Source organism: Nocardia heshunensis, assembly GCF_054782115.1.
Genome location: NZ_BAAGTC010000027.1, coordinates 55,156 through 112,826, shown reverse-complemented (window position 1 = coordinate 112,826; position 57,671 = coordinate 55,156). Strand labels below are relative to the sequence as shown.

General features: G+C 68.1%; 28 protein-coding genes and 2 pseudogenes (2 of these 30 only partly in view). 13 read left to right on the top strand and 17 right to left on the bottom strand.

What is annotated here, in order from left to right:
• Positions 1-1,262: the 3' portion of an MFS transporter gene (locus tag ACYVN4_RS41500; RefSeq protein ID WP_460729143.1), read on the top strand. Its footprint begins 181 nt before the window's first position; only the last 1,262 of its 1,443 coding nucleotides appear in the window; its start codon lies beyond the left edge, outside the window; it ends in the stop codon at positions 1,260-1,262.
• Here ACYVN4_RS41500 and ACYVN4_RS41495 read toward each other — a convergent pair.
• The 3 genes from ACYVN4_RS41495 to ACYVN4_RS41485 form a co-directional block, all read right to left on the bottom strand.
• The gene (locus tag ACYVN4_RS41495) at positions 1,239-1,490 is read right to left on the bottom strand and encodes a hypothetical protein (protein WP_460729141.1); all 252 of its coding nucleotides are present in this window, start codon (positions 1,488-1,490) and stop codon (positions 1,239-1,241) included. The two genes, ACYVN4_RS41500 and ACYVN4_RS41495, sit on opposite strands and share 24 nt — an antisense overlap.
• A 73-nt stretch (positions 1,491-1,563) precedes the next feature.
• Positions 1,564-2,682, bottom strand: a complete 1,119-nt coding sequence (locus tag ACYVN4_RS41490; protein WP_460729139.1) for a serine hydrolase domain-containing protein — start codon at positions 2,680-2,682, stop codon at positions 1,564-1,566.
• Between the two features lie 8 nt (positions 2,683-2,690).
• Entirely contained in the window at positions 2,691-3,560 is an 870-nt protein-coding gene (locus ACYVN4_RS41485) for a helix-turn-helix domain-containing protein (protein ID WP_460729137.1), read from the bottom strand.
• A 154-nt stretch (positions 3,561-3,714) separates the two neighbouring features.
• On the opposite strand from ACYVN4_RS41485, the gene ACYVN4_RS41480 reads away from it, so the two are divergent.
• Positions 3,715-5,469 (top strand): hypothetical protein, encoded by a 1,755-nt coding sequence (locus tag ACYVN4_RS41480; RefSeq protein ID WP_460729135.1) that lies wholly within the window; start codon positions 3,715-3,717, stop codon positions 5,467-5,469.
• Positions 5,470-5,800: 331 nt separating this feature from the next.
• Positions 5,801-6,376: a TerD family protein gene (locus ACYVN4_RS41475; RefSeq protein WP_460729431.1), complete on the top strand. Its 576-nt coding sequence runs from the start codon at positions 5,801-5,803 to the stop codon at positions 6,374-6,376.
• On the opposite strand, the gene ACYVN4_RS41470 is transcribed toward ACYVN4_RS41475, so the two are convergent.
• The 3 genes from ACYVN4_RS41470 to ACYVN4_RS41460 form a co-directional block, all read right to left on the bottom strand.
• Complete coding sequence (locus ACYVN4_RS41470; protein WP_460729429.1) at positions 6,358-7,161, bottom strand: PLP-dependent cysteine synthase family protein; 804 nt, start codon at positions 7,159-7,161, stop codon at positions 6,358-6,360. The two genes, ACYVN4_RS41475 and ACYVN4_RS41470, sit on opposite strands and share 19 nt — an antisense overlap.
• Positions 7,162-7,244: 83 nt before the next feature.
• Positions 7,245-8,048, bottom strand: coding sequence for an SGNH/GDSL hydrolase family protein (locus tag ACYVN4_RS41465; protein WP_460729133.1), 804 nt, complete (start codon positions 8,046-8,048; stop codon positions 7,245-7,247).
• Between the two features lie 98 nt (positions 8,049-8,146).
• Positions 8,147-8,563: a nuclear transport factor 2 family protein gene (locus ACYVN4_RS41460; protein WP_460729427.1), complete on the bottom strand. Its 417-nt coding sequence runs from the start codon at positions 8,561-8,563 to the stop codon at positions 8,147-8,149.
• A gap of 112 nt (positions 8,564-8,675) precedes the next feature.
• Between ACYVN4_RS41460 and ACYVN4_RS41455 the strand changes: the two genes are divergently transcribed.
• A complete protein-coding gene (locus ACYVN4_RS41455) occupies positions 8,676-10,043 on the top strand; it encodes a lipase family protein (RefSeq protein WP_460729131.1) in 1,368 nt (455 codons plus the stop codon).
• Here ACYVN4_RS41455 and ACYVN4_RS41450 read toward each other — a convergent pair whose 3' ends face one another.
• The 3 genes from ACYVN4_RS41450 to ACYVN4_RS41440 are packed head-to-tail and all read right to left on the bottom strand — an operon-like array spanning position 10,044 to position 13,367.
• Positions 10,044-11,804 (bottom strand): oleate hydratase, encoded by a 1,761-nt coding sequence (locus tag ACYVN4_RS41450; protein WP_460729130.1) that lies wholly within the window; start codon positions 11,802-11,804, stop codon positions 10,044-10,046.
• 52 nt (positions 11,805-11,856) lie between these two features.
• Positions 11,857-12,711 (bottom strand): 3-hydroxyacyl-CoA dehydrogenase, encoded by an 855-nt coding sequence (locus ACYVN4_RS41445; protein WP_460729129.1) that lies wholly within the window; start codon positions 12,709-12,711, stop codon positions 11,857-11,859.
• The gene (locus ACYVN4_RS41440; RefSeq protein WP_460729128.1) at positions 12,708-13,367 is read right to left on the bottom strand and encodes a TetR/AcrR family transcriptional regulator; all 660 of its coding nucleotides are present in this window, start codon (positions 13,365-13,367) and stop codon (positions 12,708-12,710) included. Before ACYVN4_RS41440 ends, ACYVN4_RS41445 begins: the two co-directional genes overlap by 4 nt.
• Before the next feature lie 111 nt (positions 13,368-13,478).
• Between ACYVN4_RS41440 and ACYVN4_RS41435 the strand changes: the two genes are divergently transcribed.
• A complete protein-coding gene (locus ACYVN4_RS41435; protein WP_460729126.1) occupies positions 13,479-15,767 on the top strand; it encodes a molybdopterin-dependent oxidoreductase in 2,289 nt (762 codons plus the stop codon).
• A 9-nt stretch (positions 15,768-15,776) separates the two neighbouring features.
• Here the strand turns inward: ACYVN4_RS41435 and ACYVN4_RS41430 are convergent, their stop codons facing one another.
• The 3 genes from ACYVN4_RS41430 to ACYVN4_RS41420 are packed head-to-tail and all read right to left on the bottom strand — an operon-like array spanning position 15,777 to position 17,458.
• Entirely contained in the window at positions 15,777-16,601 is an 825-nt protein-coding gene (locus tag ACYVN4_RS41430; RefSeq protein WP_460729124.1) for a helix-turn-helix domain-containing protein, read from the bottom strand.
• Positions 16,598-17,137 (bottom strand): DUF6879 family protein, encoded by a 540-nt coding sequence (locus ACYVN4_RS41425; RefSeq protein ID WP_460729122.1) that lies wholly within the window; start codon positions 17,135-17,137, stop codon positions 16,598-16,600. Before ACYVN4_RS41425 ends, ACYVN4_RS41430 begins: the two co-directional genes overlap by 4 nt.
• A 3-nt stretch (positions 17,138-17,140) precedes the next feature.
• Complete coding sequence (locus ACYVN4_RS41420; protein ID WP_460729120.1) at positions 17,141-17,458, bottom strand: hypothetical protein; 318 nt, start codon at positions 17,456-17,458, stop codon at positions 17,141-17,143.
• A gap of 175 nt (positions 17,459-17,633) precedes the next feature.
• Between ACYVN4_RS41420 and ACYVN4_RS41415 the strand changes: the two genes are divergently transcribed.
• Complete coding sequence (locus tag ACYVN4_RS41415) at positions 17,634-17,972, top strand: hypothetical protein (protein ID WP_460729118.1); 339 nt, start codon at positions 17,634-17,636, stop codon at positions 17,970-17,972.
• Here the strand turns inward: ACYVN4_RS41415 and ACYVN4_RS41410 are convergent.
• Complete coding sequence (locus ACYVN4_RS41410) at positions 17,969-18,832, bottom strand: LysR family transcriptional regulator (protein WP_460729116.1); 864 nt, start codon at positions 18,830-18,832, stop codon at positions 17,969-17,971. The genes ACYVN4_RS41415 and ACYVN4_RS41410 overlap by 4 nt on opposite strands.
• 92 nt (positions 18,833-18,924) lie before the next feature.
• Here ACYVN4_RS41410 and ACYVN4_RS41405 point away from each other — a divergent pair, with 92 nt between their 5' ends.
• The 5 genes from ACYVN4_RS41405 to ACYVN4_RS41385 all read left to right on the top strand — a co-directional run bounded on the left by ACYVN4_RS41405 (position 18,925) and on the right by ACYVN4_RS41385 (position 24,522).
• Positions 18,925-20,163: an MFS transporter gene (locus ACYVN4_RS41405; RefSeq protein ID WP_460729114.1), complete on the top strand. Its 1,239-nt coding sequence runs from the start codon at positions 18,925-18,927 to the stop codon at positions 20,161-20,163.
• 200 nt (positions 20,164-20,363) lie between these two features.
• The gene (locus tag ACYVN4_RS41400; RefSeq protein WP_460729112.1) at positions 20,364-21,548 is read left to right on the top strand and encodes a cytochrome P450; all 1,185 of its coding nucleotides are present in this window, start codon (positions 20,364-20,366) and stop codon (positions 21,546-21,548) included.
• A gap of 133 nt (positions 21,549-21,681) precedes the next feature.
• Positions 21,682-22,896: a cytochrome P450 family protein gene (locus tag ACYVN4_RS41395; protein WP_460729110.1), complete on the top strand. Its 1,215-nt coding sequence runs from the start codon at positions 21,682-21,684 to the stop codon at positions 22,894-22,896.
• An 8-nt stretch (positions 22,897-22,904) separates the two neighbouring features.
• Positions 22,905-23,660: a thioesterase II family protein gene (locus ACYVN4_RS41390; RefSeq protein ID WP_460729108.1), complete on the top strand. Its 756-nt coding sequence runs from the start codon at positions 22,905-22,907 to the stop codon at positions 23,658-23,660.
• The gene (locus ACYVN4_RS41385; protein WP_460729106.1) at positions 23,653-24,522 is read left to right on the top strand and encodes a class I SAM-dependent methyltransferase; all 870 of its coding nucleotides are present in this window, start codon (positions 23,653-23,655) and stop codon (positions 24,520-24,522) included. The genes ACYVN4_RS41390 and ACYVN4_RS41385 overlap by 8 nt, the downstream gene beginning before the upstream one ends.
• A gap of 38 nt (positions 24,523-24,560) precedes the next feature.
• On the opposite strand, the pseudogene ACYVN4_RS41380 reads toward ACYVN4_RS41385, so the two are convergent.
• The 4 genes and pseudogenes from ACYVN4_RS41380 to ACYVN4_RS41365 form a co-directional block, all read right to left on the bottom strand.
• A pseudogene (locus tag ACYVN4_RS41380) lies at positions 24,561-25,190 on the bottom strand (thioesterase domain-containing protein); the annotation flags it as partial.
• A gap of 345 nt (positions 25,191-25,535) precedes the next feature.
• A pseudogene (locus tag ACYVN4_RS41375) lies at positions 25,536-30,719 on the bottom strand (type I polyketide synthase); the annotation flags it as partial.
• On the bottom strand, positions 30,694-41,535 hold the full coding sequence (locus tag ACYVN4_RS41370) for an SDR family NAD(P)-dependent oxidoreductase (protein WP_460729104.1): 10,842 nt from the start codon (positions 41,533-41,535) through the stop codon (positions 30,694-30,696). The pseudogene ACYVN4_RS41375 and the gene ACYVN4_RS41370, both read right to left, overlap by 26 nt.
• Positions 41,536-41,559: 24 nt before the next feature.
• Entirely contained in the window at positions 41,560-55,083 is a 13,524-nt protein-coding gene (locus ACYVN4_RS41365; protein ID WP_460729102.1) for an SDR family NAD(P)-dependent oxidoreductase, read from the bottom strand.
• A gap of 649 nt (positions 55,084-55,732) precedes the next feature.
• Between ACYVN4_RS41365 and ACYVN4_RS41360 the strand changes: the two genes are divergently transcribed.
• Together ACYVN4_RS41360 and ACYVN4_RS41355 are read left to right on the top strand one after the other, a co-directional pair.
• Positions 55,733-56,827, top strand: a complete 1,095-nt coding sequence (locus ACYVN4_RS41360; protein ID WP_460729100.1) for a TerD family protein — start codon at positions 55,733-55,735, stop codon at positions 56,825-56,827.
• Positions 56,828-57,022: 195 nt separating this feature from the next.
• Positions 57,023-57,671, top strand: the beginning of a protein-coding gene (locus tag ACYVN4_RS41355; RefSeq protein WP_460729098.1) for a hypothetical protein. 662 nt of this gene lie beyond the right edge of the window; 649 of the gene's 1,311 nt are visible here — the first part of the coding sequence; its start codon is at positions 57,023-57,025; its stop codon lies off the right edge, out of view.

Genomic DNA, 57,671 nt, shown 5'->3' with positions numbered 1-57,671 from the left:
TGGTGATCGGCTACGGCCTGCCGTTCGGCGGTCTCCTGCTGCTCGCGGGGCGCCTCGGCGATATCTGGGGTCGCCGCCGTGTGCTGCGGGCGGGGCTGGTGGTGTTCACGCTGGCCTCGCTGGCGGCCGGATTCGCCGACGGCAGTGCGGTTTTGATCGTGGCCCGCGCGGTGCAGGGTGTCGGCGCGGCGCTGATCGCGCCGACGGCGCTGGCCGTGGTGGCCGACACCTTCACCGAGGGGAAGGAACGCAACAACGCGCTCGGCATCTACGGTGCGCTCGGCGGTGCGGCGGCCTCGGTCGGCGTGCTGGGCGGCGGTCTGCTGACCGACGGACCGGGGTGGCGGTGGATCTTCTTCGTCAATATTCCGATCGGCGTGCTGCTGCTGGCGGCGACCTTCGCAGTGCTACGCGAGAACCGGATCGCGCTGCCCGGCAGCGGTTTCGACCCGCGCAGCGCGCTGGCCGTGACGGCGGGACTGGTCCTGGGCCTCTACGCGATCAACAGCGGCGTGGTGCACGGGTGGACGGCCGCACGCACCCTGGCCCCGGCGGGGGTTGCGGTCCTGCTGCTGGCCGCGTTCCTTCGGTCCGAGTCCCGTACGCGCACACCGCTGGTGCCGCATGCCCTGCTGCGAAACCGGCGTCTGGTGATGGCGAATCTGAGTGTCGCCACCGGGTTCGGGAGCTTCTACGGCTTCATCTTCCTGACGACCTTGCTGATGCAGCAGCAACTCGAGTACTCGCCGACCAAGACCGGTGTCGCCTGGCTGGCGACCTCGCTGACCGCTTTCGCCGTGGCAGGTCTGACCGGTGCGGTCCTGGTCCCGAGGTTCGGCGCGCGGCCGGTGCTGGTGGTGGCCTCGTTGCTGATGATCGCGAGCGCCACCGTGCTCGGATTCGTCCCGGCGCATCCAGACTTCGCCACCGGGATCCTGCCCGCGCTGCTGGCCGCGGGCGTCGCGGTCGGTCTGTTCGCCCCGTCCGTGCAGATCGCGACCCTGGCCGACACCGCCGAGACCGACTTCGGCGCGGCCTCCGGACTCATGGAGACCGCACGGGAATTCGGTGGCTCGACGGTGATCGCCGCTACGTCGACGGTCCTGCTGGGTGCCGGAACCGACTTCTTGCACGGCGTGCGTGGCGGATTCGTCGCCATCGCGGTCGCGGCGGCGCTCGGGGTCGTCTCGGCAGGCACCCGGTTCCGTTCCCCGGCAGGGGAAGTCACGGACCGGGATCTAGATCGGGCCGAAGCCCGATAGGGTTCCGGCGTCGCCCTCGCCCGAGGCGGGCTCCACCGAGACGCCACTGTTGTAGGTCCGCAGGTACTCGGCCTTCCACCGCGGCCAGTCGAGATAGGACTCGCCTGCCGTGGTCCGGTACCTGCGGTACTGCCGTCGTTTGGTCAGCGTGAACGACTGCCGGGAGTCCAGGGCCGCGCGTCTGGCGGCTCGTTGGCCGCGTCGCAGTTCCGCCCGCGTGAGTTCCACTGGTGGATCGGTGAATACGCTCGACGGCTTCCACCACATGGTGGCCCCTCTCGACAGCGTCGGTTCCCCGATTCTATCGCGCGGACAAGGCCCCCAGGATGAGAGTTTGCAGCGCCCGGTCGATGGGGTGGGGCTGCGGGATTCCCGTGGCGTCGAGGCGATTCCAGCGCTGCAGGTTCACCGCAAGGGTCAGTTGGCGGGCGCCGTCGGCGCTGGTCAGGGTGATCGCACCGGCGCCCCAGACCGAACCCTCGTGGCCCCAATGGATTCCGGAGGGCAGGGTGGTGCGTTGCAGGCCGAGGCCGTAGTCGATGAGCTTGCCCTCGAAGGAGACGACGGGTGCGGTTCGTTGCATCTGTTCCAGGGCGGGGCGACTGATGATTTCACCGGCCAGTAGCAGGCTGTAGAAGTGGTTGAGGTCGGAGACGGTCGAGATCAGCGACGCGGCCGGGCCGACGAAAGACATGTTGTAGACGCTGAAGTCGCGGGGCGGCTCGAACATGCCGAACCAGGACTCGTAGTGCAGGGCATGCGGCCCGGTGATCTGCGTTCCGGCCGGAAATTCCGTGTCGCGCAGTCCGGCGCGTTCGATGATCTCGCGGGTGATGAACTTTTCGGCCGCGACGCCGGTCACCGACTCCAGGAGTTGGCCCAGCAGTAGGTAATTGGTGTTCGAGTACACACCGGGGTGGCCGCCGGGGGTGCCGGTAGGGGGAGCCGAGACGCCCAGCGCGATCAGATCGGTCGCGTGGAACTCGGTGAATCTGTTGTCCGCCAGGCTGTCCGGCGTGGTCTGCGCGACGTTCGGGAAGGCCGCCAGGGACGTATAGGCGTAGGGAAGGTATTCGTGCAGGCCGCTGGTGTGGCTGATCAGCATGCGGACGGTGATCGCTGCCCCGCGTTCGTCGGGAACCAGTTCCGGCAGGTAGTCGCCGATGGGTGTGTCGAGACCGATCGCGCCGTCGTCGACCAGGCGCAGTATCGCGGCGGCGGTGAAGGTCTTGGTGAGGCTGCCGACCCGGAACCGCATGTCGGCGGTGACGGGACTGCCGGTGGCGGTATCCGCTACTCCGGCTGTCCCGCACCAGATCTGGTCGCGGTCGCGCACCTCGGCGACTATGCCGGGTACGCCCGCGTGGTGCACGGCGTCGAGGGCGGTCTGTAGCTGCTCGGGATCGAATGTGGTGGTCATTCGGACCACTATCGGCCGGACGGTACCGCCCCGTATTGGAAGAAATTCCCCCACTCCGAATACCGGTATCGGGCGATGGCGGGCAGATACTCCGCGGTCAGCGACCCGGGCGTGAGCTCGGCGAATATCCCTACATCCCGGCACAAGTGGGCTTGATCGACATACCCGCAATCCACCGCGACCTCGGCCGCGGCCCGCCCCGCCAGCAGCCCGTCCACCGCCGCTCGAAACCGCACCAGCATGGCCGCCCGCTTCGGCGTCAGCCCGATCTGCGCCTCGAACCGTGCCCCCAACCGCTTGTAACTCCATCCGGCGGATTCCACCAGCTCGCCGATCCGCACCTGCCCACCGGAGGCGAGGATTCGCCGCCACCCGTCGAGCACCTCGGGATCGGGCGTCGCCGTCCGCTGATCACCCTGCGCCAGAAACGATTTCATCAGGCCGAACCGCTCGTCCCAGGTCCCGGCCTCCGCCAGCTGCGCACGCAGCCGCCCGGCCCGCGCACCCCACAACTTCTCCAGCGAGACCGCGCCCCGCCCGAGACCTCCGGGCGGCACCCCCAGCATCGAATACGCCCGCACCGGCGACAGGCGAACCTCGATGCATTCGACCCCCGCCCCCTGTAACCGCATCGCGCCGAGGGGCAGCCCCGCGACGAATCCTCCGAGTTCGCGTCGCCCCACCGCGTCATCGACGGTCAGCCCCGCGCCCCCGAACTCCACCAGCACCGTCACCGCCGCAGTCCCGGCGACCTTCAGATCCAGCCCGGCCCGGCCCACGTCGCGGTACCCGATCATCGCCCCACCGCGGACGGCAGCCCCGGCCCCGGCGACTTCCCATCCCTCGCCGACCCCTCGCCCGAAGTCCGCATGTTCCACCCATTCAGGCTACGCACGAGGGCGGGAATCTAGCGGACCGTCGGAACGACGGAGGGCTTTCGCGGTGGATTCGGAATTGTTCACAGGCGGGGTGTGGGTTTGCTTTCGCACTGCCCAATGACCGGCGGGGTCGGGGCTGGACACCATGCTGGGTGTGAGAATTTCGTTGGGGTGGGGGACGGTGGCCGTTGCGGCCGGAACGCTTGCGGCCCTGGTATTGCCGGTGTCGCCGCGGGCCCATGCGGTCGCGCCGCTGAGTGCCGCGACGGATCGGCAGGAGACGGTGCTGGATCGGCGGGACGGGGTGATCGTCTCGCAGGTCAGCTTCCTGCTGCCGTTGCCCGCGAACGCGCCCGCGCATCCGGCGGAATGCGATCGGGCGGGATTCCTGCGGTATCGCGCGGCGGATGGGCCGACGGATTCCGCCGATGCCGATTCGGTGGTGGTCCAGCAGCAGGGGCTCAATGGCGGGGCCATGAATTCCGATGGGGTGGCCACGAATACGGTGCGGTCGGCGGCGCAGTTGGGGCGCAAGGTGGAGTTCTGGGCGCTGGCGCGGCGCAGCAGCTGCCTGGATGAGACCACCGGATTCGACTACGCGCTGCGGACGGGGAATTACCTCGATGCCGTCGACTACTACTTCAATGGGATGCCCATCGACGGCCGGGTCTTCCCGGGCTTCAAGAACTCCCAGGATCTGCCGCTGCTGGATTCGATGGGGCTCGAACGGGTGCTGCGGGATCAGTACGAGATCATGCTGCACGAGATACCGGATCAGGTGGTGCGGCAGCACAAGTACGTGTGCACCGGCATTTCCCTGGGCGGGCTGGTGACCGGATTCTTCGCGGACTGGGATTTCGGCAACGGCGACCCCGACACCGCGGGCTACAGCCAGTGCGCGGCGTTCGTCGCGCAGGATTCGATGGTGTCCTCCGACCCGGCGGCCATTCAGAACACGCCGTTCCTGCACGACCTCACCAATGCGATCATCTCGCCGGTCAACGATGTGCTGAAGGCGACCCAGAACGTCGGGGTGCTGCCGCGCACTCTCGGCTCGACGCCGGTCATCGGGACCAAGGCGTTCCTGCTCTACCGCCTGGCCGGATTGGCCGCGCACCTGGATCCGGACGGGGAAAGCCAACTGCTGGCACATATTCCACACGATCCCGAGATGGACACCACCCTCAATTTCCTGTTCGCCCCCACCTGGGCCGATTTCGCCACGAATGGCGCGGCCGGTGCCGGGACCATCCGCGACTACCGTTTCACCAATACCGCGCTGCTGGGTGAGCTGCTGGACAACAACTCCTGCAATTTCGAACTGCTGCAGCAGGGCATGGGTGCGCTCGACGGCGGGCCGGTGCGGTCCAAGAGTTTCCCGAATCCCGGTGACGCGACGCAGATTCCGATTCTCGGCAACTATCTGCGGTTGAGTGCGGGACCGCAGGATCGGGTCGCACCATCCGACCGGTCGGTGCTCTACACCTGGCGGAACTACGACAACGTCCAGGGCGTGCCCTACACCTCGCCCGGCCACGAGGTCGCCGACATCCGCGACGTGGCACGGCAATTGGCCGCGGGCGCGCCCTACGCCTACTGGGAGACCTACTTCCCGCTGCGCGTCGTCCTCGACATCGCCGCCGGCTACGGTGGCGCCCGCACCGGCGACATGGGCGACCTGCGCTACCACGGCATGGAGCGCACCAAACCGAACCTGGTGCTGTGGGCGGGCGACAGCGTGGTGCAGTTCGGCCCCGGCCTGGTCTTCCCGGTCCCGCAGTCCGCGATCGTGCAGACCCTGCCCGGCTACAACCACATCGACACCATCGGTGCGGCCGCCGTGCAGAACAACGGGCTCACCGACTACAGCGGACGCTATCTGGCGGAGTTCCTGCGCTCCCTCGGATGACCTGTCGTGCAGGTACATTCGAGGTGTGACGCTCGGTCAGGGGGAGCCGCGGTGGGGCCTGGTGCCGATTCGCTCGGACGGCCGGGAGCTGTCCGCGCGGCTGCGAGCGGCGGTCTTCGACGCCCACGCCGAGGCGGTGCGCGCGGTGGCCGCCGCCGATCCCGCGGGCCCGCCGATCAACCGCGATCTGATCGAACTGCTGGCCCTGCAACGGCGGATCACCGTCCTCGCCGAACAACTCGGATCCCGGGGCGGAGAAGCGGTGGCCGCGCTGGCCTCCCGCGAGGACGATCGGTCATGGAGGTATCGCTCGCGAAGGGAAGGCAATGCGATGAGTGTCAGTTTGGCCAAGGGCGGCAATGTCTCACTGTCCAAGCAGGCGCCGAATCTGACGAAGGTGGCGGTGGCCCTGGGCTGGGATGTCCGCAGCACCACCGGAGCCGATTTCGACCTGGACGCCAGCGCGCTGGCCTGTGGACCGAATCAGCGGGTCGTATCCGACCGGCATTTCGTGTTCTACAACAACCTGCGCTCCCCGGAGGGCACCATCGAGCACACCGGTGACAACCTCACCGGCGCGGGCGAGGGCGACGACGAGGTGATCAATGTGGATCTCGCGGCCATGCCGCCGACCATCACCAATGTCTTCTTCCCCGTGTCGATCTACGAGGCCGAGACGCGCCGGCAGGCTTTCGGTCAGGTCCGCAATGCCTATATCCGGGTGGTCGATGCCGTCACCGGAACGGAGCTGACCCGCTTCGACCTCACCGAGGACGCCTCGAGCGAGACCGCCATGGTGTTCGGCGAGCTGTACCGGCACGGCAACGAATGGAAATTCCGCGCCATCGGCCAGGGCTACGCCTCCGGATTGGCCGGTATCGCCCGCGATTACGGCGTCAACGTCTGATCCGCCAGCACGGTCACCACGCGCGTTCCCGGACCCAGCCGCTGCCCGATCCGGATGGCGGCCAGCACATTCGCGCCCGAGGACGTGCCCGCGCACAGGCCCTCGTCGTCTGTGAGGCGCCGGGTCATCTCCTCGGCGTCCGCGCTGGACACCGCCATCACCTCGTCGACCAGACTGGCATCCCAGAGCGGCGGCGGATAGCCGATGCCGATGCCGGCGATGCGATGTGTGCCCGCCGGACCACCCGACAGCACCGCGGATTCGGCGGGTTCGACCGCGACTACATGCAATCGTCGCTGTCGGTGATAGCGCAACAGCGACGCCGCGCCCCGGAGTGACGCCGCCGTGCCCACGGCCTGCACGAACGCGTCCAACCGGCCCTCGGTCTGCGCCCAGATCTCTTGTCCCAGCGCGTGATAGCCGGTGATGCTGTCGGTGTTGTGCAGTTGATCGGTCCAGAAGATGCCTGGTTCCCGGCTCAGCTGTTCGGCCGCCTCGACCGAATTCACGATCCGCAATCGATGGCCCTTGGCCGTACAGACCAGTGCGAGCGCCGCGCCCGTGTGTCGGTCGGCGTATTCGACCACCGTGTCACCGGGTTTCAGGCGGCCGTCGCGTTCGGCCACGCGGATCACGGCCTGCGCCATGCGATCTTTCATGCTGCCGGTCGGATTCCGGCCCTCGACCTTGACCAGGATCTCCGCGCAGTCCGGCGGCGCCACCCGGTGCAGCCGCACCAGCGGTGTATGGCCGATCGCCGCCAGGACATCGTCGCCGACGAACATGATTCGCACCGACCTTCCCCGCCCCCCGGTGGGCTCAGGTCGATTGTCCGGCAGTGCAGCAGGTCTCGGTGCTGGATTCGACCTCAGTGCGGGAACGAGGGAGCTCCGCCGTTCCAGACCGGTAGCGGCTCCGGGCGTTTGGCGGCGCGGTCGTCGCCCGAGGACAGGCCGCGCAGCCGACGCATCACCCAGGGGCCCAGTGCGACCGCCGCCCACTGCAATTCGTTCGCCATCGTGCGCAGCGCGTTCTGTTCGGGCAGCGCGGGCAGCAGCGGGCGGGTCCAGGCATCGTCCGCGCCGGGCAGGCGCAGCGCCTCGGCCACGGCGTCGGCGATGCGCTGATGGCCCAGCGGGCTGGCGTGCAGGCGATCCGGATTCCACATGCGCGGGTCGGAAACCACGGCGTGGTTGCCGGTTTCGGCCACGATCACCCCGTTGCGCCGGGCCGCGGCGCGCAGCCGATCGTTGAGCTGGGCGATGCGGCCGCGAATCGGGCGGGCCAGCGGGATGGTGTTGCCGATATCCGGGAAGGTCAGCGTCGCCACCACCGCGCCGGTGGCGGCGAAGGCGGCGAACATGGCCTCGACGTGCCCGGCGATCTCATCGGCGTCGAAGTTCGGGCGCAGCAGATCGTTCATGCCCGCCAGGACCGTGACCAGGTCCGGTCGCAGGGTGAGCGCCGCGTCCAACTGGTCGGTGCGGATCTGGTGGGCCAGCTTGCCGCGGATGGCCAGATTGGCGTAGCGCAGTTCGGGATTGGCGACGGCGAGTCGTTCGGCCAGCCGGTCCGCCCATCCCCGCAGGCCGGTCAGGTCGTCGCCATCGCCGACACCCTCGGTCTGGGAGTCGCCCACAGCGACATAACGGGTGTATGTGCCATCGGTCATGGCGGTTCGGCCTTTCGGTGACTGTGGGTGGATCATCCCAGGAAACCGGCGGGCTCGACGACCCTGTCCGAGTCATTTCACCGGCCCGCCGCCTGCTGTCACGAACCCGCTGCCTCCCGTTCGATTTGCGCGACGGCTTCGCGCTGAATTTGCTCGAACTGGGCCGCCATCGCCTCGGAGAGTGCCTGGGCGCCGGACAGCGGCCGCACCATCACCATGAACTCGTCGATCTTGCCGTCGGCGTCGAGGTGGATGAAGTCGCAGCCGGTGAGCTGCTTGCCCGCGACGGTCGTCTCGAAGACCAGCGCGTGATCGGTGGCATCCTCCGCACCGATCTCCTTCACATAGCGGAAGTCCTCGAACACCCGCAGGACTCCGCGCAGAATAGCCGCGGTAATCGCCTTGCCGGGATACGGCTTATGGGCAACGGGGCTGGTGAACACCACATTGTCGGCCAGCAGGGCCTCGATCGCCGCCTCGTCGCGCGCCTCGACGGCCTTCCGGAACGGGTGCATGATCCCTCGATTCTCATAGTCAACTAATTGACTATCCGATAGTAGCGCGAGGAAACCCCGGCCGGGCAACCTGAAACCTGTTACAGTTCCGGTGCCGAAGGGGTGGGGGCTTATGTCTTTCTTCATGCGGGTGATCCGGATCTTCGGACCGATCGCCGCACTGCTGGTCACGTCGGGCGCGATCGCGCAGCCCGCGGTCGCGACTCCGAATACGTCCGATCCGTTCTATGACCCGCCCGCGGATTTTGCTGCGGCACAGCCGGGTTCGATACTCCGAGTGCGGCCCATCGAGGCCAGTTATTCCCAGTTGATCCCCTGGCCGGTGCAGGCGTGGCAACTGCTGTACCGGACCACGGGCGCGGACGGGCAGCCGTACGCGGCGGTGACGACCGTCCTGAAGTCGGCACGGACGTCGCAGCCGTCGGCGCTGCTGTCATTCCAGAACGAGACCGACTCGATCGCACCGCAGTGCATGCCGTCGCAGGCCCTGCAGCAGGGACACGTGCCCTGGGTCGATCCCTCGAAATCGGGTTCGATTCAGCTCACCACGATGTCGGGCGAGACGCCGATGATCGCGGCCGCGCTCGCCCGTGGCTGGGCGGTGTCGGTACCCGACACCGGCGGCGTCGGCAATCACTACTCCACGCCGCACGAGCCCGGTTACGTTGTCCTGGACGGTATTCGGGCGTCGGAGAGTTTCGACCCGGCGGGGCTGTCCGGTCCGGGCACCCGGGCGCTCCTGTGGGGATATTCCGGCGGTGCGATCGCCAGCGCCTGGGCCGCGCAGGAACAGCCGCACTACGCACCGGAATTGAATATCGTCGGTGCGGCGCTGGGCGCGCCGGTCGGTGACCCCCGGCCGACTCTCCTCGGCATCGATGGGAACCCGGTGGGCGGTTCGCTCATCCCGGTCGCCTTGATGGGGGTCATGCAGGATTCGCCGGAGTTCACGGCGGCCCTCGACCGGTACCTCACGCCCGCGGGCAAGCAGACGATGGCCGACGCGATGGGCAACTGCACCGTCCAGAACATAGTGTCCAACCTGGGTTTCGACGTGGACCAGTTCCTCACCGAACCACTGGCACGGGTGCTGGCGGACCCGGCGATCAGCGCCGCGTTCGACGCGCGCACCCTCGGGCGGGCCATCCCGACCGCGCCGCTGTACGTCTACAACTCGATCGGCGACGAGGGCAGTTTGATCTCCACTATCGATGGACTGGTCGCCACCTACTGCGACGGCGGGACCCCGGTCACCTATCGCCGGGAGGAGATCACGATGCCCGTCTCCGGCCATACGGGTGAGTGGTTCCTGGGTGCGCCGGGAGCCTTGGCCTGGCTCGAGCGCCAGGCCGACGACCCGAGTGCTTCGGCGGGCTGCGATATCCAGACCGTGCCCGCGACCATGGCCGACCCGGCCGCCCTCGAGGCCCTTGCCTCGGGGATCATCGCCGGGCCGGTCCGATCGTTCCTCGGTTTCTGACTACTTGGAGATCACACCGTACTGGGCAAGTAGCTCCCCGATCTCGTTGTTGCCCAGGCGCTTTGCCAGGCCACGCCACAGCAGTTCGGGGCCGGGGAGATCGATCGGGTCGCCGTCGCGGAGGCGGGTCATGGCGGCCAGGAGGACTCGGATGTCGTAGGTGGAGTTGAAGACCTCCGGGACGCCGCGTTCGATGTCGAGGAGTTGGTAGGCGGCCTCCATGCCGGTGCGGACCGAGTACTCGGTGGTGAAGATGCAGTCGCGGCTGGTTTCGGCGAACTGGCCGATGAAGGCGAAGTTGACTGCGCCCTCGGGGACCACCTGGGGGCGGTCACCGGCCTTGCGGGGCATGAAGAACGCGGTCACGTACGGCATCATGACCGGGACGGTCTTGGCGGCGGTCGCGGCCAGCTCGGGGATGTCCGCCTCGGGAACGCCCATGTGGTACAGCCATTCCTGGGTGATTTCCTCGCCGGTGCACTCCTGCATGGTCTTCTTCACGTAGTCGCCGGGCTTGTCGACGAACAGCGAATAGACCCACACCACGATCTGATCCTTGGGCTGCTGCTTGAAGTGCGGCTGCCGGTTGACCGTCCAGCTCAGCAGCCAGCTGGAGTCCTTCACGGTGACGATGCCGCCGGTGACGACCTTGCCGCTGAAGGGATCCCGCTTGCAGATCTTCTGAATGTATTCGGGGATGCGCTGATCCAGCGTGGTGACGGTGGCCGACTCCCACTTGGTCTCGGGGATGTGGCCGCCGAAGACGTCCGGATTGCCGAAAGCCTTGTCCTTGGCCGCCATTCGCCGCCAGAGGTCCCAGGCGGGAGCGGGGCCCTCGTCGAGCTTGGCGGGCGTGTGGTGGTCGCCCTCGTCGGAGTTCTCGGTCAGCGAGCCGATGGTCATCAGCAGCAGATCGTCCGGACCGAGGTCCACGCCGCCCTCGACGCCCTCGGAGACCCAGTGAATCCTGGTGGCCTGCTTGCGATCCTTCTTCAGATCGAAGTCCACGTCGGTGACGGTGGTGTCGAACTTGAACACGACCCCCTGGTCCAGCAGCCAGCGATACAGCGGCAGCACCAGCGACTCGTACTGGTTGTACTTGGTGAACTTCAACGCCGAGAAGTCCGGTAGCCCGCCGATGTGATGCACGAACCGATGTAGGTAGAGCTTCATCTCGAGCGCGCTGTGCCAGTCCTCGAAGGCGAACATGGTGCGCCAGTACATCCAGAAGTTGCTCTCGAAGAAGTCCTTCGAGAACACCTCGTTGATGCGCTTGCCCTCCATCTCCTCCCGGGTGGCCAGGAAGATCTTCGTAATGTCCTTCTGCGCCTTGTCGTTCAGCGTGAACAGGTCCTTGGTCTGGGCGCTCTGGCCCCGATTCAGGGTGGCGCGCTCCAGGGAGAAGTTCGGGTCGTCCTTGTTGAGCCAGTAGAACTCGTCGAGCACACTGCCCTCGACCTCGATGGACGGGATGGTGCGGTAGAGGTCCCACAGACACTCGAAGTGGTTCTCCATCTCGCGGCCACCGCGAATCACGAAGCCCTTCTTGGGGGCCTTGATGCCGTCCAGCGCGCCGCCGGGGAGCTTCAGCTCCTCCAGGATGGTGATCTTGTTGCCTGGCAGCTGACCATCACGAATCAGGAAGGCCGCGCCCGAGAGCGAGGCGAGCCCCGATCCCACGAACCAGGCCGTCTTCCCGTCTACCCCGGCCGGTTTGCGCGGCCGGGCGAAGGCTTCGTAATTGCCATTGCTGTAGTACATAAGAACTCCTGTCCCAAGGGTTGGAAGTGCTTGCGCTGCCGTGGATGTCGAGTCAGTACTTGTAGAACCCCTCTCCGGTGGCGATCCCGAGCTTGCCCTTGTCGATGTAGTTGGTCTTGAGCCACTGCGCGATGCGCTGCGAGGTCTCGTCGCCGTGGACCATGATGTTGTAGGGCGTGGTGAGCCCGATGATGTCGAGGATCCGGAACGGCCCGGCCGGTGCGCCGGTGCCGATGGACCAGGTCTTGTCCACGTCCTCCGGGCTCGCGTAGCCGCCCTCGGCCAGGTTCATGGCCGCGTCCAGCAGCGGCACCAGCAGCGAGTTGAGGACGTATCCGGCCTTCTCCTTGTGCAATTCGATCGGCACCATGCCGATGGCGGTCGCGAAGTCCACCACCGCCTGATACACGGCCGGATCGGTGTCGGTGGTGCCCATCACCTCGGCGGTATTGAAATGCCACACCTGATTGGCGAAATGCAGCGCCAGGAACTTGTCCGGGCGGCCGGTGAAATCCTTGATGGCACTGGGCAACAGGGTCGAGGAGTTGGTGGCGAAGATGGTGCGCTCGGGGGCCAGCTTGCCCAGCTTCTCGTAGGTCTCCTGCTTGATCGTGAGCACCTCCGGCACCGCCTCGATCACCAGGTCCGCATCGGAAGCCGCCTGTGCCAGATCCGAAGTCAGGGCGATACCGGCGGCCGTGGCCTCGGCCTTGCCGTCGCCGCCGCCCGGCACCTGCTCGCGATACACGCCGGCGAGCGTGTCGAGGCGTTTACGGGCCGCGGCCAGCGCCTCGTCGCTAATGTCGTAGGCGGTCACCTCGAATCCGCGGAAGGCGGTCTGGAACGCGATCTGGGAACCGAGCACACCGGTTCCGAGCACGGTGACCTTGCGGATGTCGATGCTCATTGTTGTTGCCTCCCTGAGGATGTGAGATATCCGGCGATGATCTGATCGATCTGCGCACGCAAATCCGCCATGGCGTCGTGACCGGGATGCGCCCCGGTGGCCGGTTGGACCAGGGCCAGGTGCACCACGGCGAAGATACTGCGCCCGGCCACCCGGGCCGGTTGGGTGTGGGACTCGGAATCGCCTGCACCGCCCGATATCTCGGCGACAAGACGTTCGGCGATCATGGCCTCCAGCCGCGCCACCAGCGCCAGCCCCTCGGAGCGGTACTTGTCGGTGGGTGCGCCGAAGAGCAGTTCGCGCTGATAGACGATGGTGTTCTCGGGCCGCTGCGCGGCGGCCCGCAGCAGCGGTGACACCATGGCGAAGACCGCCTCTGCGGGCTCGGGCCGGGCTCGTGCCGCGGCCGCCCCTTGCTCGAGTGCCGTGCGCAACTCCTCGTTGTAGACCATCAGCAGCAGTTCGCCCTTGGAGGCCGCGTACCGGAACAAAGTGCCCGCCGCGATATCCGCGCGATCGGAGATCTGCTGGGTCGTGACCCCTTCGAATCCGCGCTCGGCAAACAGTGCCGCGGCGGCCTCGAAGATCCTGGACTGTTTGTCGAGCATGGTGCGCTGTCGACGGCTGACGTGCGCCGATCTGACCGTCGTGGCCATCGGACACCTCCAACCCGGATCGAAAGAAATGAGTGGACTCAGAAATGAGCGTACTCCCGGCTACCGATTCCGCAAGGTCATGATGTCACCGGCCGCGCGTACCTTGGTCACATGGGCACGCATCTCACTCATTGGGGCGTTTTCGAGGCGGACAGTGACGGCGACCGATTGACCGCGGTGCGGCCCTGGCGCGGTGATCCGGAACCCATGCCGTTGATCGAGAATGTGGCCTCCGCACAACATCATCCGGCGCGCATCGCGCAACCCTATGTGCGAAAAGGCTGGCTGGAGAACGGTCCCGGGGCCGCGGCGCGCGGCGACGACGAGTTCGTGCCGGTCTCGTGGGAGACCGCGCTGGATCTGCTGGCCGGTGAATTGTCCAGGGTGTACGGCGAATTCGGTCCGTCGGCGGTGTACGGCGGCTCCTACGGCTGGGCCAGCGCCGGGCGCTTCCACCACGCGCAGAGTCAGGTGCATCGCTTCTTGAACTGCCTGGGTGGCTATGTCTCGCACCGCAACAGCTACAGCCTGGGTGCCTCGACGGTGCTGTTGCCGCACATCCTCGCCGATATGGGCACCATCATGTCGCGGGCCACGACGAAATCGGTGCTCGCCGAGCATTCGAAACTGGTCGTCTCCTTCGGCGGTCTCTCGCCGAAGAACGCGGCGGTCTCACCGGGCGGGGTGTCGCGACACAATGGCCGCGGCTGGATCCGGACGGCGCGGGAGAACGGGTGCCGATTCGTCACCGTCAGTCCGCTGCGCGACGACATTCCGGGCGAAGCGCAGGCCGAATGGATCGCGTCCCGGCCCGGCAGCGATACCGCGCTGATGCTGGCGCTGGCGCAGGTGCTGGATGCGGAAGGGTTGGCGGACAAGGCTTTCCTGGACCGCTACACCGTCGGCTACGAGCGGTTCGCGGACTATCTGCGCGGCGGCGAGGACGGGGTCGTCAAGGATCCGGAGTGGGCCGAGCCGATCACCGGCATTGCGGCGGAACGGATTCGATCGCTGGCACGGGAGATGGCGGGCACTCGGACGCTGGTCACGGTTAGCTGGTCGCTACAGCGCGCCCAGTACGGCGAGCAACCGCTGTGGCTCGGCGTGGTGCTGGCGGCCATGCTCGGTCAGATCGGCCTGCCCGGTGGGGGATTCGGGCACGGGTACGGTTCGGCCGCGAATGTCGGCCTGGCCGTGCGGCTCACCTCGCCGCCGAAGCTGCCGCAGGGTGTCAATGGCGTCGACGATTACATCCCGGTCGCGCGCATCGCGGACATGCTGCTGAATCCCGGTGCGCCCTATGAATACAACGGCGAGCACCGCGTCTATCCGAGTATCCGGCTGGTCTATTGGGCGGGCGGCAATCCCTTCCACCACCACCAGAATCTGGCCCGCCTGCGCACCGCCTTCGGCCGCCCGGACACCGTGGTGGTGCACGATCCGTTCTGGTCGGCCACCGCGCGGCACGCGGATATCGTGCTGCCCTCGACCATGACGATCGAGCGCGACGACTACGGCTCCGGCGAGGGCGACCGCTTCCTGTTCCCGATGCCCGCCCTGACCAGGCCGCACGGCGAGGCTCGCGACGACTACTGGATGTTCGGTGAGCTGGCCGAAAGGCTGGGCTTCGGAAAGGAATTCACCGAGGGCCGGACGGCCGAGGAGTGGCTGCGCCACCTCTACGACGAATGGCGCGAGCGGCTCAGCGACAAGGGACACGAGGTGCCGGACTTCGACACCTTCTGGGCCGGGGAATCCATCGACCTGCCACTCGAGGCCGAGCAGCACATCGCCTTCGCCGACTTCCGCGCCGACCCGGCGGCCCACCCGCTGCACACCCCGAGCGGCCGCATCGAGATCTTCTCCGAGACCATCGCGGGCTTCGGCTACGACGACTGCCCCGGCCACCCGGTGTGGTTCGAGCCCGAGGAGTGGCTGGGCAGCTCGAAGGCGGCCCGCTTCCCGATTCAATTGGTGGCCAACCAACCTCGCACCAAACTGCACAGCCAGCTGGATATCGGCGCACACAGCCAATCCACCAAGATCTCCGGCCGCGAACCGGTCCGCCTGCACCCCGACGACGCGGCCGCCCGCGGCCTCGGCGAGGGCGACATCGTCCGCATCTTCAACGACCGCGGCAGCTGCCTGGCCGGACTGGTGATCAGCGACGGCGTCCGCCCGGGCGTCGCCCAACTCTCCACCGGCGCTTGGTACGACCCCGACCCCGAAGACCCCACCTTCTGCCGCCACGGCAACCCCAACGCGGTCACCAACGACCGCGGCACCTCCCGCCTCAGCCAGGGCTGCACCGGCCAGCTCTCCCTGGTCGAAATCGAGCGCTACACAGGAGAACTCCCGCCCCTCACCGTCACCGGCCCACCCCGGATCACCGCTCCCTGAGGTCGAGCCTCACGACCGCAATGCCGTCTCGATCAATGCTCGGGCGCGCGCACCGTAGGCGGCTTGTTTGTGCAGGGTGGTCCAGGCCTTCTCGTAGAAATCGAGTTCGCGTGCCTGGGTGATGGTGAGGGCGGCGGAGATGGTCTCGACCATCGCCATCCGTCGGTCGAACAGCACGAAACACGTGGTGGTGTAGACGAATGGCGCGGTGCGGGGAACGATTCCGAGGCTCAGCCGGGGGAGCGCCATCACCTCGAGGAGGTGTTCGAGCTGGCCTGTCATGGTCACGTCGTCGCCGACGCGCGTGTAGAGCGTTTGCTCTGCGAGCAGGATGGTGATCTGTCGTTTGCCTTGGCGGAGAATCCGCTGCCGATCCAATCGAGCCGACACCGCACGGTCGATGTCGTCCAAGCCGCCGACGAACTCGATGCATGCCGTGAGGACCGCGCGCGCGTACGCCTCGGTTTGCAGCAATCCGGGGATGATGGTCGGCTCGTAGTTGCGGAAGGTCTGGGCCTGGGCCTCGATCTCGAGCAGGCGGCGCTGACCTTGAGAATGCCCGGCGGCCGCCAGGCGACGCCACTCCGCCCACAGCGCTTCGACATTGGACAGGGCCGCACGAAGATCGGGCAGCAACAGCCGCGCATCGCACAGCTGACACCAGGCGACCAGGTCGGTGTCGCTCGGCATCTGGCGGCCGTGTTCGATTCGGGAGATCTTCGCGGAATGCCATCCGGTGCGGGCGGCCAGCTCCACACCGGAAAACCCGGCGCCCTTACGGATTTCCCGCAGACGGGCGCCGAAGGCTTGCCGTGCTTGCTCGACCCCTGTCACTCGCCCGGTGCGTACTCGTCGTGCGGGATCGCCATGCCCCACAGTTTGTCGCGGACTTCCCGGCACCGCGCGACGATCACCGGGTCGATCGTGACGGCGACCCCGCTGAAGTCACCGTTGCTGCCGAAGAGGGTGAACGCGACGGTCACATCGTCGATCAGCCACCATTCATCGGCGGTGTACTCGGTCTCGTCGACGGTGTGCCGCGGCAGCCAGCGGATTTCCTCTCCGTAGCGTTGGTTTCTTCCGGTGAGGGCGTGCAGGAATCGGACGTAGTCGGTGAACGGTTCGGTGACGACGCGGACGCGGCGCATGGTGACCCCGTGGCCGGTCAGCTCGCTGATGAGGTCCTCCCAGGCGCTCCATGTCGGCGGGTAGTCGCCATCGTCGAACGGCGGCAGTCCGGCCAGCACCCGGCGCATGGGTTCGCTCTCGTCGGAGACGCTGGAGTGATCGTCGGAGACCTCGAGGTGAAACGCGTCGTGTCGGGCGTGCCGGATGAGGTCGTTGGTCTCGGAAGCCGTGAGGTGGAGCATGTTTCACCAATTCCAGCGACTCTTGGCGATGGGGGCCTCGACGGCGGTCTCGTGTTCGGGGATATTCATCTGCCGCAGTGCCTCCGTGTCGGCGACGGGTGTGCCGGTGACGGTGAACGCCCCCCGTCCGGAATCATGAAGCCGCACACCGATATACGTTCCGGGTCTCAACCATCTCAGCAGCATTTGGGGAATCTCGACCTGGTTGTCGTGGCCGGGGACGCGGTAACCCTGAACGATGTACAGCTGACGTTCGTCGTCCACCCAGAGTCTAGGTGATCCGCTGTTCTGGGTCGGTCCGCCCAGGAGTTGAACAGGCATGACAGAACCTCGATCTCAGTCGTAGGTATGCACCGTCAATTCAGGATACGACCAGGTCAAAGCCGGGTACAAAAAGTTGTCGCGCAAAATACTGCAAAATCGTTGTCCGCGATCGCCGCGGTTCCTAGGTTCGACCTACGGCATCGGAGACGAACTTCGGAGGGAGGCGCGGGCGATGAAGTTCAGGCCAACGGCTGTCGGATACGTGCGCAGTGATATCTCGGGCGCACGACAGGCGTGGGACGAGGAGCAGATCCGCAGTCTGGCACGGCGATTGGGGTACGACTTCGCGAAGATGGTCGTGGTGGACGGTCGCGCGGGCAGATCCCCCCTCGCGGCATTGAAGGCCACCGTGACGCGCTTGGCCGCCGAGGCGGTGGTCGTGCCGACCGCCGAGCATTTCGACAGTGAGGCCGCGCTGACCGATCTGGTCAGAGCCGCGGATGTGATCACCGTGAACCCTGAAAACACCTATGCCCGTTGGGTGATTCCCCCGATGCCCAACGGCGCCTAGCCACCGGTGAGGGCGTCGATGACGGTGCGGGCGGCGTTGGAGGGGGTGCGGTCGGCGGCGTGGCCGATGCACAGCTTCCAGGGGAGTGGGCGGGGCGCGAACTCGGAGTAGGGGACTTCGGGGGAGAGCAGGGCCACCGAGCGGGGGATCAGGGCTACACCGAAGTTCTTGGCAGCCAGTTCCACCGCGAAGGATTGGTCGGCTACTTCGATGACGGGGTCGCGGGCAGGGAAGAGGTCGTCGGCGATGCTGCGGATGCCCCAACCCGGTGGGTAGTCGATGAAGCGAACTCCGGCGAGGTCGGGGGCGCGGAAGGGCTTGCCTGCCAAGGGGTGTCCGGGCGCGGTGCACAGGACCAGGGTTTCGGCGGTGATGAGGTGGGTGGTGATGCCGGGGAATTGGTCGGTGCGGCCCGCCAGCAGGGCCAGTTCGAGGGAGTTGTCGCGCAGGCCCGCGAGGTTGCCCGCCATGCCGGAGATGCTCTGCCGCATGCGCAGGGTCACGCGTGGGAAGCGTTGGTGCAGTTCGGCGATGCTGCCCGCGAGGTCGAAGTTGTGGACGTTCATGAGGTTGCCGATGACCACTTCGCCCTGGATCTCGCCGCGGGCGGCGTCGATGGCGTCGACGATGTCGGCGCGGGCGCGCAGCAGGGTGCGGGCGGGGGCGATCATGGCCCGGCCCGCCTCGGTCAACTCCAGGGTGCGCGGCGTGCGGTCGAACAGCCGGGTGCCGAGTTCGTGTTCGAGCTTGGCGACGCTGGTGGAGACGGCCGACTGCACCAGGTTCAGGGCGCGGGCGGCGGCGGTGAAGGAACGGTGGTCGCAGCAGGCCAGGAAGCATTCGATCTGACGCAACTCCATGCCGGGGAGCCTACTCGTGCCATCGATATCAGAGATGGTGGCATCAAAATGTATCGCTTTTGTTGATCCCTGTGAGCGCTCACCATGAGGTGGTGACTGTTTCTGTGACCCGTGGCGCCGAGGAGACTCGGCCCGAGGTCGGCACCGCATTGAGCCGGACCACCGTGCTCGTCTTCGCCATCACGGCCGGTTCGTCCGCGGCCGGGAACTACTATTTGCAGCCGCTACTGCACGAGGTCTCCGGAGACCTGCGCATCTCCACGGCGACCGCCGCCCTGCTCGTCAGCGCCGCCCAGATCGGCTACCTGTGCGGACTGGCCTTCCTGGTGCCGCTGGGTGACTTCTTGCGCCGTCACCGCATGGTCCCGGCCCTACTGGTGGCTTCCGTTGCAGCCCTGATGATCTCGGCGTTCGCACCCAACTTCCCCGTGTTGTTCGCGGGCGTCGTCGCCACCGGCGTGACGGCCTCGGCGGCGCAGGTGGTGGTCCCGTGGGCCTCCGCGCTGGCGCATCCGGAGCGGCGCGGGCAGGTGGTCGGCACGGTGATGAGCGGTCTGCTGCTCGGCATCCTGCTGTCCCGGGTACTGGCCGGGGCGGTGGCGCAGGTGGGCGGCTGGCGATCGGTGTTGTTGGTGGCGGCCGGTTTACAGGTGGTGATGGCGATCAGCCTCTACCTGCTCGCCCCCGCCACTCCGCGCGCCGCGTCGGGCGAGAGCTACCGGCAGGTGCTGGCCTCGATCCTCACCCTGATCCGGCGGCACCCGGTGCTGCGGCATCGCATGGCGCTGGGATTCATTGTGATGGCGAGCTTCTCACTGGTCTGGACCGCGATCGCGTTCCTGCTGGCCGGATCGCACGGAAGTTCCTACCACTACTCGGAATTCGTCATCGGCCTGTTCGGCCTGGCCGGTGTGCTCGGCGCGCTGGGCGCACCGGTGGTGGGTCGTTTGGCCGACCGCGGCCACCTGCGCCGGGTCACCACCCTGACTTGGCTTGTCCTGCTCGCGAGTTGGGCGCTGGTGGCCTGGGGTGGGCACAATGTGATCGCGCTGATCGCCGCGCTGCTGGTGTTCGACTTCGGCATCCAGGGCTCGCACCTGACCAATCAGAGCGCGATCTACGCCCTGGACCCGGCCGCGCGCAGCCGCTTGACCACCGCCTACATGGTCACCTACTTCCTCGGCGGCGTCGCGGGTTCGGTGACGGCGGGCGTGGCCTATCAGGCGGGCGGCTGGGCGCTGGTGTGCGGCATCGGTGCCGTCGCCGCGGCGGTGGGGCTGGCGCTGTGGGCGGTGTTCGCACTCCGGCCCACCGTGGCCCGCGCAATCTGAAAAGCCGGTGATGATCGGGGCTTGCGAGTGGGTCCCAGCGGCCTATATTGAGATCCCGAGGCATTGCCGCCTGCGGTTCTCCTTACGGCACAGGGGTTTTGATGGACGCGAGATACAGGATCAGGTGGGTCGCGGAGCATGGGTTGCCGCGGCTGTCGTTTCTCGTGCTGCGTGGCAGAGGGGATACGTTCGCGCGGCTGATGAGCGGGGACGAAGGCGCTGCGGATCCGTATCCGCTGATCGATGAGTTGCGCGGTGAGGGCGGGGTGCGGGACACCCCGGTGGGTTATGCCGTCTATGACTATGAGCTGTGTCGGGAAATTCTGCGCGACAGGCGATTCGGTGTGCGGCGGTCGATCGATCCGGGCGTGCCCGGGCCGTTGCGCCGCTATGCCGAGCGAGTCGTGTTGCCGCTCAGCCCGATCGAAGCCCCGTCCATGCTCGCGCAGGATCCGCCGGAGCACGAACGCCTGCGCAAACCCGTCGCCGCCGCCTTCACTCCCCGCGCCGTCGCGCGTCTGGGCGATCTGGTCCGCGAGGTCACCACGCAGCAGCTCGATGCGATGGCCGCGCACGAATCCGTGGATCTGATAGCGGATTTCGCTGCGCAGGTGCCGGCCGCGGTCATCATGGAAATACTGGGTTTCCCGGCGGCCGATCGCGAGCAGTTCTTGCGCTGGGGGGCCACTGGCGCTCCGCTCATGGACGTCGGAGTCCCCTGGCAGACCTACCGCAGCGCCATGGCCGCGAGCGAGGCGATGCAGGCATACCTCGTCGCCCACATCGAGAAGCTGCGCCGTGAACCGGGGGACGATATCTTCAGTGTCCTGGTCTCCACGGGCGATCTGACCGACACCGAATTGATGGCCAACGCCAATCTGCTGATGGCCGCGGGTTTCGAGACCACCATGGACCTGATCGGCAATGGCGTCGCGCTCCTGCTGTCGCACCCCGATCAGCTCGAGCTGCTGCGCGCCGAGCCCGAGCGCTGGCCGCTGGCGATCGAGGAGCTGCTGCGCTTCGACCCGCCGTTCCAGATGACCGCCCGTCGCGCCCTGGAACCCGTGCAATTCGATGGCGGCGCTCCCCTCGTGCCGGGAAAGTCGGTGCTCGTCTCCCTCTCCGGCGCCAATCGCGATCCGGTCAAATTCCCTGACCCGCACCGTTTCGACATCACCCGCCCCAATGCCAGGGAACACCTGTCCTTCGGCAGCGGCATCCACGCGTGCCTCGGCGCGAGCCTGTCGCGCCTGGAGGTCCTGCATGCCTTGCCCGCCCTCTTCGAACGTTTCCCCGACATCCGCCTCGACGGCGAGCCGACCCGCCGCCGACTGTTCAATGTGCGGGGTTACTCACAGATGCCCGTTCGGCTGAAGTCCCTTTGATACTCGGTGGTAAGTTCCGCTGTAATACGACGATCCCCAGTGAAGTGGTGTCGGTGAGGTGGGTCGTCCCGCCTTGCCTTTGATGGAAAAGATTGAGGCAGTGCGGGGTTCGCCCCGAGGCTCGGGAGGGTCCTTGAATACCGAGGCGATCGTGCTGGATCCGACCGGCGCCGATGTACAGGCCGAGAACGAGCGGATTCGCCAGCGCGGGCCGGTCGCGCTGGTGGGGCTGCCCGGCGGGGTATCGGCGTGGGCGGTCACCGACGCGGCGGTGTTGAAAGAGCTGCTCGCCGATCCCCGGGTATCCAAAGATCCACGCCAGCACTGGAATGCCTTCAAGAACGGTGAGATCGATCAGCAGTGGCCGTTGCACCCGTGGGTGGCGGCGGACAGTATGTTCACCGCTTACGGTCCCGAGCACCGCCGCCTCCGCAAACTCGTGGCGCCGACGTTCACGAATCGTCGAACCACCCTGATGCGCCCGAGAATCGAAGCCATCGTCGATGGGCTGCTGAGCCGACTGGAGGCCATGCCCGCCGGTGCGGCCGTCGACTTGCGGTCCACCTACGCATACCCGGTGCCGATTCGAGTCATCGGTGAATTGCTCGGCGTGCCAGAGCATTTGGATGCCCGGATCCATGCGTGCGTCGACAGGTTCTTCGACACGTCCCTGTCGTCGGCCGAGATGCGGGCCAGCGTCTTCAAAATGGTCGGACTCATGGGGCAGTTGATCTTCTACCGGCGCGCCAACCCCGGTGACGACATCACGAGTGCGCTGCTCTCGGCCAGCGACGAGGACTCCAACCGGCTGTCGCAAAAGGAATTGATCGACACCCTGATTCTGATCATCAACGCCGGTCACGAGACTACGGTCAATCTGCTCGACCATGCCATCGTCGCTCTGCTGACCAACCCGGAACAACGGGCCGAAGTACTCGCCGGCCGGGTGCCATGGTCGGAGGTGATCGAGGAATCGCTGCGATACCAGTCGCCGTTCACGCACCTGCCCCTGCGATACGCGGTCGAGGAGATCGAGATCGCCGGCGTTCGGATCGCTGCGGGCGAGCCGATTCTCGCGTCCTACGGGGCTGCGAGCCGCGACCCGGGGATTCACGGTGGCACCGCTGGGGAGTTCGACGTGCACCGGGAAAACAAGGAGCACCTCGCCTTCGGGCACGGAGCTCACTACTGTCTCGGTGCACCCTTGGCCCGGCTCGAGGCGGGGATCGCACTACCGGCACTGTTCGAGCGGTTTCCGAACATGCGACTGGCGGTGGACCCCACCGAACTCCGGCCGCTGGGCAGCTTCGTTTCCAACGGTCACCAGTCGGTCCCCGTCCTGCTCTAGGAGGTTCCATGGGAAACGCCGGCTGGTTGCGTTCGTTGTCTGCCGCATCGGAGCCTGACGCCCACACTCTGATCTGTTTTCCCCACGCGGGCGGATCGGCCCTCTCCTACGGACCGCTGGCCAGAACGCTGGGGCCGCGATTCCGTGTGCTCGGCGTGCAATACCCCGGGCGCCAGGATCGCAGGCGGGAGCCGTTGCTGGACAACATCGCCGACCTTGTCGAGGGTGTGTTGCCGGAACTTCGTGAACTGCTTCCGCAGACTGCGGGCTACTCGCTGTTCGGCCACAGCATGGGTGCGGTGGTGGCGTTCGAGATCTGCCGTCGTCTCGAACAGGACCGGGCGATGCCGCCGAGCACGCTGTTCGTGTCGGGTCGAATCGCACCGGCACGGAAGGGCTTTCACGGTGTCCACCGGTACAGCGATCAGGAACTGATCCGGCACCTGCTGGACTTCGGCGGGACGCCGGCGGCGCTGCTGGAGGATCCCGAGTTCCGGTCGATCATTCTCGCGGTCACCAGAAGTGACTACCGCGCGATCGAAACCTACACGTGTGCACCGGAAGCCGTGGTCGAGTCTCCGCTCGTCGCACTGGTCGGCGACAGCGATCCCGCCACCAGCATCGCCGACCTGAACGAGTGGCGGACGCACACCACCGGACCGTTCACACAGACGTCGTTTCCCGGTGGCCACTTCTACATCGATGCCAATTCGCACGGTGTGGCCCAACTGATTCGTGATCAGAGAGAAAGCAATTATGCCTGAGACCGCTGGCCCTGTTTCGCATGTTTCGGACACCGCCCACTGGGTGGCCGCGCACCGCGCGATCGAAACCGCCCGGCCCAATGCGCTCTTTCGCGATCCGCTCGCGGAGCGGCTCGCCGGAGAAACCGGTAAGGCGATTGTCGCGAACGAGAAATGGTACGCGCTGATCCGCTGGTCCTTGGTCACCAGAACCAAGGTCATCGATGATCTGATCGCCGAAACCATCAGCGAGGGCTGCGATCTGGTCATCAATCTGGCGGCGGGCCTGGATGCGCGGCCGTATCGTCTCGACCTGCCCGCCGACCTCCGCTGGATCGAAGCCGACCTCCCCGACTTGATCGCCGAGAAGAACCGCCTCCTGGAAGGCGAGACCCCGCGCTGCGACCTCACCCGCGTCGCAGTAGATCTCGCGGACTCGGCAGCGCGCGAGGAATTTCTGGACAAGTCGCTCGACGGCGTGAAGAAGGCGCTCGTACTGACCGAAGGGCTGGTGTATTACCTGTCCGAAGACGAGGTCTCGGGATTGGCGGCGGCACTCGCTCGGCCCGAAATCAACTGGTGGATAATGGATGTGATCAACAAATCCATTGTCGATCGGAACAATCGAGCGAACAAGAATCTGCTGAAGAATTCACCGTGGAAGTTCGGCCCGGCCGATCCGCTGCGATTCTTCGCCGGGCGGGGTTGGACCGCGGACGAGGTAGTCGGATTGTTCCGTGCGGCAGCCCGATTCCGCCGGTTGCCCCCGGTCCTGTGGTCGTGCGCTTTCGTGCCCGTAGGCCCCCGGAAACCGGCCGGCACCTCGTGGCTGCCGTGGTGTGCGGCGGTTCGGCTTACGCACGCCGCCGATCCGACGGCCTGATCGGACCGGGAGGGCGAATCGCCCTCCCGGCCAAATCGTCACTCCAGGCTTTCCAGCCACTCGTCCATCGCCGCGGCGACCTGACCTGAGCCCTCCTGCAGCACCGTGAAGTGATGGGCGTCCACCTCGACCACGTGATGGCTGTCGTTCCACGGCTGGGCTTGCCATTCCATGAAGTCCTCGGGGACTCCGGGAATCCGTTGTGCGCATTGGAGGAACAGGACGGGCGCGGTGATCTTACCCGGTGCGATAGCACGCAGCACCTGGGTGTACTGACCCATGGCGGTCAATCTGGCGGGGTCGAATCGATCGAACGCCGCTTCGTTGGTCACCATGTTCTCGGCGACCGGGCCGAGAATCCACTCGGTGCCCGCGGCCTCGTCCGCCCGGTAGCTGTCCACCAGCACCACTCCGACCGGTGCGGGTCCGCCGAGAGCTTCCATGCGCTCGGCGACGTTGTGGGCGAGCACCCCGCCCGAGGAGAAACCGAACAGGATGAACGGCTGACCCTCGGCGGCGTCGAGGATGGGCTGGATCAAGGCCGTGGTGGCCGCGGCGTGGTCGGCGGGCAGCGGCTGATCCGCGTGGGACCCGATCGGTGCGACGCCGACCACGTCGCGAGGTGTCCGCAGTTTGGCGGCCATTCTGGCGTATTGGCGCACACCGCCCGCCGCCATCGGCGGGCTGATGCAGATGATGCGCGGTGTGGCTGCGCCAGAGGTCAATCGGATGATCTCCGGATTGATGGGCTGCTCGTCCTCGGCGTGGAATTGGTCCCGCGTCTGCGCCGCCGTGTACAGGAGCAAGAAGCCGATCGTGTACTGCGCCCGCCCCACCGCGGTGCGAAACATTCCATACAGCGAGTCGTCGGCGACGCCTTCCATACGATCTCGTTCGGTGGCCGTGCGGACATCGCTGGCAAGGGCTGATTCGTTGCCCGCCAATCTTTCTGCGAGATGCTTCGCGAGAATATGAGGCGTCGGATAGTCGAAGACGAGGGTGCCGTGCAACTGCACGCCCGTGGCGTCGCGCAGTGAGTTGCGGAATTCGATCGCGGTGACCGAGTCGAATCCCATTTCGCCGAACACATTGTCGACCTCGATGAGTTCGACGTCCACGTAGCCGAGCGTCGCGGCAGCCTGCTGGCGCACGAACTCCACCAGTCGCGAAAGCTGCTCATCGGGCGACAGACCGGCCAGCTGCAGCAGCGGTGACATCTGCGCACGCTGCGCCGTCAGCGGTACCAGCCCGCGCACCAGGGCGGGTGCGTGTTCGCCCCGCGTCCGGAGCACGGCCCGGTCGACAGGCAACGCGGCCAGCTGGGCGGCGCCGGAGGTCACCGCGGCATCGAACAGGGCCAGTCCGTCGGATTCGGACAACGCCGGAAAGCCTTGTCGCCGCATCCGTTCGAAATCCTCTTCCGACAGTTCCGTGCCCAGACCGCTCGATCGTTCCCACAGCCCGTAATCGATCGACGTGGCCGTCCACCCGGCCGCCCGGCGGTAGGTGGCGAGGGCATCGAGGTACACGTTGGCCGCCGCGTAGTTGGCCTGCCCGGCGGCCAGCACCAGCCCACCGGCGGAGGACACCAGGACGAACAGCGACAGCGGCTTGTCACTGGTGAGTTCGTGCAAATGCCATGCGGCGTCGGCCTTGGGCGCGAAGACGGCATCGATGCGACGGCTCGTCATCGATTCGATCAGGCCGTTGTCGGCGACGCCCGCAGCATGCACGACACCCGTCAGCGGGTGCTCGGACCCGATCTCGTCGAGCAGTGCTTTCAGTGCGTCGCGATCGGAGACGTCGCAGGCGGCGACAGTCACCTGCGCACCGAGTTCGGTCAACTGGGCGCACAATTCGTCGGCACCGGGAGCTTGCGGCCCCCGCCTGGACGTCAAAACCAGTCGCCGCACACCGTATTCGGTGACCAGGTGCCGTGCGAACAGCGCACCCAGCCCGCCGGTTCCGCCGGTGATCAGCACGGTGCCGGTGTCCAATGGCTCGACCGGCTCGCGGTTCGTCTCGGTGAGTTGATGCGGAACCAGCCGCGGCACCAGGAGTTTCGCGCCGCGCACGGCGCCCTCCGGCTCGGTCGCCAGGGCTGCGGCGGCGGTGGTGACGGCGGCCGGATCGTGGTCGGCCGAACCCTCGAGGTCCAGTAGTTGCAACCGGTTCGGATGTTCGGCCTGGGCCGCGCGCACCAGGCCCCAGACCGGTGCTTGCGCCGGGCGCAGCTGCTCGTACTCGCTGGTGCGTACCGCGTTGCTGGTCAGGATCACCAGGCGGGATTCGGTGAATCGAGGGTCTGCCAACCACTGTTGAACCGTGGCCAGCACGCTGTTCAATGCCTCGCGGGCGGCGTGCGGGGAGGCGACGCCGGTATCGGCGCAATGGAGCAATACGAGTTCGGGGACGGCGGATTCTCCGGCTGTGTCGAGGTCTTCGACCAGCGCCGCGAGGTCGGGATAGCCGCCCGGTGCGCCGATGCTCGCGGTGCGCGCCGGGGCTACCGAGCCGGTGGCCGACGTCGGGGCCATCCACTCCACGGTGAACAAGGCATCGGCCACGCTGTCGGCACGCAGTTGGCCCGCGGAAACCGGTCGCGTGTCCAGCGTGTCGACCGACAACACCGGGCTGCCGGTGCCGTCGGCCAGCTGGAGCGCGAAACGGTTGTCCTGCAGCTGGATTCGCACGCGGACGGCACTACATCCGGCCGCATGCAGTGCGACGCGACGCCAACTGAACGGTAGTTCGGGCGCGTCGACGCCGCCGGTGCGCATGCGATGCACGATGACCGCGTGCATGGCCGCATCGAACAACGCGGGGTGCAGTCCATATCCCGCGGCGGTCTCCGCGTCCGGCAGGGCCACCTCGGCGAACAGCTCGTGACCATCGCCGCCGTGATCGCCGCGTCGCCACATTGCCCGCAGGCCCTGGAAATAGGGGCCGTATCCGTAACCGGCATCGAGCATCTCGGTGTACGCGTCGGCGACGTCGATCGTCTCGGCGTCGGCCGGAGGCCAGCCGGAGAGATCGAAATCGGGCTGGACGTTTTCTGCGGTGAGGTCACCCTCCGCGTGCAATGTCCAGGTGACGGCATCCGGCTGGCGCGAGTGGATCCTGATGCGCCGTCGGCCGGAATCATTCGCCGCGCCGACCACCACCTGTACCGTCACTCCGTCGTGGGCGGGCAGTGTCAAGGGCGCCTGCAGGATCAGCTCGTCCACCACGGGGTGACCGAGCAGTCCGCCCACCTGGGTAGCCAGCTCGACGAAACCGGTTCCCGGCAGCAGTGCGGTGCCGAGCACGCTGTGATCGGCCAACCATTCGACCGAGTCCAGTGACCAGCGGCCGACGAAACTGATCCCGCCCGAATCGGGCTGCGGGACAGCCGCTCCCAGCAAGGGGTGGGAGACCGGATCCAATCCCGCGGCGCCGGTGCCGTCGGCGCCCAGCCACGTCGTCGACAGATACCGCTTCGCATCGAGCCAGAACCGCTCGTGCTGAAACGCGTAGGTGGGCAGGTCGATCGGTTGCGCACCGGAATAGAACGCAGGCCAGTCCACCTCGGCGCCCGACACGAACAACTTCGCCACCGCGGTCGCCACGGTGGCGGTCGACGCCGCGTCACGGCGCGCGACGGCGACGGCGACGGTGGCTTCCCCGGGACCGTCGTCGACGGTCCCGGCCACCATCGGCGTGAGGACCGCGTCCGGCCCGACCTCGGCGAAGCGCACCACACCCGCGGCCGCCATCGTGGTCACCGCGTCGGCGAACCGCACCGTGGCGCGGACCTGACGCACCCAGTACGTCGGGTTCGACATCTCATCGGTCACCCGGGCGCCGGTCACGGTCGAGACCAGCGCGATGGTGGGTCGACCGAAGCTCAATCCCTCGACCACCGACGCGAACTCCGTCAGCATCGGTTCCATCATCGCGGAATGGAAGGCATGCGAGACCCGCAAACGGCTGGTCCGCCAACCCTTCTCGGCGCATACTCCGGCCAGCGCGTCGATCTCTGTATCGACGCCGGAGGCCACCACCGAGGTGGGGCTGTTCACCGCGGCGATCGACACACCAGCGGTGAGCAGCGGTGCGACCTCGGATTCCGGAGCTCCCACCGCGAGCATCGCGCCACCTGCGGGCAGTGCCTGCATCAACCGGCCGCGTGCGGCCACCAAGGTGCATGCGTCCGAGAGCGACAGCACTCCGGCGATATGCGCGGCGGCGATCTCGCCGATCGAGTGACCCGCCACCAGGTCGGGGCGCAGTCCCCACGCTTCGAGCAGGCGATACAGTGCGACCTCGAAGGCGAACAGTCCGGCTTGCGCGAAGACCGTCCGGTTGATCAGGTCCGTGTCGTTCAGCGCGTCATCGAGCGAAATCGTTTGATCGAGTGACGGATTCAGCTCCGCGACGATCTTGTCGAACGTCTCCGCGAAAACCGGATGCGTACGCAGCTGCCCGGCCATACCGGCCCACTGCGCGCCCTGACCGGAGAAGACGAATCCCGTCGAGCCCGAAGCCGCGCGACCCGACACCACACCGGGTCCGGAGTCTCCGCGGCCCAATGCCTCCAGACCCGACAGCAGTTCGTCGCGATCGGCACCGAGGACCACCCCTCGATGGCCGAGCGTGGCGCGGGTGGCGGCGAGGGAGTATCCGACATCCTGTGCCGCGAAGTCGTTTTCGCGGACATGCGTCCGCAAGCGAATCGCTTGCTCTCCGAGTGCACGCGCGTTGGCGGCGGTCAGCACCCAGGGTATGACCGGCTCGGCCGGGGTGGTCGCGGCGGGGGGAGCCGGTTCGAGGACGGGAGCCTGCTCGAGGATGACATGTGCGTTGGTGCCGCTGATGCCGAAGGACGAAACACCTGCGCGGCGTGGACGATCGGCCGACGGCCACGGCACCGACTCGGTGAGCAGCCGCACCTCGCCCGCGGACCAGTCGACCTTGGTCGACGGCCGATCCACATGCAGGGTGCGCGGCAGCGTTCCGTGGCGCATCGCCATGACCATCTTGATCACGCCACCCACACCGGCGGCCGCCTGTGCGTGCCCGATGTTCGACTTGAGCGAACCCAGCCACAGCGGCCGCCCCGGCGCCCGATCCCGGCCATAGGTGCCCAGCAATGCCTGTGCTTCGATCGGGTCGCCCAAAGTCGTTCCGGTGCCGTGTCCTTCGACCGCGTCGACGTCGATGGCGGATATTCCGGCATTGGTCAGGGCCTGCTCGATGACGCGCCGCTGCGCCGGACCGTTGGGCGCGGTCAGACCATTGGAGGCGCCGTCGGAGTTCACCGCCGAACCGGTCACCAAGGCGAGAATTCGGTGGCCGTTGCGTTGCGCGTCCGACAGTCGTTCCAGCACCAGCACACCGGCGCCTTCCGCCCAGCCGACGCCGTCGGCGCTGTCGGAGAACGACTTGCATCGTCCATCGATGGACAGTCCCCGCTGTCGACTGAACTCCACGAACGTATCCGGACCCGCCATCACGGTCACGCCGCCCGCCAGGGCCAGGTCGCACTCGCCCGAGCGCAGCGCGGCGGCGGCCGAATGCATGGCTACCAGCGATGACGAACATGCGGTGTCGACGGTGACCGACGGTCCCTGGAGGCCGAAGGTGTAGGAGACCCGGCCCGACGCCAGCGATCCCGTGTTCGCGTCGCCGGGGTAGTCGTGATACATCTTGCCGATCCACACGCCGGTTGCGCTGCCGCGCAGGGTCGCCGGGGCGATTCCGGCGCGTTCGAATGCCTCCCACGAGGTTTCGAGCAGCAGGAACTGCTGCGGATCCATGGTTGCCGCTTCATTCGGGCTGATGCCGAAGAACGTGGGGTCGAAATCGCCTGCGGTGTGCAGGAATCCGCCGGATCGAGTGTGGGAACGGTTGGGTTGTTCGCCGGTGGGGTCGTAGATGCGGTCGATGTCCCAGCCGCGGTTGGTGGGGAAATCGGTGGTGGCATCGACACCGTCGGACACCAGTTGCCACAGGTCTTCGGGTGATTCGACGCCGCCGGGGTAGCGGCAGGCCATTCCCACGATCGCGATCGGCTCACGCCGGGCCGCGTCGAGCTGTCGGTTGCGCGCCCGCAGCCGGTCGGTTTCCTTCAGCGAGGCCCGTAGCGCGTCGGCGAGTTTTGCGGTGCTCTCGGTATTGGTCATATCGCTGTCAGTCCTCGGAGTTGTAAGCCAGATTGATCAAGTCGTCGATATCGAGTTCGTCGATGAATTCGTCGGTGCTGTGCTCGTCGATCTCGCCGGGGTTTTGCTGCCCGTGAGCGAGGTGCAGAAGCGCCTCCAGCAGACCGGCTTCGCGGAGCTGGGTCAGCGAAATCATCTGGAGCGCACTGCGAATCTCGTCTTCCGACGGATCCGCGGACGCGTCGGGGTGGTGGCCGATGAACTCTTCGGCCAGGTATTCGGCCAGCATCTCCGGTGACGGGTAGTCGAATACCAGCGTCGCCGGCAAGGGCAGGCCCGTCGCGGTTTTGAGGGCGTTGCGGAATTCGATCGCGGTCATCGAATCGAAGCCCAGCTCGTTGAAGGCCCGATCGGCCGCAATGGCATTCGCGTTCCGATGCCCCAGTGCCGCAGCCACGTGGTCCCGAACGAAGTCGACGAGCACACCGAGGCGTTCGCCCTCGGGAGTGTCGGCCATCCGAGCCCGCAGTGCGGCCGGGGCGTCCGATGCTCCCGACGCCGTTGCGCGGCGATCGGGGACGAGCCCGGACAGCAGGGTTGTCGCGAACCCCGCGCCGCGGAGTCCCGCCCGGTCGAGCCGGGCGAGAATGGGTGTCGGCGTGTCGATTTCGGCGGCGGCGTCGAACAGCGCCAAGCCCTGCTCCGCCGACAGCGGCAGCAGCCCCGAACGGGCCACGCGCCGCCGGTCGACGTCACCGAGCTCGGCGCCCATGCCGCCGTCGCTGTTCCACAGCCCCCACGCCAGGGACTGCCCGCGGCGCCCGGATGCCCGGCGGTGCGTCGCCACCGCGTCCAGGCAGGCATTGGCCGCTGCATAGTTGCCCTGCCCCGGATTGCCGAGCGCTGCGGCCACCGAGCTGAACAGCACGAACGCCTTCAGCGGCAGCTCGGCGGTCAGCTCGTGCAGGTGCAGGGCCGCATCGACCTTGGGCCGCAACACCGCATCCATCCGATCCGGGGTCAGCGAGGCGATGGCGCCGTCGTCGAGTACACCGGCCAGGTGGAACACACCGGTGAGGGGGCGGTTCGCGGGGATGGCGGACAGTGCCTCGTCGAGCGCGGCACGGTCGGCGACATCGCAGGCGACGAAGTCGATTTCGGCGCCACCACCGCGTAGCTCGGCCGCCAGCTCGGCGGCGCCGGGAGCCGATCCACCGCGGCGGCTCAGCAGCAGCAGGTGCCGGACGCCGCGGGTGTGCACCAGGTGTCGGGCGAACAATCCGCCCAGGAATCCACTGGCACCGGTGATCAGCACGGTCTCGTCCGGACCGAAAGCGACGCTCGGGGCCGACCCGGTTGTCGCCGCTCGCACCAGTCGCGCCCGGTGCACTTGCCCGCCGCGCACGGCCACCTGCGGTTCCCCGGAAGCCAGAATGCCGCCCAACGGCCCGGCGGCGTCGGAATCCATGTCCACCAAGACGATTCGACCCGCGCTCTCCGCCTGGGCGGAGCGAACCAGGCCGGCGATGGCGGCCCCGGCGAGATTCGTAATATCCTCCCCGGCAACGGAAACGGCGCCGCTGGTCCGAATCACCAGCGCCGACTCGATGGATCGAGGGTCGGCGGTCCAGGTCTGAAGTACCCGCAGCACGGCGTGAGTCGCCGCACGAACAGCGTCGGGATCATTGCCGTCCGGAGCATCCAGCACCACCGCGGCCGGAACCTCGTCACCGAGATCCGCCCACGACACGGTGCGTATCTCGCTGTCGGACACCGACATCGGTGTCCATTCGACCTGATACAGGGCGTTATCGACCGTCGCTACGCTCGCCGCGAGCTGCGCGGGATCGATCGGCCGGGCGGCCAGTCGGCGCACCGTCGCCACCGGCGCACCGGTCGGATCCGCGAGATCCACACTGACCGTATGGTCGCCGATGCGGGTCGCCCGAATGCGCAAGGCGTCGGCTCCCGCCGCGTGCACGGTGACCCCGGACCATTCGAACGGCAACGCCGGCCCGGCCCCGTCAGCGGGCCCCGAGTCGCCGATGAGCAGGGCGTGCAGGGCGGAGTCGAGCAGTGCGGGATGGATGCCGTAGTTCGCGGCTTCCCGCGGGTCGGCTAGCGCGACCTCGGCGAACAATTCGTCGCCGCGCCGCCATGCCGCTCGCAAACCCTGGAAGGAGGGCCCGTACTCGTACCCACCGGCGAGGAGTTCGTCATACACACCGCCGACCGGCAGCGGCTGCGCTCCGATCGGAGGCCACGCGGTGAGTTCGGCAGCCTCCGAAGCCGCCGAGGGGTCGGCGGTGAGCGTGCCCTCGGCATGTAGCGTCCACGACGATGCCGGTTCGATCTCGCCTTCGGGGCAGGAGTAGACCCGCACCACGCGATGGCCCGTCTCGTCCTCGGCGCCAACGACACTGCGCACCGCGACCCCACCGGCCTCCGGCAGTACCAGCGGCGCCTGCAGAACGAAGTCCGCCAGCGTCGAAAGGCCCACCCGGTCGCCGGCCCGCAGGGCGAGTTCGACCAGACCGGCTCCGGGGAACAGGACCGTGCCCAGCACGGCGTGATCGGCCAGCCAGGGATGCGTCTGGACCGACAGGCGGCCGGTAAGGATGACCCCGCCGGTGTCCGGTTGTGCGATCACCGCGGGAACCAGTGGGTGTCCGGTGGTGACGAGGCCGAACGATTGGGCAGCACCCCTGGCGGATCCCCCGGGCATCCCGCCGACGCCGGGTTCGAGCCAGTAGCGCTCGCGCTGGAAGGCGTAGGTGGGCAAGGCTGTTCGCGGTGCCGGGCGGTCGCCGAAGAGGGGCTTCCAGTCGACGGCCAGTCCGGCGGTGTGCGTGTGGGCGAGCATGGTCACGAACTGCTCGACCTCGTCGCGGTCGCGGCGGGCCGCCGCCGCGACCACCGCTCGGGCCTCGATATCGGCGGGCAGGGTCTGCCGGGTCATCGTCGCCAGGACGGCGTCCGGTCCGATTTCGAGGAAGCGGCGCACGCCCGAGGCCACCAGCGTCTCCACGCCAGGTGCGTAGCGCACCGCGCCACGCACCTGTGCCACCCAGTAATCCGGCTTCAGGATCTCGTCTCCGGCGAACTCGCCGGAGACATTGGATACCAAGGGAATCCGCGGCGGATGGAAAGTCACCGTCGCAGCGACGGTCTCGAACTCACCCAGCATGGGTTCCATCAGGTGCGAATGGAAGGCGTGCGACACCCGCAGCCGGTTCGTCCTACGGGCCTGCGCGGTGAATTCCTTCTCGAGGGCTTCGACGGCGTCGGCGTCACCGGAGATGACCACGGCGGCAGGCGCGTTCACCGCCGCGATCGAGATCCGATCGCCGTACTCGGCGATCGCGGCGAGGACCTCGTCCTCGGGGGCGGCGACCGCGAGCATCGCACCGCCCTCGGGCAGCGCGTCCATCAGGCGGCCGCGGGCCGCGACCAGCGCGCAGGCATCCTCCAGCGACCAGACCCCGGCCAGGTATGCCGCGGTCAGCTCGCCGATCGAATGGCCCACCAGGACATCGGGTGTCACGCCGAAGGACTCCAGCAGCCGGTAGAGCGCCACCTCGAACGCGAACAACGCGGGCTGGGTGAAACGGGTGCGATCGATCAGCTCTCCGGTGAACATCACCTGCCGTAGCGAGTTGTCGAGCAACGGATCGAACTGCGCGCACACCTCGTCCAGCGCGGCGGCGAAGACGGGGAAGGGCGCGGCGAGTCCCGCGCCCATCCCGGCCCGCTGCGCGCCCTGGCCGGTGCAGAGGAAGGCGGTCTTCCCCGCACCCACGGTGCCGGAAACCACTCCGGCAGTAGCCGTTCCGGCCGCCAATTGCGCCAGGCGGGTGAGCAAGTCGTCGCGATCGGCACCCAGCACCACCGCCCGCACCTGGTGCTGGGCGCGGGTGGTGGCGAGCGCGTGCGCGACCTGCGCCGGATCGGTGTCGGGGTGCTCGATCAGCCACCGCTGGAGTTTCGCCGCCTGCGCCCGCAGTGCGGTGTCGTTCTTGGCCGACAGCAGCCAGGGCACCGTACCGAGCTGCGGCTCAACGGTTTCCGCCGGAACGAGGGTGCGGGGCGCCTCTTCGAGGATGGCGTGCGCGTTGGTGCCGCTGACACCGAACGACGACACCCCGGCGCGCCGCGGCCGGTCACCGGCGGGCCACGGGTGCGCCTCGGTCAGCAGTGCGACGTCCGCGGCGGTCCAGTCCACGTGCGGGCTCGGCTCGTCGACATGCAGTGTCTTGGGCAGGGTTTCGTGCCGCAGCGCCTGCACCATCTTGATCACGCCGCCGACACCCGCGGCGGCGACGGTGTGGCCGATATTCGACTTGAGCGAGCCGATCCGCAGCGGGTTCCGTGCGCGGTCGCGACCGTAGACCGCCATCAGCGCCTGTGCCTCGATCGGATCGCCCAGCGTGGTGCCGGTGCCGTGCGCTTCGACCGCGTCGATATCCGACGGCGACAGCCCGGCATTCGCCAGCGCCGCCGTGATCACGCGTTCCTGGGACGGGCCGTTCGGCGCGGTCAGGCCGTTGCTCGCGCCGTCGGAGTTGATGGCCGTGCCGCGCACCAGGGCAAGAATGGTGTGCCCCAGGCGTTTCGCGTCGGAGAGCCGCTCGAGCACCAGCACCCCGGCGCCCTCGGAGAAGGCGACGCCGTCGGCCGCCGCGGAGAACGCCTTGCACCGGCCGTCCGGCGAGAGTCCGCGCTGCCGCGCGAAATCGACGGACAGATACGGGCTGGCCGCGACCGTCACGCCGCTCGCCAGCGCGAGGGAGCTCTCGCCATTGCGCAGCGCCTGCGCGGCCAGGTGCAGCGAGACCAGCGAGGAGGAGCAGGCGGTGTCCACGGTGAGCGTCGGACCCTCCAACCCCAGCGCGTAGGCCACCCGCCCCGACATCACGCTGCTCGTCGTGCCGGTGAGCCGATAGCCCTCCAGATCGCCGCCCACCAGGTCGACGTAACCGGATGCGCCCGCCCCGACGAACACCCCGGTATCGGTGCCCCGCAACGAGTTCGGGTCGATACCGGCGTCTTCGAGTGCCTCCCAGGACGTTTCGAGGAGCAGGCGCTGCTGCGGGTCCATGGCCGACGCCTCGCGGGGACCGATCCCGAAGAAGCCCGGATCGAAATCACCCGCGCTGTCGAGGAATCCGGCGCGCCGCGCATAGACGGTCCCGGGCTTGTCCGGATCCGCGTCGAACAGTCGCTCCAGATCCCAGCCCCGGTCGGTCGGGAAATCGCCGGTCGCGTCGATGCCGGCGGCAACGAGATCCCAGAGCTGATCGGGTGATTCGACACCGCCGGGGAACCGGCAGGCCATGCCGACAATGGCGATCGGCTCATCGGCCCTGACCCGGCGCACCGTCTTCTTGACGGGTTCGCCCACCGTCGGCTCGACGCGGGACAGCACCAGCTTCGCCACTGCCGCCGGAGTCGGATAGTCGAACACCAGCGTCGATGGCAGTTGCAGACCGGTGGCCTTCCCCAGTCGGTTGCGGAACTCCACGCCACCGAGCGAATCGAAACCGATCTCGTCGAAACGCTGATCAGAGCGGATGTCGGCCGCGGAATCGTGACCCAATACCGCTGCGGCCGCTGACAATACGGTGTCCAGCACTATGTCGCCGCGCTGTGCGACAGGTGCTTCGGCCAGCCGAGCGCCGAGTGTCCCGGCCGCCGCGACGGCAGTCGGGGCGGCGGCGCGCGCCCGGCGGGGGAGAAATCCGCGCAAGACCTCGGGCACCGCGGACTCGTCGGCGGTGCGCAGCGCACCGGCATCGAACCGGATCGGCGACAGCCGCGCCGCGCCGTGCGCGAGGGCTTCGTCGAACAGGCGCACACCGTCGGCATTGGCGAGTGGCCTCAGCCCCAGCCGTTCCCAGCGTGCCACCGCACCACGATCCAGAGCGCCGGTCATACCGCTCGACTGATTCCACGGACCCCACGCCAGCGAGGTCGCCGCCAGACCGGCAGCCCGGCGGCGCTGGACGAGGGCGTCCAATGCGGCGTTGGCCGCGGCGTAATTCGCCTGTCCCGAGGTGCCGAGAACGGCCGCGACCGAGGAGAAAACCACGAAGGCCCGAACCTCCCGGCCCCGGGTCAGTTCGTCCAGATGCCAAGCGCCATCGACCTTCGGCGCGAAGACACGGTCGATCTGCGCGCCGGTCAGGGCCGAGACGGTGCCGTCCTCGAGCACGCCTGCCGTGTGCACGACCGCGATCGGAGCGTCCTCGGAGCCGAGATGGCCGAGCAGTGTGCGTACCGCGTCGCGATCGGCGACATCGCACGCGACGACCCGGGCCCGCGCCCCCGACCGGCCCAGCTCCGCCACCAGGTCGGCGGCTCCCGCCGCATCCGGGCCACTGCGCGAGGTCAGCACCAGCTCGCGCACACCGTATTCGGCAACCAGGTGCCGGGCGAACAGCGAACCGAGGCCGCCGGTCCCGCCGGTGATCAGCAGGGTCGCGCCGCCGAAACTCGTCGTCGACCATAGGTGCTGACCGTCCGGACCGGTGGTGGCACCGGCGGGATGGCCGCGCCGATCATCGCCACCGCTGCGCACGGGTTCCGTTGCGGCACTGGAAGGCTCGGCTGCTCGCCCGAGCCTGGGAACCAGCACGCGGGTACCACGCAGTGCGATCTGCGGTGCGCCCGAGGCCAGCGCGGCGGCGATCAGATCGGGATTCGCCACGCGGGCCGGGCCGGAAGGGCTGGAGGATAGAGAGAGTCCGGGTGCCTGAGGATCCTCGTCGATCAGAACGAATCGATCGGGATGCTCCGACTGTGCGCTGCGCAGCAGCCCCCACACCGCGGCCGCCGACGGATCGAGCGTTTCCCCCGGGAGACCCGCCCCACCGGAGGTCAGCACGATCAGCCGGGAGTGGGCGAGTCGTTGCTGGGCAAGCCACGAGCGCAGTAGCGCCAAGGTCGAGTTCACCGCCGCACGGATCGTGCGCGGCTCATCGGAATCCGTTGTGGCTGACGGTGAAACAGCACGCCAGACGACTGCTCCGGGCAGGTCGGTGGCAGCACTGACCTCGGCGACCGACGCGTATCGCGCAGCGAAACCCGGTGCCGTGTCGGCCGATTCCACATCGACGAGCACGGCCAGCGTCGGCGCCGACGTGGCGATCGGTGCGCTCGGGTTCGCATCCTCTTCCCAGCTCACTTCATACAACGCGGCGTTGTCGGCTGCGAGCCCGGTGCGGAATTCCTTGACGTCGTACGGCCGCATCACCACGGCGTCGACCGAGACGATGGGATTGCCGTCCGGGTCGACGGCCGCGACCGCCACGGCTTCCGGCCCCTGGGTGACCGCGATGACCCGCAGGGCGGTCACGTCGACGGGTGCGGTGGTCGAGGCATGGTGGAATCGCGCCCCGGCCCAGCGGAAAAGCAGTTTGCCGGTGTTCGGATCGGGGTTGCCGTCGCGCCAGATCAGCCGCGAGAAGGCGGCGTGCATGACCATGTCGAGCAGTGCGGGATGCAGCGTGTGGCGTACCGAATGCGTTGCGGCCGTGCTGATGTCGGAGTTCAGGGCGATCTCGGAGAAGACCGCGTCGTCGCGCTCCCACACCTGCTGTACCCCGAGGAACGCCGCACCGTATTCGAGCCCGGCGTCCGCGGCGATCTGCGCGGGTAGCCCGGCACTGTCGAGGTGCTGGGCGTCGGCGGGTGGCCATGATTCGCCGCGCAGCCGGGAGAGCACTTCCGGTTCGGGCCCGGCGGTCGTGGCGAGCGAACCCGTCGCGTTGTGGATCCATTCATCGGAAGTCGATGTGCGGAAATAGAATTCGAACGACCGATGCCCGGTCGCATCGGGGGCCTGAACCAGTACCTGGAGTTCGATCTCATCGCCGTCGGCGGGCACGATCGGTGCTTGCAGGGTGAGTTCTTCGACTGCCTGGCAACCGATTCGGCCACCGGCGACGAGCAGGAACTCGATCAGCGTGGCGCTCGGCAGGACCATCGTGCCGTACGACAGGTGGTCGGCGATCCACGGATGCGTCGCCACAGATAGTCGGCCGGTGAACAGCCACTCGTCCGAACCCGCCAATCCGAGCACGCCGGTGAGGATCGGATGGTCCGACAGGTCCGCGGCCACCCCGTGGTCTTGGTTCAGCCAGTAGCGGCGACGCTGAAAAGCATACTTGGGCAGGGCAATCGGTGCCGCACCCCACTCGGCGAAGGTCGAGCGCCAGTCGACGCGCGCGCCGGTGACCTGGATCTGCGCCAACGCCGCGACGAACTGCCCGACTTCCTCGGCGGACCGTCGCGCCAGGGCCACCGTGGCCGGGGGAGCCGGGAGATCGGTGTTCTCACCGAGGCATTCGCGGGTCATAGCGGTCAGTACCGCGTCGGGCCCGACCTCGATGAAGCGGGTGACCCCGTCGGCGCGCAGGGTGTCGATCGCGGGCGCGAAGCGCACGCCGACGCGGACCTGCTGAACCCAGTACTCGGGATCGGTCACGGAAGCCCCGGCCGACTCTCCGGTCACGGTCGAGACGATCGGCAGGGTGGGGGCGTTGTAGGTGAGTTTCTTTGCGACCACGCGGAACTTGTCGAGCATCGGCTCCATCAGGGCCGAGTGGAAGGCATGGCTCACCCGTAGGCGTTTGGCCCGGATGCCCGCGGCGATGAGTTCGCGCTCGAGGCCCTCGATCGCGTCGGCATCGCCGGACAGGACTGTCGAGGTGGGACCGTTCTCCGCGGCAATCGAGACGCGATCGGACACTGCCGCAATGATTTCGGACGCGCGCGTCGCGTCGACAGCCACGGCCAGCATCGCGCCGCCCTCGGGCAGTGCGCCCATCAGGCGGCCGCGGGCCGCGACCAGCGCGCAGGCGTGCGGCAGGGACAGCACCCCGGCGACATGTGCCGCCGCCAGCTCGCCGATGGAGTGGCCGACCAGCACATCCGGTGTGACGCCGAAGGATTCCAGCAGCCGGAACAGTGCCACCTCGAAGGCGAACAGCGCGGGCTGGGTCCATTCGGTGCGGTCCAGCAAGCCCTCGGAATCGGTGAACATCACCTCCCGCAGCGACCGTCCGAGCACCCGATCGAACACCGCGCACGCCTCGTCCAGCGCGGTGGCGAAGGCCGGGTAGGCGCGGTAGAGGTCCGCGCCCATCCCGGCGCGCTGCGCGCCCTGCCCGGTGAACAGGAATGCGGTGGCACCGGAATCAGCCTTCGCCACCGGCGCATCCGCGGCCAGATCCGCCAAACCGGCCAGCAGCTCGGCCCGGTCGCGCCCGGTGACCGCGCCGCGCCAATCGAGCAACGCCCGCGAGCTCGCCAAGGCCCGCGCCACCTCGTGCACATTCACGTCGGGGTGCTCGGTCAGCCAGTGCCGCAGCCGATCCGCTTGCGCCCGAACGGCGGCGTCGGATTTGGCCGAGACCACGAGCGCGACACTGTCGGCCGAAACACGCGGCGCGGCAACGGACTCGGCCTCGATCTCCGTCGGGGCCGGAGCTTCCTCGAGAATGAGGTGCGCATTGGTGCCGCTGGCACCGAAGGAGGATACGCCCGCCCGGCGCACCCGTTCGCCCTGCGGCCACGGGTGACTGTCCTGCAGCAGCCGGACGGTATCGGCGGACCAATCCACGTGTGGCGTGGGCTCATCCACGTGGAGCGTCTTGGGCAGCACAGCGTTGCGCATGGCCTGCACCATCTTGATCACGCCGCCAACACCCGCGGCGGCCGAGGTGTGGCCGATATTGGATTTCAGCGAGCCCAGCCGCAGCGGTTCACCCTGGCGGCCCGCGCCGTAGACGCCGATGAGCGCCTGCGCCTCGATCGGATCGCCGAGCATCGTGCCGGTTCCGTGCGCCTCGACCGCGTCGACGTCGGCGGCATCCAGTCCGGCATTGGCCAGCGCCTGGGCGATGACCCGTTCCTGGGAGGGCCCGTTCGGCGCGGTGAGGCCGTTGCTCGCGCCGTCCTGATTGACCGCGCTGCCGCGAATGACGGCGAGCACCGGGTGGCCCGCGCGCTGGGCGTCCGAGAGTCGTTCCAGCACCAGCATTCCGAGTCCCTCGGAGAATCCGGTGCCGTCGGCGGCGGCCGCGAACGCCTTGCATCGGGCGTCGCTGGACAGGGCCCGCTGGCGGGCGAAGGCGATCAACAGCGACGGGTCCGACATCACGGTGACGCCACCGGCGAGAGCCACCTCGGCATCGCCCTGCCGCAGCGCCTGGCAGGCGAGATGGATGGCCACCAGGGAGGACGAGCACGCGGTGTCGACCGCGATCGCCGGGCCGGTGAATCCGAGGGTGTAGGCGATGCGTCCGGCCAGGACGCTGTTCGAAACACCCAGGTAGGCGTGGCCTTCGGTTTCCGCGCCGATGGTGGGCGAGCCGATGCGGGGACCGTAGTGCTGATGAATGACACCGGCGAATACCCCGGTTCGACTGCCGCGCAGCGATATCGGGTCGATGCCGGCGTCCTCGAGCGCCTCCCAGGACGCCTCCAGCATGAGCCGCTGCTGCGGATCCATCGCGGCCGCCTCGCGGGGGCCGATGCCGAAGAAGGCGGCGTCGAAATCACCGATGTCGTCGAGGAATCCACCGTCGCGCGTGTAGATGGTGCCGGGCGCGTCGGGGTCCTGGTCGAACAGCCGCTCGAGGTCCCAGCCGCGATCGGTCGGATAGCCGCCGATCGCGTCGACACCGTCCGCGGTCAGCCGCCACAGCTGCTCGGGCGAGCGCACGCCGCCCGGGTACCGGCACGCCATACCGACGATCGCGATCGGTTCCTGCATGCGATCGGTGAGGGTGCGCAGCCGCTGCTTGGTCTCGTAGAGCTCCTTGGCCGTCTTCTTGAGGTACCGGCGCAGTTCGTCGTCGTCAGCCATCGGTGAATCTCCTGGTCTATCAGCTCAGAGGCTGTCGATGAATTCGAAAAGCTCGTCGTCGTCGGCGGATTCGAGATCGCCGGCGTCATCCACTCCCGGTGGGTGCAGGGGGCCGCGATCGGCCGCTGCGTCCTCGAGCTTGCGGAGTAGCGCCGACACCTTCTCGGCCAGGCCGGAACGTTCGGACGAGGTCAGTTCCGCCGCGGCGAAACTTCGGGTGAGCGAGTCGACTTCGGCGGCGAGCGCCCGTGCGGCCGCGTCGGCGGGCACCAACTCCTGACGCAGGAACTCGGCCAGGGCGGCCGGGGTCGGGTGGTCGAACATCGCGGTAGCCGACAGCTGCACTCCCGCAGCCGATTTCAGCCGGTTACGGAATTCCATCACGCCGAGCGAGTCGAACCCGATGGCGCTGAACGGTTTATCCGGCTCCAAGGTCCCGTCACCGGTGTGCCCGAGCACCGCCGCGGCATGCACGCCGATCACGCCGAGCAGCACCCGCTTCTGCTCCTCGGGGGAACGACCGAGCAGGCGAGTGACCAAGTGATCCGAGCCAGTGGCGATCTCCGCCGTCACGGGTTCGGCGACCGGCCCGCGCCGCGCGGCGGGCCTGGCCAGTGCCCGCATGATCGGGCGGATACCGGCCGGATCGCCCTCGCCCAGCGCGTCCCGATCGATCCGGACCGCCACGGAGGTGGGACGGCCGGTAGTCGTCGCCGCATCGAAAAGATCCATGCCCTCGTCCGCGTTCAGCGGGAGCAGGCCCTCTCGTCGCAGCCGCGCCAGATCGGCTTCGGTCAGATCGCCGGTCATGCCGCTGCTCTGCTGCCACGGCCCCCACGCAATGGAGGTCGCGGGCAGTCCCTCGGCGTGCCGCTGCTGTGCCAGTGCGTCGAGGAAGGTGTTGGCGGCGGCGTAGTTGGCCTGACCCGCCGTACCGAGCACCCCCGCGATCGAGGAGTAGAGCACGAAGGCCGACAGGTCCAGGCCCGTGGTGGCTTCGTGCAGATTCCAGGCGGCATCGACCTTGGGGCGCAGGACCTGTGCGATCTGCTCGTCGGTCATGGTGGCGAGCAGGCCGTCGGCCAGCACACCGGCCGCGTGCACGACCGCGGTCAGCGGATGCTGCGCGGGGATCGTGGCGAGCAGCCGGTCGAGCGCCGCCCGATCGGCCGTGTCGCACGCCACGACTTCCACGTGCGCGCCGAGCGCGGTGAGTTCGGCGACCGTTTCCGCCGCACCGGGCGTGTCCGCGCCGCGTCGACTCGCGAGCACGAGCCTGCGCGCACCGTGGGCGGTGATGAGGTGGCGTGCGGCGATCACCCCCAAACCGCCGGTGCCGCCGGTGATCAGTACTGTTCCGTCGCCGCGCAGCGGTGTCGGGACGGTCAGCACGTTCTTGCCGACACCCCGAGCCTGGCTGAGGTAGCGGAAGGCGTCGGGGGCCCGCCGCAGATCCCACGCGGTGATCGGATACGGCTTCAGCGCGCCGCGGTCGAACAGGTCCACGAGGGCTGTGAGGATCTCCCGCAGCCGCTCGGGTCCCGCTTCCATCAGCATGAAACTGGCGTAGCGGACACCGGGGTGCGTCGCGCCGACCTCGACCGGGTCGCGCCGGTCGATCATTCCCATCTCGACGAAGCGGCCGCCGCGGGGGAGCAGGCGCAGCGAGGCGTCCACGAATTCGCCTGCCAGCGAATCGAGCACGATGTCCACGCCCGCGCCGTCGGTGCGCTCCAGGAACTCCTTCTCGAAGTCCAGGGTGCGGGAGTCGGCGATATCCGCATCGTCGAAGCCCATGTCGCGCAGGACGTTCCACTTGGGTTTGCTCGCCGTCGCCAGGACCCGCAACCCCAAGTGCCGGGCGAGTTGTACCGCCGCCATGCCGACGCCGCCGGTCGCGGCGTGCAGCAGCAGCGTCTCGCCGGAGCGGGCGTCGGCGAGGTCGACCAGACCGTAGTAGGCGGTCGCGTACACGATCGGCACCGCGGCGGCCTGTGCGAACGACCAGCCCTGCGGCATCGATGCGAGCAGTCGCCGGTCCACCACGACCGTCGAACCCATCCCGGGGGTGAAGCCGAAAACGCGGTCACCGACGGCGAATTCGGTGACATCGGCCGCGACCTCGAGCACGACGCCCGCGCCCTCGCCACCGATGCGGCCGAGCGGATCCGGATAGGTGCCCAACGCCATGAGCACATCCCGGAAATTCAGGCCCACCGCCCGCATGCTCACCCGGACCTGGCCGGGTTCGAGAGTGCCTGTCGCACCCGTGGTTTCGTCGAGCCCGAAGTTCTCCGCGGCCAGGGTGCCCTTGTCGCGGAGGGTAAGCGCCCAGCCCGCGGCGTCGGGCGCGGTCAGTGCGCCGGAGTCGCGCGTGACGCGCGGGACGTACACCGCCGAATCCCGCACGGCCAGCTGGGATTCGTCGGCGATCGCCGCGACCGACTCCACGCCTGCGCGATGGGCACGGTCCCCGCCGATGTCCACGATCCTGATCCGGTCCGGGTTCTCGCTCTGCGCAGTGCGGAGCAGGCCCCATACCGCTGCGCTCGCCGGATCGATGTGCTCGCCGACCTCGGCCGCGACCGCCCGACGGGTGACCACCACGACGGGATCAGCGCCGGCCAGCAGTCCGCGAACGCGTGCGGCGACGCCAATGACGGTCTGGCGCACCGAATCCGGCAGGCTCGGACCGGTCACCGGTTCGATGTAGGCGACCACATGCCTGCGCCCGCCGATCGTGGCGATCTCGGAGACACCGTCGGGTGCGATGTCCCCCCACATGACATCCACTGTGCCGCCGTCGGTTTGCGGTCGAGCCACCCAATCGACGTGGTAGCCGAGGCTGTCGCGCGGGGATTCGGTGAGCGCGCCCGTCGCGATGGCGCGCAGGGTCAGCGCTCCCACCTCACCGACAGGCGTGCCCGCCTGGTCTGTGAAGGTCAAAGTGATGCGGTACGTGCCGGAGTCGGAAACCCTGGCGTGCACTCGCAATACATTCGATCCGGTGCCACGCAGGTCGACGTGTTCCCAGGAGAACGGCACGGCGACCGAACCATTCGGCGGCGTGGGAATCAACCCGCCCAGCAGGATCGCGTGCAGTGCCGCATCCAGGAGGGCGGGGTGCATCCCGTACTCTCCGGCCTGATCGCGCACCGAATCCGGCAGTGCGATCTCGGCGAACGCCTCACCGGTACGTGCCCACAACGACCGCACACCTCGGAAGGCGGGCCCGTAGCGGTAGCCGCGTTCCTCCAGTGCCGCATAGCCGTCGTCGACGGCGATCGCCGTGGCGTCCGTGGGCGGCCACTCGTGCGAGCCACCCTTCGACGGCGCGAACGCGTCGTCGGTGAGGGTCGCGGTGGCGTGGCGCACCCACGGTGATTCACCGTCGGCTCCGCCGTTCTCGATTCGCGAATAAATCTGTGCCGTAACGCTGTTCGAATCGTCGGGTGCATCCGCCACCAGGCGCAGCTGGACCCCCGTGTCCGCCGGTATCGGCAGGGGCGCCTCGATCACCAGCTCGGCCAGACGCGGCCGCCCGGTGACCGCGCCCGCATGGAGCGAGAGTTCGGCGAGGGCAGCGCCCGGCAAGAGCACCGTGCCCGCGACCGCGTGGTCCTCGAGCCATGGCTGCGCGCTGCGCGACAGCCGACCGGTGAACACCACCTGCTCCGAACCCGGTAGTCGGACGATCGCGCCGAGCAACGGATGACCGGCCTCGTCCAGGCCAGAATGCCGGACATCGTTGGCTACGACGGGCCGGGCCCAATAGCGCTGGCGCTGGAATGCATAGGTGGGCAGGGCAACACGGGCAGCAGGCCGGTCGTGAGCCTGCGACCAATCGACCGGAATACCGGCGGCATCCGCCCGCGCCAAGCCGGTGACGAAGGCGGTCGACTCGTCCATCGACCGCCGCGATGCCGCCACCGCAACGGATTTCGACTCCATCTCGGGGTGCTGCGCCAAACAGGCCGACGTCATGGCGGTGAGCACCGCATCCGGCCCGACCTCGACGAACTTCCGCACGCCGCGCTCGATCAGGGTGTCCACGCCCGGCGCGAAACGCACGCAGCCACGCACCTGCGCCACCCAGTACTCCGGGTCGCGCACGGCCTCGACCGCCTCGGTGCCGGTGACATTCGAGACGATCGGCAGCAGCGGCTCCCGATAACTCAATCCTTGGGCGACAGTGCGGAATTCGGCCAGCATCGGGTCCATGCGCGCCGAATGGAAAGCATGGCTGACCCGGAGCCGACTGGTCCGGACACCGCGCTGTTCGAACAGCCGGTCGACCTCGGCGACGGCGTCCTCATCACCCGAGAGCACCACGGCGGCCGGACCATTGACCGCCGCCACCGACAGGCGGTCGGCATAGTCGGCCACCACCGCGACCGCCTCCGCCTCGGAGACGGCTACCGCGAGCATGGCACCGCCTTCGGGTAGGCCACCCATCAACCGTCCGCGTGCCGCCACCAGCGCGCACGCATCCGGCAGCGACCACACGCCCGCGACATACGCCGCGGCGAGCTCACCGATGGAATGTCCGGCGACCACATCCGGGACGACACCGAAGGACTCCAGCAGCCGGAACAGCGCCACTTCGAAGGCGAAGAGCGCGGGCTGCGTGAATTCTGTTCGGTTCAGCCCGCTTTCGGGTGCATCGAACATCACCGCGCGCAGCGATCCGCCGAGAATGCCGTCGAATTCGGTGCACACCTCGTCGAGGGCGTCCGCGAAGGTGGGGTAGTCGCGGTAGAGTCCGGCACCCATGCCGCGACGCTGCGCACCCTGCCCGGTGAACAGGAACGCCACCCGCCCCGGTGTCGTCGTGCCCGCGACGGCGCTCGTGGTGGCCTGCCCGTCGGCGAGGGCCGCCAATCCGGCGAGCAGTTCGTCACGGTCGCGACCGATGACTCCGCCGCGCCAATCCAGTCGTGCCCGGGTGCCGATCAGAGCCGACGCGATATCCCGCGCGGCGAGTGCCGGGCGTTCGATCATCCACTGCCGCAACCGATCCGCCTGCTCGCGCAGCGCCGCCTCGGAGCGCCCCGAGATCATCAGGGCGGCGACGGTCGGATTCGCCGGGGCGGGGGCGGGTTCCGCCGCGCTCATGGGCGGTTCCTCGAGAATGACGTGCGCGTTCGTCCCGCTGATGCCGAAGGACGAGACACCGGCGCGGCGTAGCCGGTCACCGCCGGGCCACGGCTCCGCGTCGGTGAGCACCCGCACGGCGCCCGCCGACCAATCGACATGCGGTGACAGCTCTTCCGCGTGCAGCGTGCGCGGCAGCACGCGATGGTGCATGGCCTGCACCATCTTGATGATGCCGCCGACGCCCGCGGCCGCCTGCGCATGCCCGATATTGGATTTGAGCGAGCCGATCCGCAGGGGCTCGGCGCGATCGTGCCCGTACGCGGCGATCAGCGCCTGCGCCTCGATCGGGTCGCCCAGGGTGGTTCCGGTGCCGTGCGCCTCGACGGCGTCCACCTCGGCGGGTGTCAGACCGGCGGCGGCCAGCGCCTCGGTGATCACCCGCTCCTGCGCCGGACCGTTGGGCGCGGTCAGGCCATTGCTGGCGCCGTCCTGATTGACCGCGCTGCCCCGCACGACCGCGAGCACGGGGTGGCCGAGTCGCTGTGCGTCCGAGAGCCGCTCGACGACCAGCACGGCCGCACCCTCCGACCAGGCCACGCCGTCGGCGTCCGCGGAGAAGGACTTGCAACGCCCGTCCGGGGCGAGACCGCGCTGCCGGGAGAAGTCGAGGAAGACCGCGGGCGTGGCCATGACCGTGGCCCCGCCGACCAGAGCCAGGGAGCTTTCCCCGTCCCGCAGCGCTCGGCACGCCAGATGCAGCGCTACCAGCGAGGACGAGCACGCGGTGTCCACCGTGAGCGCGGGGCCGTCCAGGCCCAAGGTGTAGGCGATGCGCCCGGAGACCACGCTGCCCAGCGATCCGGTGAGTGCGAATCCCTCGACCTCCGGACCCGCATGGCGGGTCAATGATTCGTAGTCCTGGTACATCACGCCCGCATAGACACCGGTGTCGCTGCCGCGCAGCGAGGCCGGGTCGATGCCCGCGTGTTCGAGTGCCTCCCACGACACTTCGAGCAGCAACCGCTGCTGCGGATCCATGGCGACGGCCTCGCGGGGACCGATCCCGAAGAAGCCCGCGTCGAAATCGGCTGCACCGGTGATGAATCCGCCGCGGCCCGAATAGGTGGTGCCTGGGTTATCGGGGTCCGGGTCGATGATCCGGTCCAGCTCCCAGCCACGATCGGCGGGGAAGTCGCTGGTGGCATCCGTTCCCGTGAACACCAGATCCCACAGTGCGTCGGGGGATTCGACACCGCCCGGGTAGCGGCAGGCCATGCCGACGATCGCGATCGGCTCATCGGTGCGGGCGTGGTTCGACGCCACCGGCTTCGCCACCGGGGTCGCCGTCGGCGCGATTCTCGACTGGACCAGCTTCGCCACCGCCGCAGGGGTCGGGTAGTCGAAGACCAGTGTCGAGGGCAGCGTGAGTCCGGTGGCCCTACCGAGGCGATTGCGGAGATCCACTCCGCCCAGCGAATCGAAACCCAGTTCCCGGAACGGTTTCTCGGCATCGATCACGTCACCGGAATCGTGTCCGAGTACCGCGGCGACCTGGGCGAGCACCGTCTCGAGGGCCAGGTCGGAAGAAAATGCTGTCTCGGCCGCCGCGCCACCGGATTTGGCGAGGTCGGCGGGGCGGCGTCCATACCCGCGCAGTACTGCCGGAAGTTCGCGACTGTCGGATTCGCGACGCAGAGCGGCGGCATCGAATCGCAGCGGAACCAAGCGTGCATCCCGATGTGCGAGTGCGGCACCGAACAGCCGCATGCCCTCGGTGCGCTCGATCTGCCCGAGTCCGAGGCGATCCCAGCGCGCGACGGCGACCGGGTCCAGGTCGCCGGTCATGCCGCCCGCCTCGCCCCACGGTCCCCAGGCCAAGGATGTCGCGGCCAGTCCCGCAGCGCGTCGCCGCTCGGCCAGCGCGTCCAGGAAACTGTTCGCCGCGGCGTAGTTGCCCTGCCCGGCCGAACCGATCACGCCCGCGACCGAGGAGAACAGCACGAAGGCCGAGAGGTCGAGTCCGGCGGTCGCTTCGTGCAAGTGCCACGCGCCCGCGACCTTCGGGGCCAGTACCCGGTCGACCTGCTCGGACGTGAGGGAACCGATGGTGCCGTCGTCGAGGACACCCGCGGCGTGAATCACCGCGCTCAGCTCCAGGCCGCTCACCAGCTCTCGGACCGATTCCCGGTCGGCGATGTCGCAGGCGATGATCCGAGCCTCGGCCCCCAGGGTTGCCAATTCTTCGACCAGGGCTGCCGCGCCGGGAGCGTCGGCGCCGCGCCGGGAGGTCAATGCCAGACGCTGGACGCCGTATTCGGTCACCAGCTGCCGGGCGAACAGCGCGCCCAATCCGCCTGTCCCGCCGGTGATCAGCACCGTTCCGGTCCCGAACGGGGTGTCAGCGACCTCGCCGTCGGTCGCCTCGGCGCGAACCAGTCGCGGTACGAGCAGGTCGGCGCCGCGAATCGCGACCTGCGGTTCCCCCGTACGCATGACGGTGACGAGCGCTTCGGTATCCAAGGGTGCCGCCGGGTCCTCGTCGACGAGGACGAAGCGCTGCGGATTCTCCGTCTGCGCGGTGCGCACCACACCCCACACCGCCGCCCCGATCAGATCGGGGGTTTCGTCGGCCACTCCGACCGCGCCGGTGGTGATGACGGCCAGCCGTGCATCCGATGGCTGTTCATCTCCCAGCCACGAATTCAGCCGGGCGAGCGTCTCGTTCACGGCCCGTCGGATCGCCGACGGGATATCGGCCGGTTCGCCGCCCGCGACCTCCGGACGGTAGGCGACCGCGGTCGGAATCGGGTCGTCGCTGGCCTGGTCGCCCGTGCGCTCCCAGCGCACCCGATACAGATCGGTCGTGTGCTCGGACAGCCCGTCGAAGAACCGTCGCACGTCGTAGGGGCGCATGACCACGGCATCCACCGAAACAACCGGTCGGCCAACGGAATCGACCGCGGCGACGGAGATAGTCTCCGGCCCCGTCGCAACGGCCGCGACTCGCAGTGACGTCAGCTGCGCCGATCGGTCGGGCAGCGGCCGGTGGAATCGCGCACCGCCCCAGCGGAACAACAGTTTCCCCGAGCCCGGCTCGTGATCCTGTTCGCGCCACAGCAATTCGGCCAGCCCGGCGTGCACCGTCATATCCAGCAGGGTGGGGTGCAGACCGAAACCGCGGCCCGCGTCACCCGCATCGGTGCGCAGGGAGATCTCGGAGAAGACGGCGTCCGCCTGTCGCCATGCGGCAGTGATGCCACCGAACGCCGGGCCGTATTCGAGCCCGGAGCCCTGCGTCATCAGGCTGGGAATCTGTGTCGCGTCGAGCGGTTCGGCCGCGGGCGGCCAAGGCTGGTCGAGCAACCGCAGCGCCTCCGGATCACCCGAATGCTGTGGTGCGAGAGCGCCGGTAGCATTCAGCACCCACGGCTCATCCGCCGACTTCCGGAAGTAGAAGTCGAAGGGCCGACGCCCGGACTCGGGAGCCCGGACAGCGACCTGGAGCTCGATCTCATCGTCGTCGGCGGGCACGATCGGCACCTGCAACGTGAGCTCGTCGAGCACCGCGCAGTCGATCCGTTCGCCCGCGACGACCAGGAATTCCACCAGAACGGCACTCGGGACGACCACGACACCGTGTGCCGCATGGTCGGTGATCCACGGGTTTTCGCGCAGGGACAGTCGGCCGGTGAACAACCATTCGTCGGCCCCCGCGACACCGACGACACCGGTCAGAATCGGGTGATCACCGGACACCGCAGCGGCGAGACTCGGGCGCAGCCAGAACCGTTGATGCTGGAACGCATAGGTCGGCAACGGGATTCGTTGCTCGGCGGCGGGCAGCAGCGGCCGCCAGTCGACCGGGTCACCGGTGACATGGAGCTGCGCCAGGGCGGAGAGCAGCTGCGGCACTTGCTCATTCGACCGTCGCGAGGTCGCCACGACCGAGGCCGACGACTCGATGGCGGGGTCGGTGGCCAGGCACCGGTTGGTCGCCGCGCTGAGGATGGCATCCGGCCCCACCTCGACGAATCGCCGCACACCGCTCGCGAGCAGGGTAGCGATCGCGGGTGCGAAACGGACGGCGTCGCGCACCTGCCGCACCCAGTAGTCGGGGGTGGCGATGGTCTCGTCCGCGAGGTCTCCGGTGACGGTGGAGACGATGGGCACCCGGGGCGGGTGATAGGTGAGGCGCTCCGCGATCGCGCGGAATTCCGTCAGCATCGGATCCATTCGCGCCGAATGGAAAGCGTGGCTGACGCGCAGTCGGGTGGCCTGAATGCCCTCGGCGGTCAGATCTCGTTCGACGGCGTCGATCACGTCGGCATCACCGGAAAGCACCGTCGCGGCCGGGGCATTGACCGCGGCGAGCGAGACGCGGCCATCGAGTCCGGCGATGATGCCGTTCGCTCGAGCCTCGTCGACGGCGACGGCGAGCATCGCCCCGCCTTCGGGAAGCTCGCCCATCAAGCGGCCTCGGGCCGCCACGAGGGCGCAGGCGTCGGACAGTGACAACACTCCGGCCACGTGGGCGGCCGACAATTCGCCGATGGAGTGGCCCGCGAGGACATCCGGTGCCGTGCCGAACGATTCCAGTAGCCGGTACAGCGCGACTTCGAAGGCGAAGAGCGCGGGTTGCGTCCATTCGGTGCGATCGAGCATGCCGGTCGCATCGGTGAACATCACCTCGCGCAGTGATTGTCCGAGCAGCGGATCGAGGTGTGCACACACCTCGTCCAGTGCGGTCGCGAAGGCGGGGAAGGCGCTGTAGAGATCGGCACCCATGCCGACTCGCTGGGCGCCCTGCCCGGTGAACAGAAACACGGTCTGGCCCGCGACAGGGGTTCCGATGACGATGTCGGCGCCACTGCCCGCCTCGGTGAGGCCGTGCAACCGTTCGAGCAGCTCGTCCCGGTCACGCCCGAACACCACTGCGCGCGAATCGAGTTGTGCCCGAGTCGAAGTCAGCGCAGCGGCCACCTCGGCAATATCCAGCTGGGGACGTTCCTGCAGCCACATCCGCAAGCGAGCGGCCTGCGCACGCAGCGCCGCCTCGCTCTTACCCGAGACGACCAGCGGCACCGCGCTCTGGTCCGGGAGATCCGTCCCGCTGCGCCCCGTGTCCGACGCGGCCGCGTCGACGGGCGCTTCCTCGAGGATCACATGGGCGTTCGTTCCGCTGATCCCGAACGACGACACTCCCGCTCGGCGCGGCCGCTCCCCGCGCTCCCACGGTTCCGCCTCGGCCAGGAGCCGTACCGCACCCGCACTCCAATCCACGTGTGGGGTCGGCGTTTCCGCATGCAGGGTGCGCGGCAGTTGTCCGTGCCGCATCGATTGGACGGTCTTGATCACACCGGCGACACCCGCGGCCGCGACCGTATGGCCAATATTCGATTTGAGCGAACCGATCCGCAGGGGCTCTCGGTCGCCGCGATCCTGTCCGTAGACGGCGATCAGCGCCTGCGCCTCGATCGGATCGCCCAGTCTCGTCCCGGTGCCGTGCGCCTCGACGGCGTCCACCTCGGCCGCCGAGATTCCGGCGTCGGCGAGGGCCTGTTCGATCACGCGTTGCTGCGACGGGCCATGGGGTGCGGTGAGCCCATTGCTCGCACCGTCCTGGTTGACCGCGCTACCGCGCACGACCGCCAGTACATTGTGTCCGAGTCGGCGAGCATCGGAGAGCCGCTCCAGCACGAGTACCCCCGCGCCCTCGGACCAGCCGACACCGTCGGCCGCGGCAGAAAAGGCCTTACAGCGGCCGTCTCGCGAAAGCCCCCGCTGCCGAGCGAAATCGACGAACAGGTCGGGAGTCGCCGCGATGGTCACGCCTCCGGCCAGCACCAGAGAGCTCTCGCCCCGGCGCAGGGCCTGACAGGCCGAATGCAGCGCCACCAGCGAGGAGGAGCACGCGGTGTCGATCGTCACCGCCGGGCCTTCCAAACCGAGGACGTAGGCGAGCCGCCCCGAGATGACGCTGTGCGAGGTACCGGTCAGCCGGAAGCCCTCGAGCTCACCGGTGACGAGACCGGAATACCCTGACGCGCAAGCTCCGACGAAGACACCGGTGTCACTGCCGCGCAGCGTGGTCGGGTCGATTCCGGCGTCTTCGAGTGCTTCCCAAGCGGTTTCGAGGAACACCCGCTGCTGCGGGTCCATCGCCAGCGCCTCACGTGGACTGATCCCGAAGAAGCCCGGGTCGAAATCACCTGCGCCGCTGAGGAACCCACCGCGATGCGTGTAGACGGTGCCCGCCTTGTCCGCGTCGGGATCGTAGAGACGATCCAGATCCCAACCGCGATCGGTCGGAAAATCACCGATCACGTCGCGTCCCGCCGCGACCAGCTCCCACAGCTCCTCGGCAGACGAGATACCGCCCGGGAATCGCGCACCCATACCGACGATCGCGATCGGCTCCTCCGACGAGGTCCGCCGCGTAACCCGGCCGCGCCTTTCCCCGCCCGCCGTGGCGCGCGACCGCAGCAGCTCGGCCACCGAGGTGGCAGTGGGGTGATCGAAGATGAGCGAGGGCGGCAACTCGACCCCCGTCACCCGGGTCAACCGCTTCTGCAACTCCACGCCACTGAGCGAATCGAACCCGAGATCGGTGAACGGCAACTCCTCACGGATCGACCCGACCGACTCATACCCGAGCACCGCGGCCGCCTGCTCCCGTACCACCGCGAGCACCGCGGCGCGACGCCGAAATTCAGGCATCGCCCGCAGCTGGTGCGCCAAGATGCTGTCGTCGGGCCTGCCATGGTCGGTGTCGTCACCGGCATCGCGAGCCCGGTCCGCAGCGGTGGGTGCTATCGCCCGTGACTCGACCGACACGAGAACCTCGGTGTTCTCCCGTCGGCGAAATGCGTACGGCGGCAGATCCACCCGGACACCGGTCACCGTGGCCGTCGACTCCACCGGCAGTCCGGTGCGGTCCGAACCGCCGCCATGCTCGGCGAGCGCTCCGAGCTCGACCAGCAGCTGCTCGCGGCTGGAGACGAAAAGGTCTGCCCGCCAAGCCATCTGGGCGCGGGCCGTGATCAGTGAATACGCCACGTCGGCGAGGGCGAGCTCCGGGTGGCGCACCAGCCACTCACGGAGTCGGCTCGCTTGCGCGCGGAGGCCGACCTCATCGCGCGCGGAGAGCACGATCGGCACCTCGCCGGCGGCGTCCGGCTCGATGGTTGCGGCGCGGTCCGTGACCGGGGCCTCGTCGAGGATCAGGTGGACGTTCGAACCGCCCATGCCGAACGCGGAGACGCCCGCCCGCCGGATGGTGGGCGCCGCCCACTTCTCGGGTGCGCCGACCACGCGCAGGCGCAGATCGTCCAGGGGAATCGCCGGGTTGGGGTGTTCGAAATTCAGGCTGGCCACGAGTTTGCCGTGCCGCAGGCACAGCGCGGTCTTGATCAGGCCGATGATCCCGGCGGCGCCTTCCAGATGGCCGACATTCGTTTTGACCGACCCCACCGCCAGCGGCGAATTCGGGTCACGATCGGAGCCATAGGTCGCGCCGAGTGCGGCGGCCTCGATCGGATCGCCCGCCGGAGTTCCGGTGCCGTGCAATTCGACGTACTGCACCGAATCGGCGGGCACAGCGGCCGCCGCGAGCGCGGCGCGAATCGCGGCGGCCTGCGCTTCGCGACTCGGCGCACTCAATACCCGCCGCTCATTACCGGTATTGACCGCGCTACCGCGGATTACCGCGTGAATTCGGTCGCCGTCGTCGATCGCCCGTGCCAGCGGCTTGAGCACGATCACGCCGCCGCCCTCACCGCGCACGAATCCGTCCGCCCGCGAGTCGAAGGTGTAGCAGCGGCCCCGCACCGAGTGTGCACCGAACTGTTCGACCCGTTCACCACTGGTCGGCGACAGGATCAGATTGACGCCACCGGCCAATGCGATATCGGTTTCGCCCGCCCGTAGGCTCTCGCACGCCAGGTGCACCGCGACGAGTGCGGAGGCCTGAGCGCTGTCGACCAAGAGGCTGGGGCCGGTGAAACCGAAATAGTTGGAAACCCGGTTGGCGATGATTCCGCGGGTCGCACCCCACAACGAGTGGCGCGTGATGCCGGGCCCCTCGGCAACCGTGCCGAGTTCGGCGAAGTCACCGGCGGTGCAACCGAGAAATACCCCGCCCCGGCGCGATTCGCGCGCCGCCTCGGCCAGCCCGGCGTCTTCGAGTGCCTCCCAGCTCAGCTCCAGGGCGAGCAATTGCTGTGGATCGATCGATCGGGCCTCGTGGGGTGCGATCCCGAAGAACTCCGCGTCGAAATCGCTGACGGAATCGAGGAAGCTCGCGCGTTCGGTGAGATTCGCGCGGGCCGCCGGGGCGGCGCCGACGGTGGCGCGTCCCGCGCCGAGCAATCGCCAGAAATCGTCGAGATCAGCAACTCCCGGCAGCCGGCACGCCATTCCTACGACAGCTACGGGGAAATCCGATCGGGTCACCACTCGAGAACCTTCCTCACGACGAGCACGCACCTGCGCCGCTCGCCATCGCGCATGTGTGAAATGTCTACTACACCAAGAGCTTCAGAGATTGCTCGAGGTTGCCCGAAGTTTCGGGGGCACTGTCGTACACGGAGTCTCCTCGGTAGCTCGAATCCCCCCGAGAAAGTGATGTGCGGGATCGCGCCCCGCGAGTGCGCTGCGATGTGACACACCACATCTATTCGCGCGCAACAACATTCAAGCCAAGTCCAGCGCAGCTCATCGATATCACGCTGCGTCGCAAGCCGAATGGCAATTTCGACCGGCCGATCAACACCTGTACCCCATCCTGGCTTGCTTCGCCCGACCTCCCCGTCGGACCTTCCCTCGGGCCCTCGCCGGGCCGTTACCTACATCAAATACTGGCCAGTAGCTTACCTGAGGGTAGACATGGACGCTTGGCTAGTTTTGTGCCGTATCGCATTTCGGCTGCCATTGATTTGCGATCGATAATCACCTATGGCCGCGCCCCGGCGGCCGTTGCCGCCCAAGGTAATTGACCCAGACAATCCCGGCGGATCGGACAATGATCCGGGCGGCGGGCGCGAGGAAAAGCGGTATGGCTTCGTTTCATCCAGGTGACGGAGCATTCCCATAGAGTGGGAGGGTGGCCGCACTTCTCACCCAGGGGCAGACCGGGGAACTCGGCGTCGCGGACGTCACCGTGACGGTGCACTTCAGCGCGGGGATCGACCTGTCCGCGCTGTTGTTGACCGACCGCGGCATGGTCCGCGGTGACAATGATCTGATCTTCTACAACCAACCGTCCGGACCCGGCGTGCGACTCGTGCCCGGCCAGAACGCCGTCGCCGTCAGCCTGGCGGCGGTGCCGCAGGGCGTGGCGCACATTCGGATCGTGGTCACCCTCGACGACCGCAACGGCCGGCTCGGTGACTTCCCCGCGCCGCATATCGGCATTGCCGACGACCGGGGAAACCAGCTGTACGAGTACGTGATCGACAATCTGGGCAATGAGACGACGGTGGCCGCGGTGGATCTCGACCGCGGCGACGACGGCTGGTACGCCCGCGCCGTCGGCTTCGGGCATCCGCGCGGATTCGCGGCCCTGGTCGCCGATCACGGCGTATCCGTGAGCAATTCCTCCCAGGCGGCCCGCCCGGCCACTCCGGTGATCGCACCCGTGCTGAAGACCGGCGACACCGTCGCGCTGCGGCGCCAGGGCACCGACCTGACCTTCGTCAAGATGGGGTTGGGCTGGGATCCCGTTCATGTGCAGCACAAGTGGGGCACGCGCCCGGTCGAGATCGACCTCGACGCCTCGGCCCTGGTGTACGCCGGGAACGACCTGATCGATGTCGCCTACTTCAGCCAGTTGGTCACCAAGGACGGCGCCATCCGGCACTCCGGCGACAACCTCACCGGTGAGGGCAAGGGCGACGACGAGGTCATCACCGTCGACCTGACCCGGGTCGGTTCGCACGTCACCGCCATCGTCTTCGTGATCACCTCCTATGCCGGGCACACCTTCGAGCGGGTGCGCAATTCCTTCTGGCGCTTGATCGACGGCACCACCAGCACCGAGCTCACCCGATCCAATCTGAGCGCGGGCGGCGCGCACACCGGCATGGTGGTGGCGAAAGTGCATCGGGAGGACGGCATCTGGAAGGTGCAGGCGCTCGGTCATCCGATCCAGGCCAGCCACCCGGTCGAGGCGGCCGCTCAGGTCGCGCCCTTCCTGTGACGGCGGGCCGCCGCTGATCTTAACGGCGGGTCGCCGGTGCGCCGCGGGTGAACAGGTTCATCCCGGCCCTGCGGATGCTGATTCCGGCCATACTGGTCGACGTTCTCGTGGCTCTCAATCTTGTGCTGCTCTACCCCCTTCCATTGTTGAAACGAGGTAGCTCACATGTTGCGCACGTCCCGTCGGCTCGGATCAGTGCCGAAAGCGATCTTCGCTCCGATATTCGTCGCCATTGCCGGACTCACCATCAGCGCCTGCGCCGGCGCCCACGGCACCTCCATCTCCGCAGGCGTCCTGGACTCCGGGTTCGGCTCCGGCGGCAAGGTGTCCACCGATCTGGGCTCGGCGGCTGACCGTGCCAATGCCGTCGTCGTGCAGCCGGACGGCAAGATCGTCGCGGTCGGCAGCACCCAGGACCCGGCCCAGGGCGACAACTTCGCCGTCGTGCGATACACGTCGGATGGCAAGCTGGACAACGGTTTCGGCAACGGTGGAAAGGCGATCACCGACTTCGGCGGCAAGTCGGACGTGGCGGCCGCGGTCGCCATTCAGTCCGACGGCAAGCTCGTGGTCGTGGGCACCAGCCACGGCACCGCCACCGGGGACAATATCGCGGTGGCCCGCTACGGCTCGGATGGCAAGCTGGACGCAGGGTTCGGCACCGGCGGCCAGGTGAGCACCGATCTGGGGACGGCCGCCGATCACGGCAATGCGGTGGCCGTGCAGTCCGACGGGAAGATCCTGGTGGCGGGCAGCACCATGGATCCCACGCAGGGCGACAACTTCGTGGTGGTGCGGTACGCGCCGGACGGCAAGCTGGACAGCGGATTCGGTGACAACGGCA

What these genes read in the sequence shown, in the direction of transcription:
- ACYVN4_RS41455 (WP_460729131.1), top strand. Translation starts at nt 8,676, where the DNA reads ATGTCTTTCTTCATGCGGGTGATCCGGATCTTCGGACCGATCGCCGCA.
- ACYVN4_RS41410 (WP_460729116.1), bottom strand. Translation starts at nt 18,832, where the DNA reads ATGGAGTTGCGTCAGATCGAATGCTTCCTGGCCTGCTGCGACCACCGT.
- ACYVN4_RS41450 (WP_460729130.1), bottom strand. Translation starts at nt 11,804, where the DNA reads ATGTACTACAGCAATGGCAATTACGAAGCCTTCGCCCGGCCGCGCAAA.
- ACYVN4_RS41445 (WP_460729129.1), bottom strand. Translation starts at nt 12,711, where the DNA reads ATGAGCATCGACATCCGCAAGGTCACCGTGCTCGGAACCGGTGTGCTC.
- ACYVN4_RS41440 (WP_460729128.1), bottom strand. Translation starts at nt 13,367, where the DNA reads ATGGCCACGACGGTCAGATCGGCGCACGTCAGCCGTCGACAGCGCACC.
- ACYVN4_RS41425 (WP_460729122.1), bottom strand. Translation starts at nt 17,137, where the DNA reads ATGCTCCACCTCACGGCTTCCGAGACCAACGACCTCATCCGGCACGCC.
- ACYVN4_RS41460 (WP_460729427.1), bottom strand. Translation starts at nt 8,563, where the DNA reads ATGCACCCGTTCCGGAAGGCCGTCGAGGCGCGCGACGAGGCGGCGATC.
- ACYVN4_RS41370 (WP_460729104.1), bottom strand. Translation starts at nt 41,535, where the DNA reads ATGGCTGACGACGACGAACTGCGCCGGTACCTCAAGAAGACGGCCAAG.
- ACYVN4_RS41390 (WP_460729108.1), top strand. Translation starts at nt 22,905, where the DNA reads ATGGGAAACGCCGGCTGGTTGCGTTCGTTGTCTGCCGCATCGGAGCCT.
- ACYVN4_RS41400 (WP_460729112.1), top strand. Translation starts at nt 20,364, where the DNA reads ATGAGCGGGGACGAAGGCGCTGCGGATCCGTATCCGCTGATCGATGAG.
- ACYVN4_RS41490 (WP_460729139.1), bottom strand. Translation starts at nt 2,682, where the DNA reads ATGACCACCACATTCGATCCCGAGCAGCTACAGACCGCCCTCGACGCC.
- ACYVN4_RS41470 (WP_460729429.1), bottom strand. Translation starts at nt 7,161, where the DNA reads ATGTTCGTCGGCGACGATGTCCTGGCGGCGATCGGCCATACACCGCTG.
- ACYVN4_RS41415 (WP_460729118.1), top strand. Translation starts at nt 17,634, where the DNA reads ATGAAGTTCAGGCCAACGGCTGTCGGATACGTGCGCAGTGATATCTCG.
- ACYVN4_RS41385 (WP_460729106.1), top strand. Translation starts at nt 23,653, where the DNA reads ATGCCTGAGACCGCTGGCCCTGTTTCGCATGTTTCGGACACCGCCCAC.
- ACYVN4_RS41420 (WP_460729120.1), bottom strand. Translation starts at nt 17,458, where the DNA reads ATGCCTGTTCAACTCCTGGGCGGACCGACCCAGAACAGCGGATCACCT.
- ACYVN4_RS41475 (WP_460729431.1), top strand. Translation starts at nt 5,801, where the DNA reads ATGAGTGTCAGTTTGGCCAAGGGCGGCAATGTCTCACTGTCCAAGCAG.
- ACYVN4_RS41435 (WP_460729126.1), top strand. Translation starts at nt 13,479, where the DNA reads ATGGGCACGCATCTCACTCATTGGGGCGTTTTCGAGGCGGACAGTGAC.
- ACYVN4_RS41465 (WP_460729133.1), bottom strand. Translation starts at nt 8,048, where the DNA reads ATGACCGATGGCACATACACCCGTTATGTCGCTGTGGGCGACTCCCAG.